Source organism: Serratia sp. TSA_105.2 (genome assembly GCF_052692115.1).
In genome coordinates, this window is the sequence record NZ_JBQZFT010000005.1 from 56,479 (window position 1) to 112,909 (window position 56,431).

A 56,431-nucleotide genomic window follows, 5' to 3' on the forward strand; every position below is an offset into this window, starting at 1 on the left:
AAAGCGAAAGGCATCTGCGTGGTGTTCGTCAGCCACCGGCTGGACGAGGTGCTGGAAATTTCGGATCGCGTCACGGTGATCCGCGACGGCAACAAGATCGGCACCTGGCCGGCGGCGGAGATCACCGGCGATCGTCTGACCGAGTTGATGACCGGTCTGAAGCTGGACTATCGCCTGAAGTCACCGAGCATGAATAAGGATCGGGTGATGTTGGAGGCGGATCGCCTCAGCCGCACCGGGCAGTATCAGGACGTGAGCTTCCGGCTGCATCAGGGCGAGGTGCTTGGGCTGTGCGGCCTGCTCGGCTCCGGGCGCACCGAGCTGGCGCTGAGCCTGTTCGGCATGACCCGGCCGGACAGCGGCAAGCTCTACCTCGACAGCAAACCGGTGCGCTTTCGCGGCCATGAGGACGCGATCAAAGCCGGCATCGGCTACGTCTCGGAGGATCGCCTGACGCTCGGCCTGGTGCAGCAACAGTCGGTGGCGGACAACGCGGTGCTGACCATTCTCGATAAGCTGCGCGGGCGTTTTCGCCTGATTGACGACTACCGCAAGAATCGCATCGTCGCGGAGTGGATCGCCAAACTTGGCGTGCGGGTGGCGGATCCGGAGCAGGCGGTTTCGACGCTGTCCGGCGGCAATCAGCAAAAGATCGTGTTGGCCAAGTGGGTGCTGACCCAGCCGCGGATCCTGATCCTCGACTCGCCGACCGTCGGCGTCGACGTTGGCGCCAAGGCCAGCATCTATCAACTGATCCATCTGCTGGCGCAGGAGGGGATCGCCATTTTACTGATCTCCGACGAGGTGCCGGAGGTGTATTACAACTGCGATCGGGTGCTGCACTTCAGCGGCGGCAGCGTGATCGGCGAATACCTGCCGGGGCAGGTGAGCCAGCAACAGCTGGCGGAGGCGGTCAATGCGTAGATTCAGCCTGAAACCGCGCGGCAACGAAGGCTACCTGGCCTGGGTACTGCTGCTGACGGTCATCGTTTTTTCGCTGCTCAGCGATCGGTTTTTGACGGTGCAAAACCTGCTCGATCTCAGTGAAAGCTATGCGGTGAGCGGCATTTTCGCCCTCGGCCTGTTCGTGGTGCTGGTGACCGGCGGCATCGATATCTCCTTCGCGGCGGTGGCCTCGGTGGTGCAGTACCTGATCGCCACGCTGGCGACCCACTACGGGCTGGCCAGCCCGGCGGGCAGCATTCTGCTGGCGTTGGCGATCGGCGCCGCGCTGGGCATGGTCAACGCGCTGTTGATCTACTGCCTGCGCATCGTCTCGATCATCGTCACCATCAGTATGCAGGCGTTCTTGTTTGGCATGCTGATGTGGCTGACCAACGGCCGCAGCCTGTACGCATTGCCGGACTGGTGGACGCTGCCGCGCAGCGTGCTGCCGTTCCAATTGGATGAACAGAGCTATCAGCTCGGTTTGCCGACGCTGGTGATGCTGGCGGTGGCGCTGCTGACCTGGCTGCTGCTGAACAAGACGCACCTCGGGCGCCAGCTGTTTGCCGTCGGCGGCGATGCGGAGTCGGCGCGGCGCATCGGCATCCGCGTCGGCCTGCTGCACCTGTTCGCCTATGGCTATCTGGGCGTGATGGCGGCGATCGGCGGCCTGGTGCAGGTGTACCGCATGGGGGAGGTGGTGCCCAATGCGCTGGTGGGCGGTGAGCTCGATGTACTGGCGGCGGCGGTGCTGGGCGGCGCCAGCCTGAACGGCGGCAAGGGCAGCGTGATCGGCACGCTGATGGGCGTATTCCTGATCGGCGTACTGAAAAACGGCCTCAACCTGATCGGCGTGTCCAGCTACTTCATGAACGTGGTGATCGGCCTGGTGATCGTCGCGGCGATTACCGTCACCCACTACAAGAAACGCAAAGAAACCGACGTCGGTTTCGCCTGAGGAGCGCCTGATGGGCAACTACCTGAAATTTCGTCCGGACGGCACCGCCGTCGGCCTGTTGGCGCTGCTGGTGGCGGTGGTGCTGGCCTTCAGCCTGCTGATGCCGGGGCGCTTCTTCAGCGGCGCCACCTTCACCAGCGTGGCGTTCCAGCTGCCGGAGCTGGGCCTGCTGACCCTGGCGATGTTCATCCCGATCCTCAGCGGCGGCCTGAACCTGTGCATTATCGCCAGCGCCAACCTGACCAGCCTGCTGATGGCCTGGCTGTTCATCAGCTATCTGCCGCCGGACGCCGGGCTGGGGCTGCAGGCGCTGTGGCTGGTGTTGGCGCTGGCGGCGGCGATGCTGCTGGCCGTGATGATCGGCGCGGCGACCGGCGCGTTGGTGGCCTACGTCGGCGCGCATCCGATTCTGGTGACGCTGGCAACCATGACCACGGTTAACGGCATCGGTATCTACCTGACGCGCGGTGCGGCCCTGAGCGGCATGCCGGAGATCGTGCGGTTTATCGGCGCCGAGCGCGTGCTGGGCGTACCGGTACCGCTGTGGATCTTCCTGGCGGTTGCCGTGCTGCTGGCGCTGTTCTTGCAGAAAACCCGGCTCGGCAAATGCATCTACATGAGTGGCAGCAACATCAACGCCACCCACTTCAGCGGCGTGAATACCCATCGGGTGCTGATCGCCATTTACACCCTCTCCAGCCTGCTGTGCGTGATCGCCGGGCTGGTGATGATGGCGCGCTTCAACTCGGCGCGCATGGGCTACGGCGACGCTTATCTGCTGCTGACGGTGCTGGCGATCATTTTGGGCGGCACCGATCCGTTCGGCGGTTTTGGCCGGGTCAGCGGCGTGGTGCTGGCGCTGGTGGTGCTGCAGGTGATCGCCACCGGTTTGAACCTGATGAACGTCAGCCCGCATTTCAGCCTGGCGATGTGGGGTGCGGTGCTGATCGCAGTGCTGGCGCTGAAGTTTTTCCGCCATCGCTACCGGCAGCGGCGGGCGATGCGCCGCAGCGCGGCCCAGGCCAGAGCCGCAGCGGGCCACTGATCCTTTTTCCCTTTTGCGCAGGATAACGCTAATGAAATACCAGATTTCACCTTCACTGATGTGCATGAACCTGATGGATATCCGGCAGCAATTGGCGGTGCTGAACCGCCGCGCCGATATGCTGCATATCGACATCATGGATGGGCACTACGTTAAAAACATCACGCTGTCGCCGTTCTTTATCGAACAGATCCGCCCGCACACCTCGTTGCTGCTGGACGTGCACCTGATGGTGGAGAACCCGACCGATTTTATCGATCCCATCGCCCGCGCCGGCGCGGACTTTATCTGCCCGCACGCCGAAACCATCAACCGCGATGCGTTCCGCGTGATCAACCAGATCCGCGTGCTGGGCAAAAAAGTGGGGGTGGTGCTGAACCCGGCCACGCCGGTGGAATTTATCCGCCACTACCTTCATCTGCTGGACAAGGTCACGGTGATGACCGTCGATCCGGGCTATGCCGGGCAGCCGTTTATCCCCGAAATGCTGGAAAAGATCCGCCAGTTGCGCGATCTGAAAAGCCAACAAAACCTGAGCTATCTGATCGAGATCGACGGATCCTGCAATCAGCGTACCTACCGCGATCTGATGGGCGCCGGCGCGGAAGTCTTGATCGTCGGCAGCTCCGGGCTGTTCAACCTCGATCCGGACCTGGAGACGGCATGGGAAAAAATGCTGGATCAGATGCGGCAGGCGGCCTGAGGCGGGGGACATGATGCGGCATTTTCTTGGCGTTGACGTCGGCGGCACCAATACCCGCCTGCTGTTGATGGATGATGACGGCGAGTTCAGCGGGTACCGCAAGATAGCGACCGCCGATTGGGCACGGCAGGCCGATCCGCTGGTGGCGTTGGGCCGCCTGATCGCCGGGCATTGCGAGGATCGGCAGGTGGCGCAGGTGATGCTCGGGCTGCCGGGGATCCTCAGCCGGGATCGCTCGCGGGTGCTGTCGCTGCCGTTCATTCCGGCGCTTGACGCCCAGCCGGTGGCGGCGCTGTTGGCCGATGCGCTGGCGCTGCCGGTGCGGATGGATAAAGACGTCAATCACCTGCTGTGGTGGGACTTGCAGCAGTTGCCGGCGCTGCCGCAGGTGGCGGTGGGACTGTATCTGGGCACCGGCATGGGCAACAGCCTGTGGCTGAACGGCGACTTTTATCACGGGGCGCACGGCGCTGCCGGTGAGCTGGGGCACATTCCCTGGCCGGGCCATCAGGGTGAGTGCCCGTGCGGTAAACGAGGCTGCGTCGAGAGCCTGACCTCGGGCCACTGGCTGACCGGCTGGGCGCGCGCCAACGCGGCGCAAACGCCGTTCGAACGGCTGTTTGAACGCCACGGCGATCATCCGGATCTGCAGCGCTTCGTCGAACGATTGGCGCAGACCATCGCCATCGAAATGAACGTGCTCGATCCAGAGCGGCTGATCCTGGGCGGCGGCGTGATCGCCATGAATGGTTTCCCGTTGGTGCGCCTTGAGCAGGAGATCCGCCGCCATTTGCGCGGGCCGCAGCCGGCGCAGGGGCTGGCGATCTCCATCAGCCGCCTGACCGATGAAACCGGCAGCAAAGGCGCCTGCCTGGCCGCCCGGCGCCACCTCCAATTGAGCAGGGAGTACCCGCAATGAAAGGCAAAGTCTGCGTGTTCGGTTCATTCAACCTGGATATCGTCGCCGGCATGGCGCGCTTTCCGCAGCCCGGCGAATCGCTGATCGCCCGCAACAGCATGATGGGCGCGGGCGGTAAGGGCGCCAACCAGGCCACCGCCGCGCTGCGCGCCGGGGCAAGAGTGCATTATATCGGCAAGGTGGGGCGCGACGACTTCGGCACCTTCGCCCGGCGCCACCTCGCCGCCGCCGGTTTCGATGCGGTGACGCTGTTCTCGACCGGCGATTGCCCGACCGGTAATGCGCTTATCTACGTTGCAGGCGAGGAGGCGGAGAACATGATCGCCGTCGATCCCGGCGCCAACCTGACGGTCAGCGAAGATGAGGTGCGCCAGTGCCGGCCGGCGATCGCCGCGGCGGACATTCTGTTGACCCAACTGGAGAACAATCTGCCGGCGATTGAGCAGGTGATCGCCATCGCCCGCGAGGCGCAGACATTCATCATTCTCAACCCGGCGCCGTTTCAGCCGGTGCCGGACAGCCTGCTGGCACAGGTCGATCTGCTGACGCCCAATGCCACCGAGTGTACGTTGCTGACCGGCGTGCCGGTGCGGGATGTGGCTTCGGCGCGCCAGGCGGCGCAGGTGCTGCACGCCAAGGGCATTCGCTTGCTGATCGTGACCTTGGGTACCCAGGGGGCGTTGTTCTCGGACGGGGAAAACAGCGAGCTGATCCCGGCGTTTCCAGCGCAGCCGAAAGACACCACCGGCGCGGGCGATGCGTTTAACGGCGCCCTGGCGGCGCAGCTGGCGAATCAGGTGCCGTTAGCCGATGCGGTGCGCTTCGCCGCCGCCTACGCGGCGGTCTGTGTGGAACGGGCCGGAGCGGCGGGGTCAATGCCGAGCTATGAGGAGGCGTTGGAACGCCAGCGGGCGTCCGCGTGACGTTGACGGGCTGCGGCGAAGAGGTGGCAGCCCGGTTCTCTTACTTCAACCAGCCTTTGCGCTGCGCATCCCGCAGGTGCTGTTCCATGTGGTGCCACAGTTCGGGGTGCACGTCGGCGATCGTTGCGTTGCGCGACAGCACCTGCTCCAGGCTGATGCCGTTCTCTACCCAGCTCTGACCTTCGTTATGCAGGTTCATCAGCATCGGCATGGTGCGATCCAGCAGCAAAGCGAAGCGTGCATCGGCGCTTTCGCCATCTTCATATTCCTGCCATAAAGCGGTGAAATACTCGCGCTGAGCCTCCGGCAACATGCCGAACAGACGGCGCGCCGCCGCCACTTCCTGATCGTGGATCGCCGCGCGGGCCGCCAGATCGTAGACCAGCACGTCGCCGGCGTCGATTTCCACGATGTCATGCAGCAGCGCCATCTGGATCACGCGCTGAATGTCTACGTCATCACCGGCGTAGGGCGCCAGGCTCATGGCGGCGATGGCGAAATGCCAACTGTGTTCGGCGGAGTTTTCCTGGCGCTGGGTACCCAGCACTTTGGTGCGGCGTTGCACGCCTTTCAACTTATCGATTTCCATCAGGAACTGGATGACCTGGGTCATTGAGCCGAAATCTAACGCGGGTACAGCGGATGACATGGTGTAAACCTCAAGGTGGGTGGGTTGAAGCCTGACGATTGTAGACCACCGGACGGGCGATTTCGATGGTTACACGCGTTCACATTTTTATTTTAGCGTACACGTGTACACTGGAATTATTCTCAGTTAAGCTGCTTTGCGTTAATTTCGCACAAAGCAGGGCATTTTGAGGGGTTGCGCGTTATGGGGAAAACGGACGTAGTGAAAGCCGGGAGCAATAAGATTGTCGCCGCGGCTTATCCGTGGGCGGAAGAGATCGCCAACAGCATCAGCCACGGCATCGGGCTGGTGTTCGGAATCGTCGGCCTGGTGTTGCTGTTGGTGCAGGCGGTGAATACCGGCGCCGATGCGACGGCCATCACCAGTTATAGCCTGTACGGCGGCAGCATGATCCTGCTGTTTCTCGCTTCCACGCTCTACCATGCGATCCCGCATCAGAAGGCCAAGCATTGGCTGAAAAAATTTGACCACTGCGCCATTTATCTCCTGATTGCCGGGACTTACACCCCGTTTTTGCTGGTGGGGCTGGATTCGCCGCTGGCGAAGGGCCTGATGGCGGTAATCTGGGGGTTGGCGCTGCTCGGCGTGCTGTTCAAACTGGCCTTCGCCCACCGTTTTGAAGCCCTGTCGCTGGCGACCTACCTGACGATGGGCTGGCTGTCGCTGATTGTGATTTATCAGCTGGTTACGCGGTTGGAGGCCGGCGGCGTCACGCTGCTGGCGATAGGCGGGGTGGTCTATACCCTCGGCGTGATTTTCTACGCCTCCAAGCGCATCCGCTTTGGCCACGCCATCTGGCACGCCTTCGTGCTCGGCGGCAGCGCCTGCCATTTCATGGCGATCTACCTGTACGTCTAAACGTTATCGCTACGTCTGAATGCGTATTGAACAGGCGCCTCTTTTGTTTTAAAAAAGAGGCGCTTGCTTCTTTCGGGTATCCAGCAAGCCCGTTCTTTCATTTCTGAGCCCGCATACTCTTTCTCTTAACTTTGTTCAGGACTCATCACGATGATCGTTCGCTTATCCAAAGCGCTGCTGGTCTGCGCTATCGCTTTGTTCGCTTCGCTGGTGGCCTTCGGCAATATCACCGATTACGGCTCCAACTTCGCCTTTGTGCGCCACGTCTTTATGATGGACACCATTTTCCCCGACGCCACCATCGGCTACCGTTCGATACAGACGCCGTGGCTGCATCACGCCGGTTATATCTTCATCATCGCGCTGGAGAGCCTGACCGCGCTGCTGTGCTGGATCGGCGGCCTGCGCCTGTTGTGCGGCCTGAAACTGCCCGCTAAAGCTTTCAACGGCCGGAAAAAGCTGGCGGTTGTGGGGCTGACGCTGGGCTTCCTCACCTGGCAGGTGGGCTTTATGTCGATTGGGGGCGAGTGGTTTGGCATGTGGATGTCGAAACAATGGAACGGGGTGCCCGATGCGTTTCGCTTCTTCGTCACCATCATCCTGGTGCTGATTTATCTGGTGCAGCGCGACGGGGAGTTGGACGAGTAACGAAGACGGCCGCAGGCAGGGCGCCTGCGGCCGATGAATTATTTCTCTTCGGCCAGCGAGTAGGGTAACGGTTTGATCGCCAACTGACTGGCGGCATCGTCGCGTACCCGCAGCTTGCTATCGGCGTCTAAATCGTTGTTCATCACTACCTGTACCCACAGCGTGCCGTCGGCCAGTTGGCTCGACGCCAATACGGTGCCGGTGCGGCGCCAGTTTTCACCCAGCTGCAGCTCCAGGTCTTCCGCCGCCTGCGGGGCGCGGGCTGCCTTACCTTCCAGCCAGTAGAGCGCACGCTTGTTGGCGCCGCGGAATTTGGCGCGCGCCACCATCTCCTGACCGGTATAGCAGCCCTTGCTGAAGCTGATGCCTTCCAGCGCCTGCAGGTTGGTGGCCTGCGGGATCAGCTGTGCGCTGTTGGCGGCGTCGATAACCGGGTAGCCGGCTTCGATGTCCAGCGCCAACCATTGGCCGCTGTCATTCAGTTCCGCCTGGTCATGCAGCTTGCCGATCAGCTGTTCGGCCACGGCAGGGCGGGTCACCAGCAGAAAACGTTCCGCCGGCGCGTTGAAGTGCAGAATCGTGGTCTCGCCGTCCTGCACCACCGGGTGTTCGGCGTCCGGCAGCGTGGCGAACAGGCCCGCCAGTGCGGCGCGCGCCTGGAAACCGGCGACGCCCAGCAACACCGCGTCGTTATCGGCGGCGATGGTGACTTTGGAGAATACCGCGTATTTTTTGATTTCCGCCAGCTGGCTGTCCAGCACGCTGCGGCGTTCCAGATAGGCGAAGCCTTCGCCACGGTGGAACAGACGCAGGTTGCTCCACATTTTGCCCTTGGCGTCGCAGTGGGCGCACAGCACGTGTTGATCGGCCGCCAGCGCGTCGATGTCCGCCGTCACCTGGCCCTGGAGATATTTCACCGTGTCCGGCCCGTTTAACGTCACCAGCGCCCAATCTTCCAGCGAGATCAGCGTCAGGGGTAGATGGGTGGAAGCGGAGGGCTGACGGGGTGGGAATGGAATGTTATGCGCCATAGTAAGTTCCTGCTCAACGTTTAGCTTACCTGAAGGGTATTGAACCCATGGTAAAAGAGGCGGCGGGCTTTGCAAACTGTTATTCGCGCCCCGGCGCCGGGGAGCGCTTTTTTTGGCATTTTGCGCTTTATTACGTTTTCCGCAGCAAAGCGCCTTCCCGGCGTGTATGTCAAATTGTTACTCTATAGGCTTGCGGCCAGGGCACCCTTGCAGACAGATCCCCGGCTGATGGAATTATATTGCGACGGCGTTGCCATACAGTGTGTCATTTGAACTCTGCGCTGGCGCTGCCGCGCTGAAAAGAGGTGAGTCATAACAACATGGATATTAACAATAAAGCACGTATTCACTGGGCTTGCCGCCGTGGTATGCGCGAGCTGGACATCTCCATCATGCCGTTCTTCGAATACGAATACGACAGCCTGAATGACGCGGACAAGGCGTTGTTCATCCGCCTGCTGGAGTGCGACGATCCCGATTTGTTCAACTGGCTGATGAATCATGGCGCGCCGCAGGACAGCGAGCTGCAGAGAATGGTGACCCTGATCCAAACGCGAAATAAAGACCGTGGCCCAGTGGCGATGTGATATCCGCATTTCCTGGCGCACCCAGCTGTTTTCCCTGTTGACCCACGGCGTTCTGATCTTGCTGATCCTGATTTCGCCCTGGCCGGAAGGCTTTGGCCCGCTCTGGCTGGTGCTGCTGACGCTGGTGGTGTTTCAGTGCATTCGCAGCCAGAAGCGCATCGCCGCGGTGCAGGGCGAGCTGCGGCTGCTGGCGGACCGGCGTTTCAGCTGGCACGGCCACGAGTGGCGGCTGGCGAAAAAACCGTGGATGCCGGGTTACGGTATGCTGCTGACGCTGCTGCCGACGGAGGGCAAAAAACGCCGTCGGCTGTGGCTGGCTTCCGACTGCATGAGCAAAGAGGAGTGGCGCCACCTGCGGCAGCTGTTGCTGTATCCGCCGGCGGGGGGCGGCGAAGAGCCTTGATGAAACCCGTACTCTGGTTGGTAGAGGATGAACCCAGCATTGCCGATACGCTGGTTTACACGCTGGAGAGCGAAGGCTTCGAGGTGCGCTGGTTCGAACGCGCGGAACCGGCGTTGCAGGCGCTGGCGCAAGGCGCGCCCGCGCTCGCTATCCTCGATGTCGGTTTGCCGGATATCAACGGCTTTGAATTGTGTCGCCGCCTGCTGGCTCAGGCGGCCGACCTGCCGATTCTGTTTCTCACCGCCCGCAGTGATGAAGTGGATCGCCTGATCGGGCTGGAGATTGGCGCCGACGACTATGTCGCCAAGCCGTTCTCCCCTCGCGAGGTCAGCGCGCGGGTGCGCACCATTTTGCGCCGCCTGCATAAGCAGCAGCGCCTGCAACAGAGCGCGCTCTACCGTTTCGGCGCTTTCACGCTCGACGAAGACGCGGCCACCATCTCTTACCATCAGCGGCCGCTGCCGCTGACCCGTTACGAATACCTGCTGCTGAAAACGCTGCTGTTGGCGCCCGGACGGGTGTTCTCGCGGCAGCAACTGATGGAAAGCGTTTGGGCGCAGGCGGAAGAAAGCCTGGATCGCACCGTCGATACCCACATCAAAACGCTGCGCGCCAAGCTGCGAGCGGTAGAAGCCGGTGAACCGCCAATCCATACCCACCGCGGATTGGGCTATAGCGTGAGCCGCCAGCCATGAAAATTGGCCTGCGCCTGCTGCTGGGATATTTCCTGATTGTGGCGGTGGCCGGGTACTTCGTGCTGAGCATTTTCGTCCAGGAAGTGAAGCCCGGCGTGCGGCGCGCCACCGAAGGCACGCTGGTGGATACCGCCAACCTGCTGGCGCAGATCGCCCGTCAGGACATGCAGCGCGGCGATGCGGCGCATGGCCAACTGGCGCAGGCATTTACGCAGCTGAACCAGCGGCCGATCGGCGCCAATATCTCCGGCATCCGCAAGGATCGCAGCGAATACCACGTCTATCTTACCGATGCTCAGGGCAAGGTCATCTTCGATTCTGCCGGCCGCGCGCAGGGGCAGGATTATTCGCGCTGGAATGACGTTTATCGAACGCTGCGCGGCCAGTACGGCGCCCGCAGCACCCTTAGCGACCCGCAGGATGAAAACAGTTCGGTGATGTATGTGGCCGCGCCGGTGATAGAACAAGGGCGTATTATCGGCGTACTCACCGTGGGTAAACCCAACAGCACCATGGCGCCGGTGATCAAACGCAGTGAACGGCGCATTCTGTGGGCCGGCGCATTGCTGCTGGGGATCGCGCTGCTGATCGGGGCGGTATTCGTCTGGTGGATCACCCGTTCGATAGGCCGGCTGGTGCGTTATGCCGACGGGGTGGCGCAAGGGGAAAGCGCGCCGCTGCCCAAAGTGGGCGGCCGGGAATTGACGCAGCTGGCGCAGGCGCTGGAGAGCATGCGACTGAAGCTGGAAGGCAAAGCATATATCGAACAGTATGCACATACCCTGACGCATGAGCTGAAAAGCCCGCTGGCGGCGATCAGGGGCGCGGCAGAGCTGTTGCAAGAGTTGCCGCCGCCGGAGACCGCCCGGCGTTTTCTCACCAATATCGAGCAGCAAAGCGCACGCATCCAGCAGCTGGTGGACAAACTGCTGGTGCAGGCGCGGCTGGAGAGTCGGCCAGACATGGAGACCGCGCCCATCGCGATCGCGGCGCTGGTCAGCCAGACGGTGGCGGGCAAAGAGGCGCAGGCGACGCAGCGCGGCGTCAGGTTGCAACTGGAGGCGTTGGCGGAGGTGACGCTGAACGGCGATGCGTTGCTGATCAGCCAGGCGCTGACCAACCTGCTGGACAACGCGATCGACTTTACCCCGCCGGGCGGTTGCGTCAGCGTACGAGGCGAACGGCGGGAACAGCATTACTGCATCAGCGTCTGCGATGACGGCAGCGGCATTCCGGACTATGCGCTCGATAAGGTGTTCGAACGTTTTTATTCGCTGCCGCGCGCCGAACGGCCGAAAAGCAGCGGGCTGGGGCTGAACTTCGTGCAGGAGGTCGCCCGTCTGCATCATGGCGGCATTCACCTGCGCAACCGCCGGCCGCACGGGGTGGAAGCGACTTTCAGGTTATCGCTGTGACTTCACCTTCCCTTCACATAACCACATTCTGATTTCACCTGCGGGTTTTATCGTGGCCTCATTACCTACGAGGAGCGAGCATGATGAAATCGGTACTTTTCTGGAAAATAACCACGCTGCTGGGATTGATGGTGGTGATGTTGATCCCCATCGCCCAACTAATGAGCGTGATCGACGAACGCAGCGGCTATCGGCAAAGCGTGGTCGGGCAGGTAAGCGAAAGCACCAGCGGGGCACAGCGCGTGCTCGGCCCGTTGATTGTCATTCCCTACGTCGAACGAGAAGAAAAGAAAGACGAGAAAGGACAAACGGTAGTGCAGCGGGTGCAGCATTACCGCTATTTGCTGCCGGAGTCGCTTCAGGTGCAGGGGGCGCCGAAAGTAGAGGTGCGCAAACTGGGCATTTATCAGACGCAGGTTTACCAGGGGCCGCTGAACTTCAAGATGCGTTTCGGCCAGCCGGAACTGACGGATTTGCAACGTGCCAACGTGACCGTCGGCCAGCCATTCCTGCTGGTGGCGCTCAGCGACTCTCGCGGCATCAAGAGCATTTCCCCGCTGGCAATGCCGCAGCCGGTGGCGTTTGAGCCGGGCACCGGCGTGGGATCGTTGCGCCAGGGGATCCACGCCCCGCTGACGCTGGCGGCACTGCAACAAAAAGAGGGGCTGAACGCCGAGTTCACCCTGACGCTGGCGGGCACCAGCAGCCTGTCGCTGGTGCCGCTGGGGCGCAGCAGCGAGCTGCAGCTGCAAAGCAACTGGCCACACCCGAATTTCCTCGGCAACTTCCTGCCGGATGAACGCAAGGTGACGGAGCAAGGGTTTAGCGCTCGCTGGCGCAGCACCTGGTTCGCCAACAACATCAACAGTGCGTTCCATTACGACGATGGCATTATCGATGAGGACAAGCTGCCGGCCTTCAGCGCCAGCCTGGTCGAACCGGTCGATCACTATCAGCTGACCGAGCGCGCGGTCAAATACGCGCTGCTGTTTATCGGGCTGACGTTTATGGCATTTTTCCTGTTCGAAACCCTGACCGGGCTGCGGGTGCACCCGATTCAGTACCTGCTGGTCGGCGCGGCGCTGGTGTTGTTCTACCTGATTCTGCTGGCCTTCTCCGAACACCTGGGATTCGCTCTCGCTTACCTGGCGGCCAGCATCGCCTGCAGCGGTCTGATCGGCTTCTATCTGAGCGCCGTACTGCGCGGCAAGCTGCGCGGTGCGCTGTTCGCCGCGAGCCTGTTGCTGTTGTACGGCGTGCTCTATTTGCTGTTACAGTCGGAGGACAATGCGTTGGTGTTGGGGGCGGGGCTGCTGTTCGCCATTCTGGCGGGCATTATGCTGTTGACGCGCAAGCTGGACTGGTATCAGGTGGCGGATCCGGCGCGGTTGACCAAGGAGACGCCGGCCGGGGAAGATGAGCCACGCTTCCGTCTGTGGAAATAAGCGGGGGAATCGGGCGCGCTCAGCGCCCGACAGCGGCTACAGCAGCGGCTCCATCTCCAACAGGATCTGTTCGCACCATTGCTGCAGGCGCTCTTCGCTCAGATCGTATTGGTTGACCTCATCGAGCGCCAGGCCAACGAAGTGTTTGCCGTCGGCGCTCAGCGGTTTGGGGCTGGTGAACTCGAAGCCCTCAGTGGGCCAGAAGCCGATGAACTGTACGCCCAGCGGCGCGATGTGATCGTGCAGCATGCCCAGCGCGTCGAGGAACCACTCACCGTAACCGAGCTGATCGCCCATGCCGTACATGGCGACGATCTTGCCTTTCAGATCCAGCGCCGGCAGCTGCGGCCAGATCGCTTCCCAGTCTTCCTGCAGTTCGCCGAAATCCCAGGTCGGGATACCGAGGATCAGAATGGAATAGTCCTCCATCAGCTTGGGAGAGACGTCTTTCAGGTTGTGCAGGTCGACCAGGTCTTCACCCAGAATCTCACGGATTTTTTCTGCCGCCATCTCGGTGTAGCAGGTGCTGGAGCCGTAAAACAGACCAATCTTCATGTGTAAACCGTTACGTTGCTGTTTAGAGAATTGCAGCGAGTATACCTGATTTGCGTCGGCTTAAGGCATAATGGCGCGGGTGGAAATGCAACAAAGAGAGGACCGCGTGCAACAGCAAGACAATGCGCTGATTGAACAATTCCTGGATGCGCTGTGGCTTGAGCGCAATCTGGCGGAAAATACGCTGGCCTCCTACCGGCTGGATTTGCAGGCCCTGGGCACCTGGCTTGGCCAGCAGAACACCGCCTTGCTGCAGGCGCAGGCGTTGGATCTGCAGGCGTTTCTCGCCGAGCGGGTAGAGGGCGGCTACAAGGCCACCAGCTCCGCGCGTTTGCTGAGCGCCATGCGCCGCCTGTTTCAGTACCTGTACCGTGAAAAGCTGCGCGCCGACGATCCCACCGCGCAGCTGGCGTCCCCCAAACTGCCGCAGCGTTTACCGAAGGATCTGAGCGAGGCGCAGGTCGATGCGCTGCTGCAGGCGCCCTGCGTCGATCAGCCGCTGGAGCTGCGCGACAAGGCGATGCTCGAAGTGTTGTACGCCACCGGGCTGCGGGTTTCCGAGCTGGTGGGGCTGAGTATCAGCGACGTCAGCCTGCGGCAGGGCGTGGTACGGGTGATCGGCAAGGGCAACAAGGAACGGCTGGTGCCGCTGGGCGAAGAGGCGGTCTACTGGATCGAAAATTATCTGGAGCACGGCCGCCCGTGGCTGGTCAACGGCCAGACGCTGGATGTGCTGTTCCCCAGCACCCGTTGCCAGCAAATGACCCGACAGACGTTCTGGCATCGCATCAAACACTATGCCATCCTTGCGGGCATCGACAGCGAGCGTCTGTCGCCGCACGTGTTGCGGCACGCGTTCGCCACCCATTTGCTGAACCATGGGGCCGATCTCCGTGTCGTACAGATGTTGTTAGGACACAGCGATCTCTCGACCACGCAAATTTATACTCATGTAGCGACCGAACGACTGAAACAGCTACATCAACAGCATCACCCGCGCGCCTGAGCGGCGGGTTCGAAAGGATTGGAACAATGAAAAAAGGTTTAATGCTGCTCTCTCTGCTGGTGGCTTCGGTGACCGGTGCCGCCCATGCCGATGACGCGGCGATCAAAAAAGCGCTCGCCAGCCTGGGCATCCAGCAGGCGGACGTGCAGCCTTCACCAGTCAACGGCCTGAAAACCGTGCTGACCGACAGCGGCGTGCTGTACGCCTCCGAAGACGGTAAGCACATTCTGCAGGGCCCGCTGTTCGACGTCAGCGGCAAAGAGCCGGTCAACGTGACCAACCAACTGCTGGGCAGCAAGATGGACGCGCTGAAAGATCAGATGATCGTTTACAAAGCGCCGAAAGAGAAACACGTGATCACCGTGTTCACCGACATCACCTGCGGTTACTGCCACAAACTGCATCAGCAGATGAAAGAGTACAACGATCTGGGCATTACCGTGCGTTACCTGGCATTCCCGCGCCAGGGGTTGGCTTCCCAGGCTGAAAAAGACATGCAGTCTATCTGGTGCACCGCCGACAAGGCCAAGGCGTTCGACGCCGCCATGAAGGGCGACGCCGTTTCTCCGGCGACCTGCAAAACCGACATCAGCAAGCATTACCAGCTGGGTGTGCAATTCGGCATTCAGGGCACGCCGGCCATCATCCTGGAAAACGGCATGATGATCCCGGGCTATCAGGGGCCGAAAGAGATGGCCGCCATGCTGGATGCGCACCAGGCCGCCACCAAAGCCGGTGGTTAATCGCCGGTGAGTATTAAAACGCAACTACGCCGCCGCCCGGCGGCGGACGACACGCATCTGCCCGCCAGTTTGCCGCCGCTGCTGCGTCGGCTTTACGCCCTGCGCGGCGTACAGGGTGAGCAGGAGCTGGAGCGCGGCGTCAAGGGCATGCTGCCCTGGCAACAATTGGATGGCATCGACGCCGCCGTCAGCCTGCTGCAACAGGCGCTGGCCGACGGTCGCCGCATCATGGTGGTGGGCGATTTCGACGCCGACGGCGCCACCAGCACCGCGCTGACGGTGCTGGCGCTGCGCAGCATGGGCGGCGCAGCCGTCGACTACCTGGTGCCGAACCGTTTTGAAGACGGCTACGGCCTGAGCCCCGAAGTGGTGGAGCAGGCGGCGGCGCGCGGCGCGGAGCTGATCGTCACCGTCGATAACGGCATCTCCTCCCACGCCGGCGTCGATGTGGCGCACGCCAAGGGCATGCAGGTGCTGGTGACCGATCACCACCTGCCGGGCGAGACCCTGCCGGCGGCCGAAGCGATCGTCAATCCTAATCTGCGCGGCTGCGGTTTCCCGTCCAAATCGCTGGCCGGGGTGGGCGTCGCGTTCTACCTGATGCTGGCGCTGCGCGCCCGGCTGCGGGACAGCGGCTGGTTCGAGCAGCGCGCGCTGGCGATGCCCAATCTGGCGGAACTGCTGGATCTGGTGGCGCTCGGCACCGTGGCCGACGTGGTGCCGCTGGACGCCAACAACCGCATTCTGGTGTATCAGGGGTTAAACCGCATTCGCGCCGGCAAATGCCGACCGGGCATCCGCGCGCTGCTTGAGGTGGCCAACCGCGACGCCCGCCAGTTGGCGGCCAACGATCTCGGTTTCGCCCTCGGCCCGCGTCTCAACGCCGCCGGCAGGCTGGACGACATGTCTATTGGCGTGGCGCTGCTGCTGAGCGACGACATCGCGCAGGCGCGCATGCTGGCCAACGATCTCGACGCGCTGAACCAGACGCGACGCGAGATAGAGCAGGGCATGCAGGTGGAAGCCCTGCAGCTGTGCGACCAGTTGGAGCGCACCAGCACCGAGCTGCCTTACGGGCTGGCGATGTATCACCCGGAATGGCATCAGGGCGTGGTGGGTATCCTCGCCTCGCGTATCAAAGAGCGTTTCCACCGTCCGGTGATCGCGTTCGCGCCGGCGGGCGACGGCATCCTGAAAGGCTCCGGCCGTTCGGTGCCCGGTCTGCACATGCGCGATGCGCTGGAGCGGCTGGATATGCTGAACCCCGGCCTGATGATGAAGTTCGGCGGCCACGCGATGGCGGCCGGGCTGTCGCTGGAAGAGGCCAGGTTCGACGAGTTCCGCCAGCGCTTCGGCGAGCTGGTGGGGGAATGGCTCGATCCGGCGATGCTGGAAGGGGTGATCTGGTCCGACGGCGAACTGGCGATGCAGGAGCTGTCGCTGACGACGGCGGAGCTGCTGCGCGAGGGCGGCCCGTGGGGCCAGGCGTTTCCGGAACCGACCTTCGACGGCAAGTTCCGCATTCTGCAGCAGCGGCTGGTGGGCGAGAAACACCTGAAGCTGATGGTGGAACCGCTCGGCGGCGGCCCGCTGCTCGACGGTATCGCGTTCAACGTGGACACCACGCTGTGGCCGGACAGCAGCGTGCGCGAGGTCGAGCTGGCCTACAAGCTCGACGTCAACGAGTTTCGCGGTAACCGCAACGTGCAGCTGCTGATCCAGCATCTTTGGCCGCGCTGAGGCGAAATTGAACACAATTCGGGGATTGGGCTCTCCAATCCCCCGCATCCTTCCCGATCGCCACAAAAACTGACCAACTCGCTATAAACTGCCGCCCGGATCCGTTAGAATTAGCGGTTCCAATGGCATTCCGCCATCGACGACATCAACGTAAAAGAACGAAACCATGTTTGAAATTAACCCGGTAAAAAACCGAATTCAGGACCTGTCCGAGCGGACTGCGGTTCTTAGGGGGTATCTTTGACTATGATGCCAAGAAGGAACGCCTAGAAGAAGTCAACGCCGAGCTGGAGCAGCCGGACGTGTGGAACGAGCCGGAGCGCGCACAGGCGCTCGGCAAAGAGCGCGCCGCGCTGGAAGCCATCGTTGAAACCATCGATCAGCTGGAGCAGGGCGGCGAAGACGTCGGCGGGCTGCTGGAACTGGCGGTGGAAGCCGACGATGAAGAGACCTTCAACGAAGCGGTCGCCGAGCTGGATCAACTGATGAGCAAGCTGGATCAGTTGGAATTCCGCCGCATGTTCTCCGGCGAATACGACAGCGCCGACTGCTACCTGGATATCCAGGCCGGCTCCGGCGGCACCGAAGCGCAAGACTGGGCCAGCATGCTGCTGCGTATGTACCTGCGCTGGGCCGAAGCCAAGGGCTTCAAGACCGAAGTGATCGAAGAGTCCGACGGCGACGTCGCGGGCCTGAAGTCTGCCACCATCAAGATCATCGGCGACTACGCGTTCGGCTGGTTGCGTACTGAAACCGGCGTTCACCGCCTGGTGCGCAAGAGCCCGTTTGACTCCGGCGGTCGTCGCCACACCTCGTTCAGCTCGGTGTTCATCTACCCGGAAGTCGACGACGATATCGATATCGAAATCAACCCGGCGGATCTGCGTATCGACGTGTACCGCGCCTCCGGTGCGGGCGGTCAGCACGTCAACAAAACCGAATCCGCCGTACGTATTACTCACCTGCCAACCAACATCGTGGTGCAGTGCCAGAACGATCGTTCTCAGCATAAGAACAAGGATCAAGCGTTTAAACAGCTGCGAGCCAAGCTGTACGAGTTTGAGATGCAAAAGAAAAATGCTGATAAGCAGACGATGGAAGACAACAAGTCCGACATCGGCTGGGGCAGCCAAATCCGTTCTTACGTGCTGGATGACTCCCGCATCAAGGATTTGCGCACCAACGTCGAAACGCGTAACACGCAGGCCGTACTGGATGGCGACCTGGATAAATTCATTGAGGCAAGTTTGAAAGCCGGGTTATGAGGAATAGAAATGTCTGAACAACAAGTACAGGGCGCCGATCAGGCGCTGGATCTCAATAACGAACTGCAGTCCCGCCGCGAGAAACTGGCCGGCCTGCGCGAGAACGGCATTGCGTTCCCGAACGACTTCCGTCGCGACTCCACCTCCGACAAACTGCACGCCGCATACGGCGATAAAGACAACGAAGAGCTGGAAGCGCTGGGCGTAGAAGTGACCGTCGCCGGCCGCATGATGACCCGCCGTATTATGGGCAAGGCATCCTTCGTCACGCTGCAGGACGTGGGCGGCCGCATTCAGCTGTACGTCGCGCGCGACGATCTGGCTGAAGGCGTGTACAACGACCAGTTCAAGAAGTGGGACCTGGGCGATATCCTCGGCGCGCGCGGCAAGCTGTTCAAAACCAAGACCGGCGAACTGTCGATCCACTGTACCGAGCTGCGTTTGCTGACCAAAGCGCTGCGCCCGCTGCCGGACAAATTCCACGGTCTGGCGGATCAGGAAACTCGTTACCGCCAGCGTTATCTGGATCTGATCGCCAACGAAGAATCGCGCAACACCTTCAAAGTGCGTTCTCAGGTGATGTCGGCTATCCGCAACTTCATGGTGGAACGCGGCTTCATGGAAGTCGAAACCCCGATGATGCAGGTGATCCCGGGCGGCGCGTCCGCGCGTCCGTTCATCACGCACCACAATGCGCTGGACATCGACATGTACCTGCGCATCGCGCCGGAACTGTATCTGAAGCGTCTGGTGGTCGGCGGCTTTGAGCGCGTGTTCGAAATCAACCGTAACTTCCGTAACGAAGGCGTCTCTCCGCGTCACAACCCAGAGTTCACCATGATGGAACTCTACATGGCTTACGCGGATTACAAAGACCTGATCGAGCTGACCGAGACGCTGTTCCGCACCCTGACCGAGAAAGTGCTGGGCACCTCTCAGGTGCAGTACGGCGACGAAGTGTTCGACTTCGGCAAGCCGTTCGAGAAGCTGACCATGACCGAGGCGATCAAGAAATACCGCCCGGAAACCGATCTGGCTGACCTGGCCGACATGGGCAAAGCGGTGGCCATCGCTGAATCCATCGGCATCAAGGTTGAGAAGAGCTGGGGCCTGGGCCGCGTCGTGACCGAGATCTTCGAAGAAGTGGCGGAAAGCCATCTGATTCAGCCGACCTTCATCACCGAGTACCCGGCTGAAGTGTCGCCGCTGGCGCGCCGCAACGACGTTAACCCGGAAATCACCGACCGCTTCGAGTTCTTCATCGGCGGCCGTGAAATCGGCAACGGCTTCTCCGAGCTGAACGACGCCGAAGACCAGGCTCAGCGCTTTGCCGATCAGGTGAATGCCAAAGACGCCGGCGACGACGAAGCGATGTTCTACGACGAAGACTACGTCACCGCGCTTGAGCACGGCCTGCCGCCGACTGCCGGTCTGGGCATCGGTATCGACCGTATGGTGATGCTGTTCACCAACAGCCACACCATCCGCGACGTGATTCTGTTCCCGGCGATGCGCCCACAGAAATAATTCCGTTTAGCGTGAAACCACCGGTGCAGGCAACTGCGCCGGTTTTTTTTCGCCCACCGGACTTAACCGCTTAAAACATCGACAGTTACGCGCCATCTCCGCTTGCCCACTGCCGATAACCGGTTATAATGCCTGTCGCACACCGATGCGGGTGTAGTTCAATGGTAGAACGGCAGCTTCCCAAGCTGCATACGAGGGTTCGATTCCCTTCACCCGCTCCAGCACTCCCTTCTGAAAACATCCTGATTCTCCGAAAGATTACCCCAACCCAATCCTTTGCTCCTGTAAGCGTTATCACTGGTTGTCCGCCATCCCACCAGCATCATCAGCGCCGTGGTGAGGAAAGCAGGGCAAAAAAATGCCGCCCCTCGGGACGGCATGTCGGCCTTTAGCGCACCAGATGCAAGAAATGCAGGTGTTTCTCGTACTGATCGAGAATATCGTTGATTAACTGCTCCTGATTCCAGCCCATGACATCGTAGTTCTGGCCGCCTTCTTTCAGGTAGATCTCCGCGCGATAATACTTGTGCTGCTCGGCTTGCTGTTCATCGTTATCCAGCCCGGCGAGGGCGAACGTCGGCGAACTGTAGCCGCGCAGTCTGACTTCATAGATAAAGTTAAGCTCATCGCCCAAATCGACCTCGAAACGAATGCGGTCTTCCGCGGTGGCGTTGATGCTGCTGAGCGTGTTTTGTTTACTCAGCTCTTCCTGCACCAGCGTCATGGCCGGTTGGATAACTTCATCCATAAAGCGCTTAACCAGCGAGCGCTTTGGCAGGTAGGCGATATTGCGCAGCCTGCGCTGCCAGGGAATGGGGTTGCGAGCGGCGGTGGGGGCGATGGTGGCCATATTTTGGCTGTCGCGTTTGGTCAGGTCGCGGCGCAGGGCCTTAAGCAAGCCGTAAATGGATATCAGCAAGATGGCCGAGAAAGGTAATGCGCTGGCGATGGTGACGGTTTGCAGCGCGCTGAGTCCCCCGGCGATCAGCAAGGCGATGGCGACGATGCCCATCAGCGCCGCCCAGAAAATGCGTTGCCAAACCGGCGTGTTGCTGGAGCCGCCCGAAGCCAGCGTATCCACGACCATGGCGCCGGAATCGGCGGACGTGACAAAAAAGACGATAACCATCGCCATGGCGATAAACGAAAGCACGCTGGAGAACGGGAAATGCTCCAGGAAGTTAAACAACGCCAACGCCACGTCTTGCTGTACCGTAGTGGCGAGGTCTGTCGCGCCCTGTTCCATGATGAGGTAAATGGCGCTGTTGCCGAACACCGTCATCCACATGAGGGTGAAGCCGGCCGGGACGAACAGCACGCCCGTGACAAATTCGCGGATGGTTCGGCCGCGGGAAACCCGTGCGATGAACATACCGACAAAAGGCGACCAGGAGAGCCACCAACCCCAGTAAAGCAGCGTCCATCCGCCTAACCAGTTGCTGGATTTTGGCTCATAGGCATACAGGTTGAACGTCTTGCTGACCAGCTCGGACAGATAGCCGCCGGTATTTTCCACAAAGGATTTCAACAGCAGGACGGTTGGCCCCAATAGCAAGACCAAGGCCAGGAGCAACAGCGCCAGGCTGAGGTTCAGCTCTGACAGAAAGCGTATGCCTTTCTCCAGCCCTGAAACCACGGAAATGGTGGCCAGCCCGGTAATCACCACGATCAAGATCACCTGAACGGTTTCGTTGATCGGCACGCCAAACAGGTGGTTAAGCCCGGCGTTAACCTGCAACACGCCATAACCCAGCGAGGTTGCGACCCCGAACACGGTGCCGATGACGGCGAAGATATCGACGGTGTGGCCGATAGGGCCATAAATGCGGTCGCCGATGATCGGATAAAGCGCAGAGCGCAGGGTCAACGGCAGGCCATGTCGATAGCTGAAGAAGGCCAGAATCAACGCCACGATGGCGTAGATCGCCCAGGCGTGCAGCCCCCAGTGGAAAAAGGTCAGGCGCATGGCCTGTTTGGCCGCCTCGACGCTCTCGGGCGTGCCGACCGGCGGCGAGAGGTAGTGCATCACCGGCTCAGCAACGCCGAAGAACATCAGGCCGATGCCCATCCCCGCTGAAAACAGCATGGCAAACCATGAGTGGTAGCGAAAATCGGGTTGCGCATGATCGGGGCCAAGTTTGATGTCGCCGTAGCGGGAAAGCCCCAGAAACGTCACGCTGAGCAAGATCAGCGCTACGGCCAAAATATAAAACCAGCTGGCGTTGGTGAAGATTTGTTGCTGCAGAAGTTTGAAGTTTTTGTCAGCGACGTCGGGGAAAAAGGCGGCGAACGCGACCAAAAGAAAAATGAGGACTGCAGAGGTAAAGAATACCGCTTTGTTGATATGGCTTTGCGGCTTTTTTAGGGGGGTGTCTTTCTCACTCATAAATTGATTTATTCCATTTGTTTGATTATCGCCCTGAATGGAGGAGAGGTGTAACCTGTTATATCGTAGCAAAATAGTCAGGCTGTCGGTGCCGGTCAATAGGGCGGAATTACCGCTGCCTGAGCGCGGTAATTCCGAGTTATTCCGTGTTGCCGTTAGTTAAATAAAAATGCCAATAGTCCGGTCACTTTATTTTTATTTTCCCATCCTTCCAATTTCATGCAGGCATTAACGAATTCTGTTCTGCGCATTTCATTGCTGTCCGAGGGGAAAGCGCCGCCACCGGCGTTGGGGATCTCCGTGCCGTTGATCGTCATGGAGGAGAAGGTCGGCGAGCTGGCGTGCAAAGACAGGTTCACGGGATAGCGCTGTTCGGCTTCTTGCCGGCAGTGGGTTCTGGCCGCTTCGAGGGGCGTTGGGGTTGCCGTTTGCGCTTCCCATTTCTCCGGCGTGGCGCAGGAAGACATCATCAATGCGGCGGCGATAACTGCATATTTTCGCAAAGTAAAAATCCATTTCTAAAATAAAATCCCCTTGATTCTACCCCCAGCGTGCCGCGATGGCCCGCTCAATAAGGTGAGCGGGCCGATGTGGCGAGTTAACTGAGGATATCTTCGGCGATCACCTTAAACAGCGTGTCTATTTCGCCCTGGGTGTTGTAGTGCATCATGCCGATGCGCAGCACGCCGCCGTCCTGTAACCCCAACTGCTGGATCAGACCCAGCGCATAGAAATGCCCGCTGCCGGCGCAGATGTTGTGCTGCCCCAGGCGGCGGGCGATCGCGTCAGGCGTCTGGCCGCTGAAGGTCAGGGCGAAGGTTGGCGTGCGGCGCGTGCTGTCCGCCTGTGAATGGCCGTAGAGCCGAACGCCGTCGAGTTGCTGCAGCCGTTGCAAAAAGTGGTGGCACAGCGCCTCTTCATGCCGGTGGTAGGCGGCGAAACTCTCCTGCAAACGCTGCCTTAACGGCGCGCCCGGCGTCCCCCACTGCGCCAGATAGTCGATCGCCGCCGCGACGCCGGCCAGCGCCTCGAAGCTTTGCGTGCCGGTCTCGAAACGGCCGGGGCCGACATCGGTGGCCGGCTCGACTTTGTACGGCCGCAGGCGTTGCAACCACTGCGGCGCGAGGTAGGCCATGCCGACGTGCGGGCCAAAGAACTTGTAGGCTGAGCACACCAGGAAATCACAGCCCAGCGCCTGCACGTCAATCAGGTTGTGCGGCGCATAGTGCACGGCGTCGACATACACCTGCGCGCCGACCCGATGCGCAGCTTCGACGATGGTTTTGATATCGACGATGCTGCCGGTGACGTTGGAAGCGTAGCTGACCGCCACCAGGCGGGTATTGGCGTTGATGCGCTCACACACCTTTGCGGCGTCCAATGCGCAGTCGGTGCTCTCCAGCGGTATCTGATGCACCACGGCCCCTTGGTCTGCGGCGGCCTGCTGCCAGCTGGAAACGTTGGCGTAGTGATCGAGCGCGGTGACGATGACCTCATCGCCGGCCTGCCAGTCGCGGCTGATGATGCGGCTGAGATGGAAAGTCAGCGTGGTCATATTCATGCCGAAGACGATGTTGTCCGGCGAAGGCGCATTTAACAAGGCGCGCACCGATTCGCGCGCCTGGCCCATCACCTCGCCGGTGACCCGGCTGGAGAAGTAGTGGCCGCCCAGGTTGGCGTTGTATTTCCCCAGGTAGTCCGTCATCTTTTCCAGCACGCCCCGTGAAACCTGTGCGCCGCCGGGGCCGTCGAAAAAGATCGCCGGTTTGCCGTCGATGTGCTGGGACAGGGCGCTGAACTGGCGTCGGGCGAGCTCGGGCGTAAAGGTCATGCTTTCTCTCCCCGCGCGGTGAGGACGAAGAGATCCAAATGGCCTTCTTCAGTTGGGCTTACGGCGTTGATCGGCGTGGCGTTGTGCCACAGTTTGCTGTCCGCCAGCAGCACGGCTTCACCGTCCGCCAGCGCTTTTTTAAAGAAGGGATCGTGGTGGCTGTCGTCGTACAGCATGATTTCACCGCCGACGATGTTGTGCCGGTGAATGGCGATCATGGCGATATGGTCGAAGCCATCCTGGTGAATGCCTTCCGGCGCCACCTGGGTGTCTTTCTCGATGGCGACCACGCGCATCTGGTGGATCTCTATCTCGGCGCCTTCCGGCAGTTCGTTGCTTTCTGCAAACAGGTTGCACATCTCCGCCATGCCGGCGCTCTGCAGCACGGCGCTGTCGATAGGTTCGAAGCGGCGCACCACGTTGCCCTGGAAGTGGTTGATCTGATCGGACTGCATGAAGGTGCGCGGCCCCACTTCGGCGACGTTGGGGTTGAGGTATTTGACGACCGAATAACGGCGCAGACGATATTTGCCGTCGGCGTGTTGCGTGTGGGGCAAGGAGGAAAACGAAGGCATCAGTTGTTGGGTGGCTTGCGGGCTTAGTACAGTCATACTTATTACGTTTTCGTGTTTCTGTAACATAATCACCTCTAATAATAATAATTTCTGATGTTGTAGGGGGTAATTCGATTGAATTGTAGACGACTCTATAACCAACGCAATTTGGCGGTAGCGAGGTGTGACGGCGGTCGTAAAGCTGGATGAACGCCCGCGCTAAAAGAGGGAGAATAAGGGGGAGATGAGAATGGTGTCGCCATGATTCGGCGCGGATGATAGCCGCGCCGATTGACGTTAAGCGATGGGCGCGCGGCCCTTATGTTCAGAACGTCTCGAAATACAGCTCGCGCAACAGCCAGGATATTTCATTGTTGGTGCGATTAAGCGTCTCGATTCGGCGAACCCCTTTCGCTTCGGCGCGCAGATCGAGCAGCAAGTTGCGAATCTGCTGGAATAACGGGGTTTGCGGGCTGGGTTTGGCTAGCTGCTGCCCGCACAGTTTGATACCGGCGTCGCAGCCGGTGACAATGTCCGCCAGGCAGCACGGGCAGGTGGCTTTTTGGCGCGCCATATTGCGACATTGTTGCCCGATTACCTGATTGAAGTGGCGTAATTGCAGGCAGACTTCCCGTGAGTTCAGCGGGTTGGAATGGGTGGTCATCGGCTTTAGCTCCCTTGTCTGCGCCTATATTGGCACTTACCGATGAAGATAACCACGGACAAGCAGAGGGGGTATCGCCTTGTTTTGTCTGGAAACAACGAAAGCGATGAGGCCCGCGGCGGCGGGCCGGTACGATCAGGCGCGTTTAAACAGATTCGCCGCCTGGAACAGCGCAAAGGAGCTGACCAGCATCTCGATGCCGACGATCGCCGTCACCAGCGTGACCGACGCCGCCGGGCCTGAGCCAATCAGCATCCAGGCGATGATCAAATCGAGCACGCCGATAACGAACTGCAGCCAGTTGCCCGGCAGCCCGCGGCGCATGTAGCCCGCCGCCAGGCGCGCGATGCCGCCGAGCGCGAACAGCACGGCGAGGTACACCGCCAGCGCCAGAATGCCCGCCAGCGGGCTGGTGATGAATACATAGCCGATAATCAGGTAGGCCACGCCCAGCAGAATGCCGCCGATCATCGGCCAGGTATTCTGCGCCCGGTTAGCGATCATGGCGATAATCAGCCCAGCGCCGCTCAACAGCAGCAGGATGCCGACCACGATGCTCAGCGCTGCGCCGGAGGCGAAAGGATTGACCAGGCACAGTATCCCGCCCGCCAACAGCAGGAAGGCGATGATCAGCAGGGTGGTGCGTTGCTTTTTGAGCAGTTCTTCGCTCAGGAGGGGCAGATTATTGCGGTCGAGGTTCAACATGACAGTACTCCATTTCGTCGTTGGGTAATTAATCAGTCATCCTTACCTGTTTAGCATAGACCGTCCGGGGGTTTTTGACTGACCCGGCGCAAATGTTACACTGTGCGGCTGACGCGTATCAGAACCGAAACGACGACTGAGGACTGGATTTGAGCACAGGAAGCAAATGGGCTGGGTGGCGCCGCGTCGCGGTGTGTCTGACATTGGGGCTGTTGTTGGCCGGGTGTTCGGGTAAAAACACCTACAACCGCGACTACGACAAACTGCCGAAGGGCAGCTACACCGGCAAGTCTTACACCGTCAAACGGGGCGATACGCTGTACTACATCGCCTGGATCACCGACAGCGAAGTCAGCGATCTGGCCAGAATCAACAAGATACGCCCGCCTTATAGCCTGGAAGTGGGGCAGAAACTGCGGCTGAGCGGCGGCACGCCGACCAAAACCGCCGCCACGCGACGTAAAACGTCTTCCGCAGCGATCGCCAAGCAAACGCCGCCGCCGGGCGCAGCCCGCTGTTGGCGTTGGCCGACCAGCGGCCGGATCGTGCAGGCCTACTCCAATTCAGATGGCGGCAACAAGGGCATCGACATCGCGGGTAAACGCGGCCAGCCGATCTACGCTTCCGCCAAGGGCAAAGTGGTGTACGTCGGCAACCAGCTGCGCGGCTACGGCAACCTGATCATGATTAAGCACGGCGAAGACTTTATTACCGCCTATGCGCACAACGACACCACGCTGGTGCGCAACGGCCAGGATGTGAAGGCGGGGCAGAAGATCGGCACCATGGGCAGCACCGGCACCGATTCAGTGTTCCTGCATTTCCAGATCCGCTACCGCGCCACCGCGCTTGATCCGCAGCGTTATCTGCCGCCGCAAGGTTCGTCGCCGTCCTGTTAACGTCAGTCTGGCTCCTGGCGGAGCCAGATGTCAGCTACTTCAGCGGCAGGTAAAGATCGGTCACCAGTTCATATTCCGCCACTTCGTGCACGAAGTTGTGGTAGTGGAAATAGAGCGGAAAATCGCGCAGCTCTTGGCCGCTGGCCGGCAACCACTCGCGGTACAGATAATGGGCACTTTCCGAGAGCCCATCCAGCGAGCCGTGATGGCGCAGCACCGCGCAGCGCCCGGCCGGCAGCGTGCTGTTCACCACGCCGAAGGCACTGTCCTCGGGGATCGGCGCAGTGACCTCGCCGCAAATGAAGAAGCGGAAGTCCTGTGCTTCGGTGGTGGCCGGATCGTGCGGTGCGATGCCGAAAGTACGGCTGCTTCTGACCGGCGACAGGCCGCTGGTTTTGCGCCACTCGATAAAGCGCGCGGCGGTTTCGTTAACCAGCGCGGACGGGCCGCGATGTTCGATCATCGCCACCGGCGTGGCCGGGAAGTCGACAATGTCTACCTTCATGGGTTGTTTCCTTGTGTGTTTCGGCTCGGGAAAGCGCTGCTGCCAATCGATCCAGGCCGGCCGTTTGCGAAACTGGCTTGGCGTTTGGCTGAACGCCTGTTTGAAGGCGCGGCTGAAGGACTCCGGGTTTTGAAAACCGGCGTCCAGCGCGATGTCAATCACCGGCTCCAGCGGGTTATACGCCAGGCGGTACGAGGCGCGTTTGAGCCTCATCCACTGGATATAACGCCACACCGAGATGCCGCAATACGCGCTAAACTGGCGTTGAAAGTGAAAGCGCGAAAAGTGGGCCACTTCGCTCAGTTTTTCGACGGTGAGCGCCTCGTCCAGGTGGCGGTCGATATAGTCAAAGACCTGCGCAAAGCGCTTTGCATACGTCTGGGTCATGTGATTGTCTCCTCCATGCCTGAACTTTGCCCGAGCCGCCGCTGCTTCTCCTGACGGATGATGCTGAGTTGCCGCCGCAGGAGAATGGGATGGCTGCGGCGTTCGCCGCCGGCCAGGCCAAACTCATAACCCCCGCGCGGCCGTGCGCCGCGATCCCGACCGAGAAGATGAATATTACATGATGGATCGTTCCCGTTTGCTGAAATTCCTGCTGCCCTACCTGTGGCCGAAAGACAACCCGCGCCTGCGGGGGTACCTGGTGGTGGCCTTCGTGTTCATGGTGGCGGCCAAGGTCAGCACCACGCTGGTGCCGCTGGCCTACAAAGCGATGGTCGATGCGCTGAGCGGCGAGACGGCGAAAATGCTGGCGGTGCCGCTGGGGCTGATCGTCGCCTATGGCGTAGCGCGGGTGGGCGGCGCGCTGTTTGAGGAACTGCGCAACGTGATGTTCATCCACGTCAGCCAGAACGCCACGCGCCTGCTGGGCGTGCGGGTGTTTCGCCAGCTGCATGCGCTGAGCCTGCGCTTCCATCTGGAGCGCCAGACCGGCGGGCTGTCGTTGTCCATCGAGCGCGGCACCCAGGCGGTGTCCACGGTACTGTCGCGGCTGTTGTTCTCCATCGTGCCGATCCTGTTCGAGCTGACGCTGGTCACGGCGATCATGTGGCACATGCTGAACGGCTGGTTCGCGCTGGCGATCCTGACGACGGTCGGCTGCTACATTCTGTTCACCGTGCTGGCGGTCAGCTGGCGCACCCGCTTTCGCCGCGAGCTCAACAAGGCCAACGCCGACGCCAACAGCAAATCCATCGACAGCCTGCTGAACTATGAGACCGTAAAGTACTTCGGCAATGAAGAATTCGAAGCCGAGCGCTTCGATCTGTCGCGTCGGCTGTACGAATACGCCGCCATCAAGAACCAATTCAGTTTTACGGCGATCAACCTGGGGCAAACCGCCATTATTTCGATCGGGCTGATCGTGATGATGACCATGGCGGCGCAGGGCATTACGCAGGGGACGATGACGGTCGGCGACTTCGTGCTGGTCAACGCCTATCTGCTGCAGCTGTATCAGCCACTGAACTTCTTCGGCTTTATTTATTCCGAGGTGCGTCAGGCGCTGATCGACATGGAGAACATGTTCGATCTGCTGCAGGAAGAGCGTGAGATCGTCGATAGCCCGGATGCGCAGCCGCTGCGCCTCGATCGCGGCGAAGTGCGGTTCGATGCGGTCAGCTTCGGTTACGACACGCGCCGGCCGATCCTCAAGCAGGTGAGTTTTACCATTCCGGCGGGCCACACGGTGGCGGTGGTCGGCGCCTCCGGCGCGGGCAAGTCCACGCTGTCGCGCCTGCTGTTCCGCTTCTACGACGTGCAGGGCGGCGCCATTACTCTCGACGGTCAGGACATTCGCCAACTGACCCAGGCCAGCCTGCGGCAGGCGATCGGCATCGTGCCGCAGGATACGGTGCTTTTCAACGATACGCTGCGCTACAACATCGGCTACGGCAAAACCGGCTCCAGCGATGAAGAAATCGAGCGGGCGGCGCGGCTGGCGCATATCCATGATTTTATCGTCGGTCTGCCCGACGGTTACGACACCCGGGTGGGTGAGCGCGGGCTGAAGCTGTCGGGCGGTGAAAAGCAGCGGGTGGCGATTGCGCGCACCATTCTGAAAAATCCGGCCATCCTGGTGTTCGACGAGGCGACCAGCGCACTGGATACCCAGACCGAACGCGAAATCCAGGGGCACCTGCGCGAGGTGAGCCGCAACCACACCACGCTGGTGATCGCCCACCGGCTCTCCACGGTGGTGGACGCTGATGAGATCATCGTGCTGGAAGCGGGGGAGATCGTCGAGCGCGGTGGGCACGAGGCGCTGCTGGCCGCGAACGGCCGCTACGCCGCGATGTGGCAAACCCAGTACAGCGAAGAGCAGGAATCGCGCTGACGAGGGCGTTCACCCCAGCGGCTGAGCGGCATTGAGCCGCTGCGCCACGTAGTCGCAGGCGATGCGGCAGTCCTGCTTCAGGTCTGTCTCGTCGCCGGCCAGGCTGCCGCGCAGCCAGAGCCCATCGATCATTGCCGCCAGCCCGCGCGCGGCGTCACGAGCCTGCCGTAGCGGCAGCTCGCGACGGAACTGGCAGCAAATGTTGGAATAGAGTCGCCGATCGTTGGCGCGCTGCAGGCGTCGCAGCACCGGCTGGTGCATGCTGGCGGCCCAGAAGTCGAGCCAGGCGCGCATGGACACGGCGTTGGTTTGGCTGGGGTGGAAGTTGCCCTGGATAATGGCGAACAGCTGTGACTGGCTGTCGCTCGCCGCCTGCGCGCGGCATTCGGCTACCGCGTCGCGCAGATCGCGCAGGATTTTGCGCATGGTGGCGCTCAGCAACCCCTCTTTATCGCCAAAATAGTGGCTGACGATGCCGGTCGACAGCCCGGCTTCTTTCGCCACCTGAGACAGGGTGACGCCAGCCAGCCCGACGACGTTAATGGTCTCGAAGGCGGCGTTAATCAGCTGCTCCTTACGCTGCTCCGGAATGTCTCTTCGGTACATATTTTCCTCAACTGATAGGCCAATCACACTTTGGATTTGATTGATTGAACGGTCAATCAATACTCTATATGCTGCGAAAATGTCAAATAAATGACGATAAAGTGTTAACAAAATGTGGCATTGAAATCGTCTGTCTTTCGCATCATGGAAGCCTGCCAATGACAATTAAAACTCCCCCATCGCTTGACGAAGAACCTGTCAGATTGAATGCTCCGGTATTTTTCGGCTCGGCGGCGGTGATCCTGCTGCTGGGATCGCTGGTCGTGCTGTTTCCCTCCGCCAGCAAACTGTGGCTGAACGCCGCGCAAACCTGGGTCGCCGACGTGTTCGGTTGGTACTACATGCTGTTGATGGTCATCTGTATGGTGTTCGTCTTCTGGCTGGCGCTGTCGCGCTTCGGCCATATTCGACTCAGCCAGGATGACGAACCGCCGCAGTTCAGCTATCCCTCGTGGGTGGCGATGCTGTTCTCATCGGGTATTGGCATTGCGCTGGTGTACTACGGCGCCTATGAACCGCTGGATCACTTCCTGTCTCCACCGGAAGGCAGCGGCGGCACCGTGCAGTCGGCGCGACAGGCGATGGCGCTGACCTTTTTGCACTGGGGGCTGCACGGCTGGGCGCTGTATGCGCTGATTGCCACCGCGCTGGCCTATTTCGCCTATTGTCGCGGCTTGCCGTTGGCGCTGCGCTCTGCGTTATATCCGATCTTCGGCGAGCGCACCCACGGCGGCATCGGTCACCTGGTGGACAGTTTCGGCATTCTGGTGACGGTGATCTCAATGGTAACCAACCTGGGGATCGGCGCGCTGCTGGTGAACTCGGGGCTGTTTTATCTGTTCGATATTCCGCAAAGCACCGGCGTGCTGCTGGCGCTGATCGTGGTGATGATGGTGGTGGCCACGCTGGCGGCGGTCACCGGCGTCGAGAAGGGCATCGCCATGTTGTCGAACATCAACGTCGGCTTCCTGTGCCTGCTGCTGCTGTTCGTGTTTCTGGCCGGGCCGACGCTGAATCTGCTGAACGGCATGTTGCAAAACCTCGGCGATTATCTGACCTCGCTGGTCAGCCGCAGCTTCGATATGTATCTGTACGGCAAGGCGCGCCAGTGGCAGGGCGCCTGGACGCTGTTCTACTGGGCCTGGTGGGTGGCGTGGGCGCCGTTCGTCGGGCTGTTCATCGCGCGGATCTCCAAAGGGCGCACCATTCGCGAACTGATTTTCGGCGTGCTGCTGATCCCGCTGGGCTTCACGCTGGCGTGGCTGTCCATCTTCGGCAATACCGCCATCAGTCTGGTGCTGGAAGGCGGGCAGGCGATCCTGGGGCAGGTGGCGCAAAGCGATCCGCCGATGGCGGTGTTCAAGCTGTTCGAATATCTGCCCTATACCCAACTGACTGCCGGTTTCGTGGTGGTGATCAGTTTCGTGCTGTTCCTGACGCCGGTCGATTCCGGCACGCTGATGATAGCGAACCTCTCCTGCCAGGGCGGTTCCGCCCATGATGACGCGCCGGCCTGGCTGCGGGTGTTCTGGGCGGCGGTCACCACGCTGGTGTGCGCCGGGTTGCTGTACGCCGGCAGTTTCAGCGCGATGCAGACCGCGGTGGTACTGTGCGGCCTGCCGTTCTCGGCGGTGATCGTGCTGTACATGGTCAGCCTGCGCAAGGATCTGTGCCGTTACGCCATGAAGCCGGTGCTGCCCTGAGGCGGTTTATTCGTCTGCGCGCGGCCGGTGATGCACGTACTCGACAGTCGTGCCGTCCGGCAGGCGCGCATTGAAACAGGTGCCGGTGGGCACCTCCACCGGGCCGAAGAAAATCTCTGCTCCGGCGGCCAGCAGCCGCTGGTGATAGGGATAAATGTCATCGACCAGCAGCGTGCCGACGGTACTGCGGAAAGGGCGCAACTGCTCTTCCGCCCCCTCCAGGATCAGAAACGGCCCCACCGCCGCCAGTACCAGCCGATGCTCGGGAAAATTGAAGCGCATGTCCGCCGTTACGCCGTGCAACTGCTCGTAAAACGCGATGGCGCGATCGATTTCGCCTTCGTCAACGTAGACCCGAATCAGCACGCGCGGCTCACGCAGCGATGACGAGTCGGCGGTTTTGCGCCAGAAACCGGCTTTTGTCAGTGCTGTCGTCATGTTCATCTCCTTGCTGGTTACCTGCCGCTTATCATGCCGCCGTTTTTCCATCCGGGGTTGGAACGAGTTGGCATAAGCTAGCCGCGCCGGTAATAACCCGCTCGCAGGACGTTAAAGGGGATTCTGTTTGTGATTCCGGTCACGGCCTGCGCTTTTATTATTATTCAGCATTGATAATATCATGACGTGATTATTGATTAACACAATGGAGTTAATCGTTCGCGCCATAACTGCGATAAAGCAAACGGATTCAAATAATAAAGCGGGTGGGGCAATGCGGCCGATGGAAAGGGAAATGTCATCCATGCATAAGAAGGAATTAAGTTTTATTTATTAACCTGTTTATAAATCACGGTGTTTTGGCTTTTTCGATAAAAGTAAAAAGTGCCGGGTAATTTTATTTAAATCAGTAAAAACATAATATTGATTTATTTTCATGTCATTCGCGCTCTGTGAAAAATACCTGATTTGCCACCCCGTCGTCGTTTTCAACGGCCGTTTGACATGCCCGTTACTTGAGATAAGTTTATATCGTTAATATGTTAATGAGTTGTTATCGTGACCGATGGCCAATGTTTCTCTTGGCCGAGCGCTTAACCGACTTATGCCATGGCCGTTCGCCATTCATAAGTTAACTTATGGACTAATGACGCTATGAATAATTCGCCAGGACAGCGCTCGCGATTGAGCGAAGAGAACCGATTGCTGATCATTTTGTTTTTCGTGTTCGGCTGCGTATTCGTCGATCGCCTGACCATCTCTTTCCTGTTTCCGATGATTGCCGCCGATTTGAAGCTGAGCAACGTGCATCTTGGTACGTTGTCGGCGGTGCTGGCATTGACCTGGGCGTTGTCCGGCGCCGGGCTGGGGGCGATTGCCGATCGCTTTAATATCCGTAAACCGATGCTGATCCTGTCGATCCTGGTGTTTTCGCTGTTCTCCGCGCTGTCGGGGCTGGTCAGCGGTTTTGCCATGTTATTGATCTTCCGCGCGCTGATGGGGATCGCCGAAGGGCCGGTGTTGCCGATCGCACAATCGCTGATGGTGGAAAAATCGCAGCCGCAGCGCCGCGGCTTTAATATGGGGCTGATCCAGGGGGCGGCGCCGGGATTGTTGGGCGGTATTATCGCGCCGCCGCTGATCATCTATCTGGCACAGAAGTGGGGCTGGAGCATGGCGTTCCACCTGACCGCCGTGCCGGGCATCATTCTGGCGTGGCTGATCTATCGCTATGTGAACGGCAAGAAGGATCCCGCTTTCAGCGCTGCGCCGGCGACCGGCAAGGCGGCGAACAAAGGCGCTTACGGCGAGCTGTTTAAAATCAAGAACGTGGCGCTGTGCATTCTGATCTCCTGCGTGTTCGTCACCTGGTTCATGATCATCATTACCTTCACTCCTAATTTTTTGGTGACCGACCGTGGCTTCGGTGAAGGCACGATGGGCGGCATCATGAGCGCCATCGGCGCCGCCTGGGTATTCTGGGGCGTGGCGGTGCCGTCGATCTCCGATCGCCTCGGCCGCAAGCCGACGCTGATCTTCTTTTCGCTGCTGGCGGTGTGCTGCCCACTCTTTCTGAGCTACGTCGATAACCCGTGGCTGCTGGGCGTACTGGTGTTCCTGTCTTATACCGGCCTTGGCTGCTTCACGCTGTTTATGGCCACCATCCCGTCGGAAACGGTGTCGCCGGCCCGCATCGCGACCGCGTTGGGGCTGGTGATGGGGATTGGCGAGGTGATTGGCGGCTGTCTGGCGCCGTTTATCGCCGGGCTGATCGCCGATCGCTACGGGCTGGTCAGCGTGATGTGGCTGGCGGCCGCGGGCGCCGTGTGCGCCGGCGTACTGAGTTGTTTTCTCGATGAAACCGCACCCGCGGTGGTGAGCCGCAGAGCGGTAAAACCGGCGGGCGTCGCCGACGTTTGAGGCGGTTTTCATCCCATTCAATCAAGGAGAGCGAAGATGTCAGCTGAACAATCCGTACTGAATCAAAATGCCGAGCCGGACTGGAAGAATTACGACGATTTCGCGCGCGGTATCGACACTAATCGGCTGCCGGGCACCCAGGACTGGCGGGGCAAAACGCTGCAGATCGCCTTTGAAAAAGACGGGGAAATCACGCTGCGCTTCAGTGCCGATCGGCAACGGGTGCTGTGGGCCTGGGGAGGGGAGAGCGGTGAGGACGCTTACGAAGAGGTGCAAACCTCCGCCGCGCGCTATTTCTTCAATATTCCGCTGCAGTCGCCGGGCAACGAGTGCCTGACGCTGGTACTCAATCGTGACAGCGGCCGGGCGCTGCTGGTGCGCAGCACGCTGTTGCCGGAACAGACGGTGGAAAAGGGCTCGCGCCTCAAGCAAAGTTTCCACGTCGGCCGGATTGTCGGCGTCACGCCGGGTGGCACCGCGCCGCATCTGACCCGCGAGCTGATCGGCTATCGTACGCTGAACGTCTACAGCCCCAACCACTATTACGAACACTTCTACGTCAACACCGAGCGCTACGCCTGGCAAAACCTGCGCGGCGAGCAATTCGGCCACGGCGACATGGACTACGCCACCTACTACAAGTTTGAGGACGAGATGTTCCTGTTCACCTTCCGGGAAAAGATTATCCCGGTGTGCTCGGTGTTCTTCTTCGACTTTATCTCCGGGCGCTGCACCGGCACCTTCCTCGGGCTGGACGCCGCCGGCCGGGTGTTGGTGTCACCGGCCGGGGCCTTCATCAGCAAAATGAGCTATAACGCCTACCCGGAAGGCGTGCAGCCGCTTTGATTCAGGCGTTTCTGACCAGCGATCCGGCGTTGATCTCCGCGATGGTTTTCGCGCCGGTGAGCGTCATGGCGACGCGCATTTCCTTGTCGATCAGATCCAATAAATTAGCCACCCCGGCTTCGCCGGCCGCCGCCAGCGCATAGACGAAGGCACGTCCCAGCAGCACGGTGTCGGCGCCCAGCGCGATCATGCGCACCACATCCAGGCCGCTGCGGATGCCGGAGTCGGCCAACAGGGTAATGTCGCCTTTCACCGCGTCGGCGATCGCCGGCATGGCCCGCGCGGTCGACAGCACGCCGTCCAACTGGCGGCCACCGTGGTTGGAGACAATGATGCCGTCGGCGCCGAAGCGCACCGCGTCTTTGGCGTCTTCCGGATCCAGAATGCCTTTGATGATCATCGGGCCGTCCCAGAATTCGCGGATCCACTCCAGATCTTTCCAGGAAATCGATGGATCGAAGTTGGCGCCCAGCCAGCCGATGTAGTCTTCCAGGCTGGTGGGTTTGCCGCGGTAGGCCGAGACGTTACCCAGATCGTGCGGCTTGCCGAGCAGGCCGACATCCCAGGCCCACTGCGGATGCGCAAACGCCTGCAGCACGCGGCGCAGGGCGGCGTTAGGCCCGCTCATCCCCGAGTGGGCGTCGCGGTAACGGGCGCCCGGCACCGGCATGTCGACGGTAAACACCAGCGTTTTCACGCCGGCGGCCTTGGCGCGCTCCAGCGCATTGCGCATAAAGCCGCGATCTTTCAGCACGTAAAGCTGGAACCACATTGGCCGATCGATTGCCGGCGCTACCTCTTCGATCGGGCAGACCGACACGGTGGACAGCGTGAACGGAATGCCTTTTTTGGCCGCGGCGCGCGCGGCCTGCACTTCGCCGCGGCGGGCGTACATGCCGGTCAACCCCACCGGCCCCAGCGCCACCGGCATCGCCATCTGCTCGCCGAACAGCGTGGTCTCCAGACTGAGTTCGGACATATTGCGCAGCACGCGCTGGCGCAAGGCAATATCGGCCAGATCTGCGGTATTGCGCTTCAGCGTATGTTCCGCGTAGGCCCCGCCGTCGATGTAGTGAAACAGAAACGGTGGCAGTTTGGCCTGGGCGGCGGCCCGGTAGTCGGTTGACGCGGAGATGATCATAGTGTTTACCTTCTTGTCTTGCTTGCGATAACGAGTATTCAGTCAGAGCGTGAGGATCGCTGCCATACCGGCCGCAATCCCGCCGTACGCCAGCATCGGCAGCACGGTCTTTCTGATGATTTTGCCTTCGGCGTTGCCGATCCCGAGGATCGAACAGACGGCGATAATATTGTTCAGGCACACCATGTTGCCCATGGCGCCACCGACGGACTGCAAGGCCAGCGTCAGATTGACGTCAAGGCCGCTGCTCTGGGCGATCGACTGCTGAATGCCGCCGAAGGTCAGGTTCGAGACGGTATTGGAACCGGAGAAGAACGAGCCCAGCGCGCCGAGGAACGACGAGAACAGCAGCCAGCTCTCGCCGGTCAGCGCCGCCAGCGCTTTACCGATCAGGATCACCGGCGCATTGTCGCCGCCCTGCATCATCAGGTTGACCATCACCAGCGCGCCGAACAGGGCGATAAAGGGCCGCGCGATGCGCCCGCCGGTTTCACTGAACATTTGCCGCACCTGGCCGCCATTCAGACGGAACAGCGGGATACACAGCAGCACCACCAGCAGGAACGGGATCAGCGCCGGGACATACAGCGTTTTGTAGCCGGCGGCGGCGGAGGTGCCCAGCACCTGCTGCAGTTCGACGATCAGCGCCCGGCTGATGCGCAGCTCCCCGAGCCAGCCGAGGTTTTCCTGCCACAGCAGCGCGGTGTTGTTGAGCAGCGCCTTCAGGCCCAGCTGATGGACACGCGTCACTATCAGAATAGCAATCAGCAGCAGGGTCGGGGTCATGGCCTTGACCACTTGCAAGAACGGCACCACCTGCCCGGCGCTCTGCGATTTGTCGCTACGGGCAAGGCCGATGCCGCCGCGCGCCAACAGTACCGAGAGCGCCAGGCCGATCGCGCCGCCGACCAGCGCCGGGAATTCATAGTTCACCTGAGCCAGCAGCAGATAGGGCACGGTGCAGCTCAGCACGCTGAGCAGGATAAACGGCAGGTTGCGGCGGATATCCTGCCAGGAAACGATAAAGCGCAGCGCCAGCAGAGGAATGACGAAGCCGGCGACGAAGTGGATCAGCGCGGTCTGCCGGCCAATTTCCAGCAGGCTGGCGTCCGACAGGCCGAGATTGGCAAAGCCGAACCAGGTGGGGGTGCCCACGGCGCCGAAGGAGACCGGCACCGAGTTCATCACCAGCGTCAGCAGGGCGACGCGCAGCGGGTTGAAGCCCAGCCCGACCAGAATCGGCGCGGCGATGGCGGCGGGGGTGCCGAAGCCGCTGGCGCCTTCAATCATAAAGGCGAAGGCCCAGCCGATAATCATCAGCTGGGCCACGGGATTGGGGCTGATGGTTTCCAGCCAGCGGCGCACCACGTTTTCCGCGCCGCTTACCTGCATCAGTTTGTTGAGCAGGATAGCGCCGGCGATGATAGTGATCGGCGTCAGCGTCGACACCAGCGCGGTGATGATATTGGCATGCAGCAGCCGCAGCGAGGCATCGAACCACAGGAGCTGTACGGCATACACCACGGCGGCCGTCAGCGGCAGGGCGAGGTAAGAGGGCACGCCATTCCTTTTGGTCATCATCCAAATCAGCAGGATGATGGGCGCAATACTGAAAAGCAGGGGCATAAGATCCTCAGGGTTATTATTTTTATGGGCAGAGACATGTAGCTGAAAGGTTAATTAGCGCAACATTTTCATTCTAATCACAACGTTGGCGACGATGCCATGCGGTATTTTTTTAACATCGGCGAACGGCGCCGGCGGTGGGAAACTGGCCGGCAGAAGGGGTTAAATTAACTGCTTAAAAATCATAATGATAAGAAGTATTTTTGTGTGATGAATGCGCAGGCTCACATTAATTAAGCGGTAATGTTCAATAGATTATGTCCAAAAATGCGGTAATCCCCGCGGTCTTTTGCGGCCGCAGGGAAATAATCAGAGGGAAAAATTCAAAAATAGTGGCTGATATTTTGGTAGGAACCGATGATATGTTCGATCAGCAGGCGGGTTTTTAACGGCAGATTGCGGGTGTAAGGATAGACGGCGTATATGCCCAATACCTTGCCGCAGTGGCCGGCCAGGATCTCCGTCAGTTTGCCGTCCTGCAAATCTTCATACACCATGCAGCGCGGCACCATGGCGATGCCGTGGCCGCCGATCACCGCTTTGCGGATCGCTCGCGCATTGTTGGCCGACAGGTTGCCGTTAACCTGCAGCTCGTAGATCTCGCTGCGCCCCGGCCGTTTCATCAGCCAGTTGGCGGTGCCGCTTTCCTGGTAGGTGTAGGTCAGGCAGTTGTGGTCGAGCAGGTCTTCGGCGCTGCGCGGTTCCGGGTGGCTTTCCAGGTATCCCGGCGAGCAGACGATCACCCAGCGGGAATCGAAGATCGGCCGGGCAATCAGGCTCGAATCCGGCATGGTGCCGGTGCGGATCGCCAGATCGATACCTTCTTCCACCAGATCGACAAAGCGATTTTCCAGCCGCATCTCGACTTTCAGGTTGGGGTGCAGAGCGCAAAATTCCGCCACGCTCTCGCTCAGCAGCAGCTCGCCCGAGATGGTCGGCACCGACATGCGAATGGCGCCGGTCAATTCTTCGCTCTTTTCGCTGACGGCGTACAGCGCCTCCTGCACTTTGGCGCCGATCTCTTTGGCCTGCTGGTAGAGCGCCTGGCCGCTTTCGGTCAGCGTCAGGCTGCGGGTGGTGCGGTACAACAGCCGGGCGCCCAGCGATTTTTCCAGCCGCCCGATGCGTTTGCTGACCACCGAGCTGGTGATGCCGGCGCTCTCGGCGGCCTTGCTGAACGAGCCGCAGTCGACAATCAGGGCAAACAGAATCAGGTCGTTGGCGTATTCGTGAGTGGCGAGCATGGGCATCCTGTAGAGTGAGAGTCCTGTTGCCCAGTGTAAATCCGGCGCGGCAGGAAGCAATCTTTTCAGCGTGTTGCACGTCATTGCCAACTGGTCAGATCTGATTTTTTCTTATTTTATTTTTCATTTTATTGAGAATTATCCTTTTTTGTTTTCCTTGCTGTAACAGGAGTTGGTCTGGCTTTCTTGTTTTTGGTCCAATTTAAATTGGAATAGTCCCGTAATCGAGGGTTACTTATTCGATTAACTTTAACTTACAGTGTAAATAATTGTATTGATCTGCTCGTTTGGTATGGCTATGCTTTTTCCCGAAGTGCTCTCATCGTTATTAATTAGATGGTTTTAAAATGTATTGAAAAATTGCTCTGTCTGCCGACAGAGTAATGGGTAGTGTGTTTATATTTTAATATATATAAGGATATTGTAATGAAGAAAATCAATCTGTCAGAAGCGGGAAACATCGTCGGCGGTACTTTTGTTTGTACCAAGGAGTTTGCCTGGGTGGGCAGCGGCAATAACCGCACCTGCCAGCTGGTCACCACCTGTGCCGATAAGTTTGGCGGTGTGAGAAAGACTTATCACCCGGCGCCGGTAGCAAGCTGCCCGTCTAACCCAACCACGCCAAGCTGAGGCGGGTTAATCCCCTGCATTTAGATTAGCGGTGGGCAGGCGGGCAGCGTTCGCGCTGGCCCGCCTGATACCGGGCGAAAAGTCATCTTTACGTTCTCATTATTTACAGTATTAACTCTTTTTCATGTATTCACCCTGCCGGGTGAGTATTAATATATGCACAGGATGCGTCCGTTATGTATAAACGTCCCTTGCTTTTTATCAGCTATACGCTCGTTATTATTTTTGCCTCTTCTTTTCTGACCGCCTTTTATTTTAAACATTACGTCATGCAACCGCCGGAGGCAGAAAGCCTGAGCTTTATCGCCCCGGAAAAAATCGAGCAAAGCCCGTTGCAAGACGATAATACCATTGTCGAAGTCTTCTCTTATGCCTGCCACTATTGTGAAGTCAACGAAAGCGGCGTGACCGAGCTGGAAAAAAGTTTACCGGCGGGGGCCAAATTGGTGCGTTTGCACCTCAGCGACGACAGCCAAGCCGGTATGGCGGCCTTTGCGCCCCTGTTCGCCACGCTGACGATCATGGGGATCGAAGCGCAGCATCGCCCCGCCGCTTACCGCGCCATTATCAAAGAAAACCTCAACCTGGCGGACGACAAACAGCTCAGCGCCTGGCTGACGGCCAACGGTATCGATGAGGCCGCCTATCAGCAGGCCAGAGAGTCAGAGCGGGTCAAAGAGCTGTTGGCGTATATGACGGCAGTGAGCCGTTATTACCAGATCAACGCGACCCCCAGTTTTATCGTCAATCGCAAATGGCTGGCGCTGCAAGATCGTGAGTTTTCCGCTTTCAGCCGGCAGCTGCTATCGCTGCTGCAGCACGATAAGCCGCTGGCCCCGTGATGCGCCTGCTCGCGGTTCGGGGGTATTTGGCCTGGCGTAACGGCCTGGACGCAATGGCTCGCTTCTCGGCTGCCGGTGCCGGGATGAGCAACCGCCTGACGTGTGCGCTGCTGCGGCGTGTGGATTATCGCCTGTGGCTGGCGGTGTGCCGGCGGTTGAGAGGAAGCAGACCGCAGCGTCGCTTTCGCCACCGGCATGCGGTAGCGCTGGCGAATCGCCAAAGCCTGTTGGGTGAGGGCAAGTTGGATTTCGCCTGGCTGATGCAGCGGCGGCAGTGGCTGGATGTCGCGGCGGTCTATGCCCGCAATGCGGTGTTGATGAATCATTTGGCGGACTGTTCTGCGCAGCTTGATCGGGTCGTGGCGCCGCTGCATCGTGCGGGCGTGCCGGTGTTGCTGGCGCCGATGCATACGGTCTCCGACGTGTTGGCGACGCTGGTCGGCGCGGGTGTTTATCCCGGGCGGGCAACGGTGATCGTTTCCGGTGATGTGCAGGCGTTTGCGCGGCGATCGCCGGAAAACGAATGGCGGCAGCGGCTCGACTATTGCTCGATTCACGACGATCCGCGGCATATCGCCGGCACCTTGTCGCAGGCGATGCTGGAAGCGGCGGAACATCGGCGCAACATCATCCTTTTCCCGGACATCACGCCTGATTACACCCTGAACGGCAAGCAAGGTGCTGCGGCCAAACTGGCCTGCCATCTGTTCGGCCGGCCGGCGCATTTGCACAGCGGTATCGTTCGGCTTTCCCGGGCGTTGCGGGCTCAGGTGGTGTGCTATTCGCTTTATTTCGATCGCGGCATCCGCATTCACATTGAAGAACCGATCGTTGCAGAGCAGGTCGGCCTCGCCATGCCGGCGATCGTTGAGCGCACCCTCCGGCAGCATGCAGATGATTGGCTGCTATGGCATTCGCACTCTTTATTTTTTATTAACGAATAAGTCAGGGATATCACTACGTATGGAAAACACCCTTCCTACGCCGGTCTTGCAGAGCGAAATCAATGAGTGCGGGCTGGCCTGTATCGCCATGCTGGCGGAAACTCAGGGCATTCGCGCTCCGTTGACGGAACTGCGGGAGCGTTATCCCGCTTCGCAGCACGGCACTTCGCTGGCGACGCTGTGCGCCATTTTGGGAGAGCTGGCGCTACCGGCTTATCCGGTGGCGTTTGAGCATCAGGATCTGGCGGCGCTGCCTTTACCGGCCATTTTGCATTACGGCGCAGGCCACTATGTGTTGCTGGCGTATCGCCAGGGGGGGTACGTATGCGTAATGAATCCGGCATTGGGGCAGCAACTGCTGCCGTACGCTGCCCTGAAAGCGGAAATCAGCGGCTATGCGTTGGTGCTGGATCGCGATGAGATACCGGCTGGTGCACCGGCCCCGCGCAGCGGCCGCCGGCGCGCTTTCGCCAGCTTAAGCCTGAAGGATACCGCCAGCATCGCCGGCATTTATCGCCTGGCGGCGATGACGTTTTTTATCTCGCTGACGCTGTTCATCATGCCGATGATGGTCGCCAGCGCGATCAATCAGGTGTTCGCCATGGCCGGCGAGGTCGCGTTCCCTTACGCCTACTATCTGCTGGCGTTCGTGGCGTCCACGGCGTTGGCGCTGATTGCACGCACCTTTACCGAACGTTTCATCAAAAATTTCGTGTTGTTGCACGGCGCCGCCGGGTTTTCTCGCCTGCTGGAAAATTCGCTGAACTTCTTCAGTAAGCGCGCGCCCGGCGAGATCTTCAGCCGTTTCACCAGCTGGCAAATGGCCGCCGGCCAGAAGATCGAGCTGGACAACGGCCTGCGCACCGACTGGATTATCGGCGCCATCGCGCTGGCAGTGATGTGTTATCTGAGCCCAATGCTGGCGCTGGTGCCGGTTGTCGGTGTGCTTCTGATGGGGGCGGTCAGCGTGTGGGCCATCTACCGCGATCGCCACTACACCCAGCAGTTGCAGGTGCGAGGCGCGGTGCAAAATGACTTTATCCTGGAAACCATTCAGGGTTTTTCGACCATCAAATCCGCCGGTCTGGCCGGCCAGCGGCAGGAAGGGTTCGCCGAACATGCCCGTTCGCTGTTCAATTGCCTGCAGCAGCAAAAGATCTACGAGCAGATAAAGGGCAGCATTTACCAGCTGATAGGCAGTCTGGAGATGGTGTTGTTCATGCTGCTGGCGTTGCCGCTGCTGAAGGAGGGTGAGCTCAGTCTGGGGGCATTCTTCGCCTACAGCTTTCTGCGTGAAATCTTTACCTCGTACAGCAGCAAGATCTTTTTCGCCGTTTTGCAGAAAAACCAGCTGCACGTCATCGATGAACGTGCGCGGGATCTGTTTCCCGCGGCATCCCCTCGCACCGGGCCTGACGACGAAAGCGTGAATCATTTTGAGGCGCGGTTGGCGTATCGGGGGATGAGTTTCGCTTACGACGCCGGCCAACCGGTGTTGCGTGACTTGTCGCTGACGCTGGAACGGGGGGAGTGTATTGCCATCTGCGGCGGTTCCGGCGCGGGCAAAAGCACGTTGCTGAAGGTGCTGGCCTGCCTGCTGACGCCGCAGCAGGGGGAGTTGAGTCTGGATGGGCGCATACTGGCAAACGCCGCCGCGCAGCGGCTGTTCTTCCTGCAAAGCCAGGAGGACATTCTGTTCAATGCCTCGGTGTTGCAGAACATCACGCTGTTCGCGCCGTCGGCGCCGGGCCAGCAACGGCAGGTGGAACAGGCGCTGCGCAGCTTGGGGTTGGCGGACGCGGTGTCGCAGCTGCCGGGGGGCGTGAATGCCCTGGTGCGGGAGAGCCATGCCGGGCTGTCGCTGGGGCAACGCCAGCGTCTGTTGCTGGCGCGCGCCATGTACAGCCGTTGCCCGGTGTTGGTGCTGGACGAGCCGACGGCGAATCTGGATGAAAAGACTGCGGCGACGGTGATGTCGGCTCTGGTGGCGCATTGCCGTGAAAATCGTAAAACCCTGGTGACGGTCACCCATAATCCGCGGCTGTTGCCGTTGTTCGATCGGGTCTTGCGCATGTCTCAGGGGCGGCTGGTGCCTGAATTCCCCCATGACGTCAGGATGAATGATTGTGCTGCGGTGGAGTGACGCCCCCGGAAAGAGAGGCTGGCGGCGAGTGGCGCTGGCGATGGGCGTTTTGGTGGCGTTGGTTGGCGGGCTGTCGTTGCTGAATCGGCCTCCTGACATGCAACCACCGCAAACGGCGCGCGTCGAGCGCGGTGACATCGAAAAAAGCGTGTTGGCGACCGGGATTCTGAAACCGCTTCGGCAGGTGAACGTTGGCGCACAGGTCAACGGGCAGTTGAAAAAACTGTATGTCAAACAGGGGGACAGGGTGACCCAGGGGCAGCTGTTGGCCGAGATAGATCCGACGCTGCAGCTTAACGAACTGCGCAAGTCACAGGCCGAATTACGCAGCGCGCAGGCGCAGAAACTGGCGAGTCAGGCGCAGCTGAAGCAGTACCAGATGGAGCTGACGCGGCAAAGGGCGCTGGCGCGCGACCGCGCCGGCGTGGCCAGCGATTTGGAAAAAGCGCAAGCGCAGCGCGACGCGCAACTGGCGCAGTTGAAAGTGAACGAGTCGCAGATCGTCCAGGCTGAAGTGGCGCAGGAAACCGCCAGGGCCAATCTGGCTTTTACCCGTATTACCGCCCCTATCGATGGCGAGGTGCTGGGCATCGTCACCCAGGAAGGACAAACCATCGTCTCGTCGCAAAGCGCACCGACCATTTTGGTGATGGCAGACGTGGATACGATGATGGTGCATACCCGCATATCGGAAAATGACATCTTGCAGGTGAAGACGGGGCAGCCGCTGTGGTTTTACGTCGCCGCCGAACCCAGCCGCCGATATGAGGGGGCCATGGGCGCGATACAGCAGGCGCCGGCGGAGGCGCTGGAAACCGACCCACTGGGCAGGAATTCAAGCCAGCAAACGGCGGCGGTGTATTACAACGGCGTGTTTGCCGTCGCCAATGGCGAACGCCGACTGCGCACCTCGATGACGGCGCAGGTATTTATCATTACCGAACGCGCGCAGGGAGTGGTGCGGGTGCCGATGGCTGCGCTGGGCGCGGCATTGGATGAAGGGGATTACCTGGTCAAGGTGTTGGAAGGTGGGCAGACCGTGGTACGCCGAGTGCGTATCGGTACCCGCGATCGTCGCTATGCCGAAGTGCTGGAAGGGCTGAACGCAGGGGAGCGGGTGCTGCTGGAGCAGCAGCCTGACGAGGAGGACGGCCATGTCAGCTAACGCCGAGCCCATTATCGCGTTGGAAAACGTCTCGCGCGAGTTTCAGTCCGGGGAGCAGAAAATTGCGGTCCTCAAGCGCGTATCCCTGAGCATTCAGCGGGGGGAAATGGTCGCTATCGTCGGCGCCTCCGGTTCTGGAAAATCGACGCTGATGAACATTATCGGCTGTCTGGACAAGCCTTCTCAGGGCGATGTGCACATCAACGGGGTGGCTATCGGGCAAGCCGACGGCGATCGCCTGGCGCAGCTTCGCAGCCGGCATATCGGCTTTATCTTCCAGCGCTATCATCTGATGCCCTATCTGACCGCCGGCGAGAATGTGGCGATCCCGGCGCTGTATACCGCCATGCCGGCCGCAGAACGCCGCCAGCGGGCAGCGCATTTGTTGACTCGGCTCGGGTTGGCGCAGCGCGGCGGTCATCGCCCGGCGCAGCTTTCCGGTGGGCAACAGCAGCGGGTCAGTATTGCCCGCGCCCTGATGAACGGTGCGGAAATCATCTTGGCCGATGAACCGACCGGCGCGCTGGATAGCGCCAGCGGTCAGGCGTTGATGGCCATTTTGCACGAACTGAACGCGGTCGGGCATACCGTCGTCATCGTGACGCACGATCGGCGGATCGCCGAGCAGGCACGGCGGATCATTGAGATCGGCGACGGCGAGATCGTGGCGGATCGTCGCCATGAGGCCTCCCGACATCATTCTACGTTCGAACGGCCGCTACCGCCGGTGGCACCCCTGAAGCGCATGGCACCGGGCGTAGCGCTGAAAGAGGCTGTCGGTATGGCCTGGTGGGCATTGCTGGGGCACCGGGTCCGGGCAGTGTTGTCGATGCTCGGCATCATTATCGGCATTGCGGCGGTGGTCTCCGCCATCGCCATCGGAGAAGGCACACGGCGTAATATTCTCAAGGAAATCAGCCAGCTTGGCACCAGCACGTTGGAGATTCGCCCTGGCCTCGGGTGGGAAAAATCGCGCCCCGATTTTGCGCGTTCGCTGAGCGCGCGCGATGCTGCATTGTTGGCGGCGCTGCCTTACGTCGACAGCGTCTCGCCGGTGATCGGCACCCAACTGCTGGCCGTCCGCCAAGGCAAACAGGTGCCACTCGCCGTGATGGGCGTCGGCGAAGGGTATTTCCGCACGCAGGGCATTCGCCTGCTTTCCGGTGGCCTGTTTACCGCGCAGGATCTGAGTGAGCGTGCACCGGTAGCGGTGATTGATCCCTTGTTAAAGCAGGCGCTGTTTTCTTCCCGGCAAGACCCGGTAGGCGCGGTAGTGCTGATAGCGGGCGTGCCTTATCGGGTGATTGGCGTCGCGCAGCGCCGCGGCGCCCAATATGCCGGTTCTCAACCGCTTGCCTGGCTGCCCTATACCTCCCTCACCGGCCGCATCGCCGGCGATATGCCGCTGAAGTCCATTGTGATGCGAGTGAATGAAAAACTGACGCTGGAAGAGGCGGGAAGGGATGTGACCCGGCGTTTGATGGTGGAACACGGGCGGCGGGATTTCTTCACCCTGACCGACGATCAGCTGACGCAATCCATTCAGCGCGCCTCAGACTCCATGCAGTTGCTGATTACTGCGATTGCCGCCATCTCGCTGCTGGTGGGCGGCGTGGGGGTAATGAACATCATGCTGGTCTCGGTGACGGAACGGACCCATGAGATCGGCATTCGATTGGCGGTGGGCGCCGCTGAGAGGGACATTATGCGGCAGTTTCTGATCGAGGCGGTGGTGATCTGCAGCCTGGGGGGCGTGTTGGGGATCGCCTGTGCCGCGCTGGTTAAAGGGGCTCTGAGCGGATTGGCGCCGCAGGTAACGATGATCTTTACCTGGCCGCCGTTGCTGCTGGCCTGCGGATTCTCGGCGTTGATCGGTGTCGGGTTCGGGTTCTTTCCCGCTCGCACCGCCGCGCGCCTGCAGCCGGTGGAGGCGCTGGCGCGAGAATGAGCCGACTTTGGGTTTGCGGGCTGGTGATGCTGTCGCTGAGCGCCTGCGGATGGCGGCCGATCGACGCCACGGCGCCACCGTCGTTGCCGCCGCAGTGGCGCGTGGTCGATGAGCGCTCCGGTTCACTGCGCGCGGGCATCGCCTGGTGGGAAAACTTCAACGATCCGCAACTGTCGGCGCTGATCGACAGCGTGCTGATCGCGAATCAGGATCTAGCGCTGGCCGGATTGCAGTGGCGTGAGGCCATGTTGGAGGCCGGGTTAGCGCAGGGCAATTTGACGCCGGATCTGGCCGCCAGCCTGAGTGGCCGCAATACCCGAGCGTTGCGGAGCACTGCTACGCCGCAGGAAAGCTACCGTGCAGGGCTTTCTCTGAGCTATGAACTGGATTTATGGGGCAAGCTGGCGCGCATTCGCGAACAGGCTGAATGGCAGGCCGTCGCCTCGGCGTTGGACCGGCGCAATACCGCGTTGACCTTGATCGGCGCGACCGCGCGCGGGTATTGGCAGATTGCCGATTTGAATCAGCAAGTCATCCATCAGCAACGGATGGTGACGATCGCGCGTGAAACTTTGCGGCTGGTGGCGGCACGTTACACCGCGGGCGACGTTGGCCGATTCGAGCTGTTACAGGCGGAACAGAACCTGTTGGCGCGAGAGAATCAGCTGCATGAGCTGGAGCGGCAGCGGGAAGACGCGCGTAACTCGTTGGCGTTATTGTTCGGGCGATCGCCGCTGCTGCGCTATAGCGAACGGCGTTCGTTGCCGCTTGAAGAGGTGGCTGTCGTGCAGCGCCAGCCGGCGAAGGTGATTGCGCGCAGGCCGGATGTTCAGGCGGCAGAGCGCCGCCTGAGAGCGGCGCTGGCCGGTGCAGAGGCGGCCAGATTGAGTTTTTATCCGGCGCTGAGTCTGGAGGCCGGGTTGGATGCCGGCAGCGGGCTTTTCCGCCGGTGGTTCAGTGAACCTTCGCGTTCGCTGGGGGCCACGTTGACGCTGCCGTTTATCGAATGGCGCAAGATGCGTTTGTCCAGCGAAAAAGCGGCGTTGCAGGCGCAGCGGGCGGAGATTCAATTTCGCGATGCAGTCTACCGCGCGCTGGCCGATGTGGACAACGCCATGCGACAGCGCCTGGAAGCGCAGCGGCAAATCGGCAATCAGCGGCGGCATCTGGCGATGAGCCGACAAGCCGTGGCGTTGGCGCGGCATCAATATCAGGCCGGTTCCGTCGCGCTGCAAACGCTGCTGGATGCGCAAGAGGCGGTGTTGACCAGCGAAAATTCGCTGTCGGCGCTGCAATACCGCTACCTGAACGCCACGATGCAGCTCTGGCTGGCGCTGGGCGGCAACGAGGCTTTCGCATCGGGGCAAGGAGAATAAGCATGGAGAAAATAAGGCGAGTGGTGGTCACCGGTTACGGTGCCGTCACCGCGCTGGGCGGCAACGCGCAGCAAAACTGGCAGGCTATCATGGCCAGCCGTCTGGCCTATCGCTATCACGATAAATCGGCGGCGGGGATCCACGCGCGCTTTTTTGCTTTGCTGGAGTCTGAACCGCCGCTGGAGGGCGTTGCTGCACGGGTAAGTCGCCGGCTACCCAGATTCGCCAGGTTGGCGCTTGCCGCCGCCGCGGAGGCGATCGAAATGGCGTTTTCATCCTCTTACAGGGAGCCTACGCACTTTTATTCGTCGTTAGAGTGCGGGGCAATTATCGGCAGCGGCTGGGGAGGGCAGGATGAGATCATGCAAAACAATGCGGACTATCTGCAATCCGGATTGGGGCAGTTGTTTGGCTGTTTTCACGCGATGCCCAATATCGCGACCGCCATATGCGGCCAGCATTGGCTGCTACGGGGTTATCAAGGCTCGCCGGCGGCGGCCTGTGCGACCGGCGGCATCGCGATTGGCGATGCGTTTGAGGCGATTCGCAGCGGCCGCGCCGCAATGATGCTGGCCGGCGCGTCGGAGTCGCTGAGCGGCAACGGTGCGATCTGGAATATGGATGCGTTGCGTTTGTTGAGTCGAGAGCAGAAGGATATCACCAAAGCCAGTTGCCCGTTCAGCCGGGATCGCAACGGTTTCGTCCTGGCGGAAGGGGCCGCCGTGTTATGCCTTGAGGAACGGGAAGCGGCTTTAGCGCGTGGTGCGACGATCCTGGGGGAGATCAAAGGGTACGGCAATTTTTCAGACGCTTTCGATCTTACCGCCCCGGCAGAGGATCAGCAGGCGAAAGTGAAAACCATACGACGGGCTTTAGAGCAGGCGCAGCTCGACAGTCATAAAATCGACTATATCAATGCGCATGGCACCTCGACGCTGCAAAACGATGTGAGCGAAACCGAGGCGATCAAGGCGGCACTGGGGCGCGATGCTTACCGCACGCCGATTTCCAGCACGAAATCCTATACCGGGCACCTGCTTGGCGCATCCGGCAGTTTTGAGGCCATCGTCTGTCTGCAAGCGTTACAGCAACAAATGATGCCGGCAACCTGCCATTTGCACGAGACCGATCCCGAATGCGATCTTGATTATATTCGCGAGGGACATCGGCATGGTCGTCTGCGTAATGTCATGAGCCTCAGCTTCGGTTTCGGCGGCGCCAATGCGGCGCTGGTATTTGGTTATCACAATGAATAACGGTAGGGCCTATGGAAAAGTATCATCGGTTATATGAGACGATTTGCGGCATGTTGTATGAAGCCAGAGGGCTGGAGAGAACGCAGCTGTCGGCAGATATACCGTTGCAACAGCTTGGGCTGGACAGTCTGGATTATATGGAGCTGATGCTGGTGGTTCGGCGAGAATTCGGCATTACGCTCACTGCGGAAATGCTGATCGAGCACCCTGAGTTGACCCTCGGCGAATTGTGCCACGTGATAATCCGTCAATAATTTCATCCCCCCAGGCGATCGCTTACTAGGGTCAGGCCTGGGTTTTTTTGTCTGTTGTGACTTCCATTTCATCCTTCCCGCTTCCTGCTTCACTCTGTTATCGATATCTATAAATATTAATGCTTATCCGTCAGGTTAATATGAGCCAGTGATGGTGTTTTTTTATTCGATTTTTGGCGGCGTTATGAATGACGAGCGTTAATGACGTGGCGATATTTTTTAGGAATATTCTTTGTTTTGCCGGTTAATTTATCAATCTCACTCTACATTGTGCTTGCTAGTGATAATGCAAGCTAAAGAAAATAGGGGCAATGCGGCCTCATTATTTATGATACAGCCGGAAACCTGCGCAGCTCATTCTCGCGAGCGATTCACAGGGGCGATTGATGGCCGTGATAATAACGGCTGTCACGCTGTTCGCATTCGGCAAATCCGCTATACTCCGCGCTGGATGCAGGAACCTATCCATAAGCCAGGGGCTGCCCTGAGTGTCCATTGTGGTGACGTAAAAGGAAAATGACAGCCACATTTTTCCGAGCAAAGTAATGAGGTTGTATGTCTAATCGTAAACATCTGACGCCTTCCGAAGTGGAGAGACTACTTGAGGTCACGCTGCAGGGAAAGAATCCAGAACGCGATTATTGTTTGATTTATATGTGTTTTATTCATGGGTGCCGCGCCAGCGAAATAGGGGGATGGCGTTTATCGGATCTCGATCTGGAAGGCGGTAATATCTATGTACATCGGTTGAAAAATGGCTTTTCCACCGTCCATCCGCTCTATCTGCGCGAAAGACAATGTCTGCGGCGCTGGTTGGATAAACGTCAGCGGCACCGCTGGGCCGATCAGGAGTGGCTGTTCCTTTCCAACCGCGGTGGCCGTCTGTCGCGCCAACGTATTTACGGGTTGATTCGCTATTACAGCAAGGTGGCCAAATTGGAGGTCAACGCTCACCCACATATGCTGCGGCATGGCTGCGGATTTGCATTGGCGGATCGCGGTATCGACACCCGTTTAATTCAGGATTACCTCGGGCACCGAAATATCCAGAATACGGTGATTTATACCGCCAGCAATGCACAGCGCTTTAAGGAAATTTGGTAAGTGTGATTTAAGTTAATAACGTTAAGGAGTCACTTTGAACTAAACTGAAACATACTGTAAGGACGCATAAAAACAATGTCAATATTCCCATGCCCCCTTTCCTGTTTAAAGGTTGATTTCATCTAAAAACAGTAACTTGTGATTCCTTCTCGTGTCATGGCTCCCCTCTGGTTCTAAGTAAAATCCTAATCAAAGATCCACGACGTTAAATCATTGAGTTAACACCTTGGTTTTTTAGTCTGATTTATCAGGCATTCACCACTCTATTGGTTTTAAATTCCGACAAATGAATGTTTATTGGTTTTAAAAACCAAAGGAGTCACTTTAGTTCAAAATGAATCGTTTGGGTGAATAAGCCCGAAGCCATTAATCAGTCTGGCTAAGGCCCTTTACATTCATAGAACTAAATAAAAGGAATGACATTAAGGATATGTCGGAAATAAACCCATGCATATTTTGCATAATTTTAAGGAAAGTAGGATGAAAAAGAATCTGTTGGCTGTAGCTGTGTTGACCGCGTCCGCATTTATCCCCTCTGCATTTGCTGCTGACGGCGCGCTGAATATCACTGGCACCATTACCGATCAGTCTTGCACCGTCGATCCGGACTCCCAGAACAAGCAGGTCTCTCTGGGTAAGATCGCTAAAGACGCATTCACCCTGTCTAAAACCGCCGGCGCCAAAGCCTTCAACCTGGTGCTGAAAAACTGCCCGGCCACCGTCACCGGCGCCACCGTGCGTTTTGACGGTACTCAGGTGCAGGGGCAGTCCGGGCTGTTGCAACTGACCGGTGCCGGCAGTGCCGGGGTCGCGGGCGGTATTGGCGTACAGCTGCTGGACGACGGCAGCAACGTGCTCAATATCGGCAACGATTCCCGCGTCTATACGCTGGCAGAGAACAAAGACAACGTTCTGGGCTTTGTCGCGCGCTATTTCGCTTATGACGACGTTTCCGTCGGTAGCGCCAACGCTACGGCCAACTTCACCATCGTTTATCAGTAAGGCTATGCCGTCACGGCGGCGAAACAGTTAGAAAAATGAGCCAGAGGGCGTGTTCTCTGGCTCTTGTTCATCGGTGATGGGAACGGGAAGAAAGAGATGAAAGCTGGATACTTTGCGCTGACGGCGGCGTTGGTGATGACGCTTTGGGCTCCGGTACAGGCCGGCGTGGTAGTGGGTGGAACGCGCCTCATCTACGACGGCGGTAAAAAAGAGTCTGCTCTGAATATCAACAATCCGGATGCGGTGCCTTATCTGATCCAATCCTGGGTCGATGCGCAAGAAGGCGATAGCGCAAAAGCGCCTTTTATTATCACGCCGCCGCTATTTCGTTTGGACGGCGGTCAAAATAACCTGCTGCGCGTGGTACGTGCGGGCGGCAATTTACCGACGGACAGAGAGTCGCTGTATTGGCTGAATGTGAAAGCCATTCCTTCGGTGGAAAAGAAAGAGAACACGCTGCAAATTGCGATCAAGACCCGCATCAAGCTGATTTATCGCCCGCAGGGACTCGCCGGCAATCTGGAAGAGGCTGCCGGTAAAGTGACGTGGCGGCGCAGCGGCGATCGTTTGCAGGTGACCAACCCTTCTCCCTACTACCTCACCTTTTTCAATTTGAAGCTGAATGGCCGCGCCATTACCGGCAACACCATGGTAGCGCCGCAGGCGAGCGCCAGTTTCCCGCTGCCGACGGCGAGCGGCGCAGGTGGCAGCCTGAGCTGGCAAATCATTAACGACTATGGCGGCACCGGCCAGACCTTCACCAGCACGTTATAACCGGGCCGCGGTGCGTGTTTTTTTGCTCCGGGATAACGCTGGAGCAGGGGTTCGGCTTACCTGATTTTTCGTCGAGCCGAGCCAATCGGGACAGGGAGTTAAAAGGATGAATAACCCGAATTGCATTGGTTTACCAGGAGCGCGATCGGTTCTTGCCGGCTTGATGTCTTGCCAGGTGGCGCTGCTGAGCCCGATCGGCACGGCTCATGCACGCGATTATTTCAACCCGGCGTTGCTGGAAATTGATAATCCGGCGCTGCGCGGTGCCGATCTCTCGGTGTTTGAGGAGAACAGCAGCCAGGCGCCCGGGAACTATCGGATCGATCTTTACCTGAATGGCGAACAGATCGACAGCCTTGACGTCGAGTTCCGGCTTATGCCGGGAGCCGGCGGCAAGCAAACACTACAACCTTGTTTCAGCACGGAAAAATTGGCTGAATTGGGCGTCAGGGTTGCCATGTTCCCGGCGATGGTGCCCGGGGATAGCTGCGTCAACCTGGCGCAGGCCATTCCACAGGCCTCTGCGGTATTCCTGTTCAATCAGCTGAGGCTGAATTTGAGCATCCCGCAAGCGGCACTACGCTTGAATGCGCGCGACTACGTTTCCCCGGATAAATGGGACTCCGGCATACCGGCGCTGTTGGTCAATTACAACTTCAGCGGCGCCAATAGCCAGATGCGCGACAGCGAACGGCAAAACAACAATAACTATTACCTCAATCTGCGCTCGGGCATCAACTGGGGCGCCTGGCGCCTGCGTAACTATTCGATCTGGAACCATTACACCGGCGCTTCTTCTTCCTGGCGTTCAATCAACACTTACCTGCAGCGCGATATCGTTGCGTTGCAAAGCCGCCTGACCCTGGGGGACGGCACAACGCCCAGCGATGTGTTCGATAGCGTGCAGTTCCGTGGGGGGCAGCTGGCCTCTGAGGACGACATCCTGCCGGACAGCATGAAAGGGTACTCGCCGGTAGTACGCGGGATCGCACGCACTAATGCACAAATAATCATCCGGCAAAACGGCTACGTGATTTATCAAAGCTATGTGCCGCCGGGGGCATTTGAAATTACCGATCTGTATCCCACGGGCGGCAGCGGCGACCTGAATGTGAACGTGCGTGAGGCTGATGGCCAGGAGCAGCATTTTGTGGTGCCTTACGCCGTGGTGCCGGTATTGCAGCGCGAAGGGCGGTTTAAATACAGCCTGACCAGCGGGAAATACCGTTCATACAGCGGCGGCGTTGATGAACGCCCGTTCAGCCAGGCAACCGGGATCTACGGTCTGCCGTGGGGGGCCACGCTGTATGGCGGCGTGCAGGCGGCCAGTAAATATCAGTCTCTGGCGTTGGGCTGGGGGCAGAATCTGGGGGCGATGGGCGCGCTGTCTGCCGATGTCACCCAAGCCTGGACCAAACAGGAAACTCGGCCGAAGGAACAGGGGCAATCATGGCGCCTGCGCTACGGTAAAAACTTCATTGAGACCGGTACCAACTTTAGCTTGGCCAGCTACCGCTATTCCACGCGCGGCTTTTATAACCTGCAAGAGGCGCTGGAGAGTTACGGCGGCAACAGTGCTATCTATAACGATCACAAGAAGAGCCGTGCCGAGCTGACGATGAGCCAGAGCCTGTGGGATTTGGGGGGGACGCTGTCGCTCAGCCTGTTTAACGAAGACTACTGGGACGAGAATCGCCGTTCGCAGTCGGTCACCCTCAGTTACAACAACAGCTGGGAAGCCGTCAGTTACGGGCTGAATTACACCTTCAACCAGAATGGCTACGACAGTAACGGCAATCGAAGCAACATCCGTGACCATATCGTGGCTTTCAACGTCAGCGTGCCGCTCAGCAAATGGCTGCCGGGCAGCTATGCCACCTACAACATGAACACCAGCCGCAATGGTGCCACCAGCAACAACCTCGGATTGAGCGGTACTGCCCTGCCGGGCAACAACCTGAACTACAGCATCAGCCAGGGCTATACCGGCCGGGGCGTAGGGGCGAACGGCAATATTCAGGCGGATTATAAAGGCGCTCTCGCCGAGTGGAACCTGGGTTATGACTACGATCGCCATCGGCAGCAGGTGAACTACGGCGTGCAGGGCGGCGTTCTGGTGCACCAAAACGGCGTCACGCTGTCGCAGCCGTTGGGCGATACGGTGGCGTTGGTGCAGGCGCCCGGTGCCGCAGGGGTTGATGTCCTGAACCAGACCGGGGTCAGCACCGACTGGCGTGGTTATGCGGTTGTACCTTACCTGACGCCTTATCGGCGCAATATCGTCGGATTGGACGGTGAATCTTTCGCAGAGGACGTCGACATGACGCTGAGCAGCCAAACGGTGATCCCAACCCGCGGCGCCGTGGTGCGCGCCCGCTTCAATCCGGACGTCGGCGCCCGTGTGTTGCTGACCTTGCTGACGCGCAGTGGCAATCCGGTGCCATTCGGTGCCACCGTCAGCACTCTCAACAGCCCCTCCGACAATGCCGCCATCGTCGGCGATGGCGGCCAGGTTTATCTGGCTGGCCTGGCGGAGAGCGGACGATTGCAGGTTAAGTGGGGCAATGACGCGGCTCAGCAATGTCAGGCCAACTATCAATTGGCTAATCAGCCCGAGGGCGGTGGGATTCGCCTCGTTAACGGGCAGTGTTTATAAGGTGCATATGATGGCGACAGGAATATCGATTCAACGAGGGATCATCGTCGGCGGGCTATTGGCGTGCGCAACGTTGGGCGCACCACAGGCGCAGGCGGCTTTCGGGCAGTGTGTCCCTATTTCGGGGACCCATGGGTTTTCATTCCTTTTTTCCCCGGTTTTAACCGATCCGTCGCAAAACGTAGTGGGGCGGGTTATTAGGAATGCTGACGGCGGTAACTGGAACCTGTCCGGCTCTTATCGGGTGAGGTGCGAGTGTCAGGCGCGTACGGCATCTTATGTCACCGCCAAAATGCTGCTGAGTGAGCCGGTATTCAGCAACGGGGGATTAACGTACTACGCATTGAATGAATACTTGGGCGTAGCCAGCGAAGTTTTCGTGGCGGGGTATCGCAATGAGTTTATTGCCGCGCCGTTCACCAATGAGTCTAACTTTAAGACCGATATGGATGGCGATGACGAATCCTGTGCCAGCACGCCCTACAACAGTGGCGCTCGCGGGCGAATTCATCTGTATTTCCGCCGCCCTTTCGTGGGGGTGACCACAATTCCCAGCACCCGCCTGGTGGACACCTACGTCTCCGTGGCGAGTGGGGTGAAAAGCGATGTGCCGGTCTCCACGATATCAATGAGCGGCACCGTGACCGTGCCGCAGAGCTGTGAAATCAGCCCGCAAACGGTCACGGTCGATTTTGGCGATATCTTGACGTCGAAGATCCAAACCAAGGGTGCTATGCCGCCCGGTTTTACTCCAGAAGAGAGAACGCTGACGCTGGCCTGCCGCAATATTTCTGCCGGCGTCAAGGTCAGTCTGTCATTTCGCGGTGAGGCGGACGGCAGCATGCCCGAGGCGCTGAAGACCAGCAATCGC

The 56,431-nt window shown here is 59.6% G+C and carries 52 protein-coding genes and 1 tRNA gene (2 of these 53 running past the window's edge); 38 read left to right on the plus strand and 15 right to left on the minus strand.

Features of this window, described 5'->3' with window-relative positions; translation table 11 throughout:
* The 6 genes in view from ACUTSC_RS16800 to rbsK are tightly spaced (at most 31 nt apart) and all read left to right on the plus strand, a layout consistent with a single transcriptional unit that may run on beyond the window.
* Window positions 1-924: the 3' portion of a sugar ABC transporter ATP-binding protein gene (locus ACUTSC_RS16800; RefSeq protein WP_445653465.1), read on the plus strand. It extends 594 nt beyond the left edge of the window; only the last 924 of its 1,518 coding nucleotides appear in the window; its start codon lies beyond the left edge, outside the window; the stop codon is at window positions 922-924.
* Window positions 917-1,903 carry an ABC transporter permease gene (locus ACUTSC_RS16805; protein ID WP_197768469.1) on the plus strand — a complete coding sequence of 329 codons (987 nt, stop codon included), beginning with the start codon at window positions 917-919 and terminating at the stop codon, window positions 1,901-1,903. The genes ACUTSC_RS16800 and ACUTSC_RS16805 overlap by 8 nt, the downstream gene beginning before the upstream one ends.
* Window positions 1,904-1,913: 10 nt before the next feature.
* On the plus strand, window positions 1,914-2,948 hold the full coding sequence (locus ACUTSC_RS16810; protein WP_197768468.1) for an ABC transporter permease: 1,035 nt from the start codon (window positions 1,914-1,916) through the stop codon (window positions 2,946-2,948).
* A gap of 31 nt (window positions 2,949-2,979) precedes the next feature.
* Window positions 2,980-3,651, plus strand: coding sequence for a D-allulose 6-phosphate 3-epimerase (gene alsE / locus ACUTSC_RS16815; RefSeq protein ID WP_197768467.1), 672 nt, complete (start codon window positions 2,980-2,982; stop codon window positions 3,649-3,651).
* A 10-nt stretch (window positions 3,652-3,661) separates the two neighbouring features.
* On the plus strand, window positions 3,662-4,570 hold the full coding sequence (gene alsK / locus ACUTSC_RS16820) for an allose kinase (protein WP_197768466.1): 909 nt from the start codon (window positions 3,662-3,664) through the stop codon (window positions 4,568-4,570).
* Window positions 4,567-5,493, plus strand: coding sequence for a ribokinase (gene rbsK / locus ACUTSC_RS16825; protein ID WP_197768465.1), 927 nt, complete (start codon window positions 4,567-4,569; stop codon window positions 5,491-5,493). The genes alsK and rbsK overlap by 4 nt, the downstream gene beginning before the upstream one ends.
* Before the next feature lie 40 nt (window positions 5,494-5,533).
* Here the strand turns inward: rbsK and ACUTSC_RS16830 are convergent, their stop codons facing one another.
* Window positions 5,534-6,142, minus strand: a complete 609-nt coding sequence (locus tag ACUTSC_RS16830) for an HD domain-containing protein (protein WP_197768464.1) — start codon at window positions 6,140-6,142, stop codon at window positions 5,534-5,536.
* Window positions 6,143-6,325: 183 nt separating this feature from the next.
* Here ACUTSC_RS16830 and trhA point away from each other — a divergent pair, with 183 nt between their 5' ends.
* A complete protein-coding gene (gene trhA / locus ACUTSC_RS16835) occupies window positions 6,326-7,000 on the plus strand; it encodes a PAQR family membrane homeostasis protein TrhA (RefSeq protein ID WP_197768463.1) in 675 nt (224 codons plus the stop codon).
* A 150-nt stretch (window positions 7,001-7,150) separates the two neighbouring features.
* Window positions 7,151-7,648, plus strand: coding sequence for a DUF2165 family protein (locus ACUTSC_RS16840; protein ID WP_033649451.1), 498 nt, complete (start codon window positions 7,151-7,153; stop codon window positions 7,646-7,648).
* 38 nt (window positions 7,649-7,686) lie between these two features.
* Here ACUTSC_RS16840 and ygfZ read toward each other — a convergent pair whose 3' ends face one another.
* Window positions 7,687-8,679, minus strand: a complete 993-nt coding sequence (gene ygfZ / locus ACUTSC_RS16845; RefSeq protein WP_443002895.1) for a tRNA-modifying protein YgfZ — start codon at window positions 8,677-8,679, stop codon at window positions 7,687-7,689.
* 320 nt (window positions 8,680-8,999) lie between these two features.
* Here ygfZ and sdhE point away from each other — a divergent pair, with 320 nt between their 5' ends.
* The 5 genes from sdhE (at window position 9,000) to creD (ending at window position 13,224) form a co-directional block, all read left to right on the plus strand.
* A complete protein-coding gene (gene sdhE, locus ACUTSC_RS16850; RefSeq protein WP_019455657.1) occupies window positions 9,000-9,266 on the plus strand; it encodes an FAD assembly factor SdhE in 267 nt (88 codons plus the stop codon).
* Window positions 9,247-9,669: a protein YgfX gene (locus ACUTSC_RS16855; RefSeq protein WP_197773499.1), complete on the plus strand. Its 423-nt coding sequence runs from the start codon at window positions 9,247-9,249 to the stop codon at window positions 9,667-9,669. The genes sdhE and ACUTSC_RS16855 overlap by 20 nt, the downstream gene beginning before the upstream one ends.
* Entirely contained in the window at window positions 9,669-10,364 is a 696-nt protein-coding gene (gene creB / locus ACUTSC_RS16860; RefSeq protein ID WP_197773498.1) for a two-component system response regulator CreB, read from the plus strand. The genes ACUTSC_RS16855 and creB overlap by 1 nt, the downstream gene beginning before the upstream one ends.
* A complete protein-coding gene (gene creC / locus ACUTSC_RS16865; RefSeq protein WP_197768460.1) occupies window positions 10,361-11,779 on the plus strand; it encodes a two-component system sensor histidine kinase CreC in 1,419 nt (472 codons plus the stop codon). Before creB ends, creC begins: the two co-directional genes overlap by 4 nt.
* Before the next feature lie 80 nt (window positions 11,780-11,859).
* Entirely contained in the window at window positions 11,860-13,224 is a 1,365-nt protein-coding gene (creD, locus tag ACUTSC_RS16870) for a cell envelope integrity protein CreD (protein WP_197768459.1), read from the plus strand.
* 36 nt (window positions 13,225-13,260) lie between these two features.
* Here the strand turns inward: creD and fldB are convergent, their stop codons facing one another.
* Window positions 13,261-13,779, minus strand: a complete 519-nt coding sequence (fldB, locus tag ACUTSC_RS16875; RefSeq protein WP_033635825.1) for a flavodoxin FldB — start codon at window positions 13,777-13,779, stop codon at window positions 13,261-13,263.
* A 106-nt stretch (window positions 13,780-13,885) separates the two neighbouring features.
* Here fldB and xerD point away from each other — a divergent pair, with 106 nt between their 5' ends.
* The 6 genes from xerD to ACUTSC_RS16905 all read left to right on the plus strand — a co-directional run bounded on the left by xerD (window position 13,886) and on the right by ACUTSC_RS16905 (window position 20,281).
* A complete protein-coding gene (gene xerD, locus ACUTSC_RS16880; protein WP_063990783.1) occupies window positions 13,886-14,785 on the plus strand; it encodes a site-specific tyrosine recombinase XerD in 900 nt (299 codons plus the stop codon).
* A gap of 26 nt (window positions 14,786-14,811) precedes the next feature.
* Window positions 14,812-15,528: a bifunctional protein-disulfide isomerase/oxidoreductase DsbC gene (gene dsbC, locus ACUTSC_RS16885; protein WP_197768458.1), complete on the plus strand. Its 717-nt coding sequence runs from the start codon at window positions 14,812-14,814 to the stop codon at window positions 15,526-15,528.
* 6 nt (window positions 15,529-15,534) lie between these two features.
* Window positions 15,535-17,268 carry a single-stranded-DNA-specific exonuclease RecJ gene (recJ, locus tag ACUTSC_RS16890; RefSeq protein ID WP_063990700.1) on the plus strand — a complete coding sequence of 578 codons (1,734 nt, stop codon included), beginning with the start codon at window positions 15,535-15,537 and terminating at the stop codon, window positions 17,266-17,268.
* Between the two features lie 166 nt (window positions 17,269-17,434).
* Window positions 17,435-18,533, plus strand: a protein-coding gene (prfB, locus tag ACUTSC_RS16895) for a peptide chain release factor 2 (RefSeq protein WP_096242572.1) whose coding sequence is annotated in 2 segments (ribosomal slippage) — window positions 17,435-17,509 and window positions 17,511-18,533 — 1,098 coding nt in all. Because the reading frame shifts where the segments join, the coding sequence is not laid out codon by codon here.
* A 9-nt stretch (window positions 18,534-18,542) separates the two neighbouring features.
* Window positions 18,543-20,060 carry a lysine--tRNA ligase gene (gene lysS / locus ACUTSC_RS16900; RefSeq protein WP_033649459.1) on the plus strand — a complete coding sequence of 506 codons (1,518 nt, stop codon included), beginning with the start codon at window positions 18,543-18,545 and terminating at the stop codon, window positions 20,058-20,060.
* A 147-nt stretch (window positions 20,061-20,207) separates the two neighbouring features.
* Window positions 20,208-20,281, plus strand: a tRNA-Gly gene (locus tag ACUTSC_RS16905).
* Window positions 20,282-20,448: 167 nt separating this feature from the next.
* On the opposite strand, the gene ACUTSC_RS16910 is transcribed toward ACUTSC_RS16905, so the two are convergent.
* From ACUTSC_RS16910 to ACUTSC_RS16935, 6 genes are all read right to left on the minus strand, one after another.
* Entirely contained in the window at window positions 20,449-22,446 is a 1,998-nt protein-coding gene (locus ACUTSC_RS16910) for a BCCT family transporter (protein ID WP_445653466.1), read from the minus strand.
* Window positions 22,447-22,601: 155 nt separating this feature from the next.
* Window positions 22,602-22,916, minus strand: a complete 315-nt coding sequence (locus ACUTSC_RS16915; RefSeq protein ID WP_047730850.1) for a hypothetical protein — start codon at window positions 22,914-22,916, stop codon at window positions 22,602-22,604.
* A gap of 128 nt (window positions 22,917-23,044) precedes the next feature.
* Window positions 23,045-24,277, minus strand: coding sequence for a cysteine desulfurase-like protein (locus tag ACUTSC_RS16920; protein WP_197768456.1), 1,233 nt, complete (start codon window positions 24,275-24,277; stop codon window positions 23,045-23,047).
* Complete coding sequence (locus ACUTSC_RS16925) at window positions 24,274-24,888, minus strand: 2OG-Fe dioxygenase family protein (RefSeq protein WP_225735536.1); 615 nt, start codon at window positions 24,886-24,888, stop codon at window positions 24,274-24,276. Before ACUTSC_RS16925 ends, ACUTSC_RS16920 begins: the two co-directional genes overlap by 4 nt.
* A 268-nt stretch (window positions 24,889-25,156) precedes the next feature.
* A complete protein-coding gene (locus ACUTSC_RS16930) occupies window positions 25,157-25,495 on the minus strand; it encodes a hypothetical protein (RefSeq protein WP_197768455.1) in 339 nt (112 codons plus the stop codon).
* Window positions 25,496-25,630: 135 nt separating this feature from the next.
* A complete protein-coding gene (locus ACUTSC_RS16935; RefSeq protein WP_033644791.1) occupies window positions 25,631-26,200 on the minus strand; it encodes an HdeD family acid-resistance protein in 570 nt (189 codons plus the stop codon).
* A gap of 149 nt (window positions 26,201-26,349) precedes the next feature.
* Between ACUTSC_RS16935 and actS the strand changes: the two genes are divergently transcribed.
* Window positions 26,350-27,099, plus strand: coding sequence for an amidase activator ActS (gene actS / locus ACUTSC_RS16940; protein WP_197768454.1), 750 nt, complete (start codon window positions 26,350-26,352; stop codon window positions 27,097-27,099).
* Between the two features lie 34 nt (window positions 27,100-27,133).
* On the opposite strand, the gene ACUTSC_RS16945 is transcribed toward actS, so the two are convergent.
* Window positions 27,134-27,991 carry a GyrI-like domain-containing protein gene (locus tag ACUTSC_RS16945; protein ID WP_197768453.1) on the minus strand — a complete coding sequence of 286 codons (858 nt, stop codon included), beginning with the start codon at window positions 27,989-27,991 and terminating at the stop codon, window positions 27,134-27,136.
* A gap of 181 nt (window positions 27,992-28,172) precedes the next feature.
* On the opposite strand from ACUTSC_RS16945, the gene ACUTSC_RS16950 reads away from it, so the two are divergent.
* Window positions 28,173-29,942 (plus strand): ABCB family ABC transporter ATP-binding protein/permease, encoded by a 1,770-nt coding sequence (locus ACUTSC_RS16950; protein WP_033638572.1) that lies wholly within the window; start codon window positions 28,173-28,175, stop codon window positions 29,940-29,942.
* Between the two features lie 9 nt (window positions 29,943-29,951).
* Here ACUTSC_RS16950 and betI read toward each other — a convergent pair whose 3' ends face one another.
* Entirely contained in the window at window positions 29,952-30,548 is a 597-nt protein-coding gene (betI, locus tag ACUTSC_RS16955) for a transcriptional regulator BetI (protein ID WP_060441322.1), read from the minus strand.
* A gap of 158 nt (window positions 30,549-30,706) precedes the next feature.
* Here betI and ACUTSC_RS16960 point away from each other — a divergent pair, with 158 nt between their 5' ends.
* Window positions 30,707-32,251, plus strand: coding sequence for a BCCT family transporter (locus ACUTSC_RS16960; RefSeq protein ID WP_197768452.1), 1,545 nt, complete (start codon window positions 30,707-30,709; stop codon window positions 32,249-32,251).
* 6 nt (window positions 32,252-32,257) lie between these two features.
* Here the strand turns inward: ACUTSC_RS16960 and ACUTSC_RS16965 are convergent, their stop codons facing one another.
* Window positions 32,258-32,689 (minus strand): VOC family protein, encoded by a 432-nt coding sequence (locus tag ACUTSC_RS16965; protein ID WP_445653467.1) that lies wholly within the window; start codon window positions 32,687-32,689, stop codon window positions 32,258-32,260.
* 654 nt (window positions 32,690-33,343) lie between these two features.
* Here ACUTSC_RS16965 and ACUTSC_RS16970 point away from each other — a divergent pair.
* Both ACUTSC_RS16970 and ACUTSC_RS16975 read left to right on the plus strand, forming a co-directional pair.
* On the plus strand, window positions 33,344-34,609 hold the full coding sequence (locus ACUTSC_RS16970; protein ID WP_445653468.1) for an MFS transporter: 1,266 nt from the start codon (window positions 33,344-33,346) through the stop codon (window positions 34,607-34,609).
* A gap of 36 nt (window positions 34,610-34,645) precedes the next feature.
* Window positions 34,646-35,455, plus strand: coding sequence for a MoaF C-terminal domain-containing protein (locus tag ACUTSC_RS16975; protein ID WP_197768450.1), 810 nt, complete (start codon window positions 34,646-34,648; stop codon window positions 35,453-35,455).
* Window position 35,456: 1 nt separating this feature from the next.
* Here the strand turns inward: ACUTSC_RS16975 and lldD are convergent, their stop codons facing one another.
* From lldD to ACUTSC_RS16990, 3 genes are all read right to left on the minus strand, one after another.
* Complete coding sequence (gene lldD, locus ACUTSC_RS16980; protein WP_197768449.1) at window positions 35,457-36,596, minus strand: FMN-dependent L-lactate dehydrogenase LldD; 1,140 nt, start codon at window positions 36,594-36,596, stop codon at window positions 35,457-35,459.
* A 42-nt stretch (window positions 36,597-36,638) separates the two neighbouring features.
* A complete protein-coding gene (locus ACUTSC_RS16985; RefSeq protein WP_197773492.1) occupies window positions 36,639-38,222 on the minus strand; it encodes a lactate permease LctP family transporter in 1,584 nt (527 codons plus the stop codon).
* Between the two features lie 323 nt (window positions 38,223-38,545).
* The gene (locus tag ACUTSC_RS16990; protein WP_197768447.1) at window positions 38,546-39,466 is read right to left on the minus strand and encodes a LysR substrate-binding domain-containing protein; all 921 of its coding nucleotides are present in this window, start codon (window positions 39,464-39,466) and stop codon (window positions 38,546-38,548) included.
* A 426-nt stretch (window positions 39,467-39,892) separates the two neighbouring features.
* Here ACUTSC_RS16990 and ACUTSC_RS16995 point away from each other — a divergent pair, with 426 nt between their 5' ends.
* From ACUTSC_RS16995 to ACUTSC_RS17060, 14 genes are all read left to right on the plus strand, one after another.
* On the plus strand, window positions 39,893-40,096 hold the full coding sequence (locus ACUTSC_RS16995; RefSeq protein ID WP_087763657.1) for a DUF4762 family protein: 204 nt from the start codon (window positions 39,893-39,895) through the stop codon (window positions 40,094-40,096).
* Window positions 40,097-40,272: 176 nt separating this feature from the next.
* Complete coding sequence (locus ACUTSC_RS17000) at window positions 40,273-40,938, plus strand: DsbA family protein (protein ID WP_197773491.1); 666 nt, start codon at window positions 40,273-40,275, stop codon at window positions 40,936-40,938.
* Window positions 40,938-41,882 carry an ABC transporter gene (locus ACUTSC_RS17005; protein ID WP_197768445.1) on the plus strand — a complete coding sequence of 315 codons (945 nt, stop codon included), beginning with the start codon at window positions 40,938-40,940 and terminating at the stop codon, window positions 41,880-41,882. The genes ACUTSC_RS17000 and ACUTSC_RS17005 overlap by 1 nt, the downstream gene beginning before the upstream one ends.
* 19 nt (window positions 41,883-41,901) lie before the next feature.
* Window positions 41,902-44,025: a peptidase domain-containing ABC transporter gene (locus ACUTSC_RS17010; protein WP_445653469.1), complete on the plus strand. Its 2,124-nt coding sequence runs from the start codon at window positions 41,902-41,904 to the stop codon at window positions 44,023-44,025.
* Between the two features lie 40 nt (window positions 44,026-44,065).
* Complete coding sequence (locus ACUTSC_RS17015; protein WP_445653481.1) at window positions 44,066-45,190, plus strand: efflux RND transporter periplasmic adaptor subunit; 1,125 nt, start codon at window positions 44,066-44,068, stop codon at window positions 45,188-45,190.
* A complete protein-coding gene (locus ACUTSC_RS17020) occupies window positions 45,180-47,138 on the plus strand; it encodes an ABC transporter permease (protein ID WP_445653470.1) in 1,959 nt (652 codons plus the stop codon). The genes ACUTSC_RS17015 and ACUTSC_RS17020 overlap by 11 nt, the downstream gene beginning before the upstream one ends.
* A complete protein-coding gene (locus tag ACUTSC_RS17025; RefSeq protein WP_443002904.1) occupies window positions 47,135-48,514 on the plus strand; it encodes an efflux transporter outer membrane subunit in 1,380 nt (459 codons plus the stop codon). The genes ACUTSC_RS17020 and ACUTSC_RS17025 overlap by 4 nt, the downstream gene beginning before the upstream one ends.
* Before the next feature lie 2 nt (window positions 48,515-48,516).
* Window positions 48,517-49,770 carry a beta-ketoacyl-[acyl-carrier-protein] synthase family protein gene (locus tag ACUTSC_RS17030; RefSeq protein WP_197773488.1) on the plus strand — a complete coding sequence of 418 codons (1,254 nt, stop codon included), beginning with the start codon at window positions 48,517-48,519 and terminating at the stop codon, window positions 49,768-49,770.
* An 11-nt stretch (window positions 49,771-49,781) separates the two neighbouring features.
* On the plus strand, window positions 49,782-50,024 hold the full coding sequence (locus ACUTSC_RS17035) for an acyl carrier protein (protein ID WP_087763662.1): 243 nt from the start codon (window positions 49,782-49,784) through the stop codon (window positions 50,022-50,024).
* Window positions 50,025-50,579: 555 nt separating this feature from the next.
* Window positions 50,580-51,128: a tyrosine-type DNA invertase gene (locus tag ACUTSC_RS17040; RefSeq protein ID WP_443002905.1), complete on the plus strand. Its 549-nt coding sequence runs from the start codon at window positions 50,580-50,582 to the stop codon at window positions 51,126-51,128.
* A 480-nt stretch (window positions 51,129-51,608) separates the two neighbouring features.
* On the plus strand, window positions 51,609-52,130 hold the full coding sequence (locus ACUTSC_RS17045; protein WP_197773486.1) for a fimbrial protein: 522 nt from the start codon (window positions 51,609-51,611) through the stop codon (window positions 52,128-52,130).
* Window positions 52,131-52,226: 96 nt separating this feature from the next.
* Window positions 52,227-52,904, plus strand: coding sequence for a fimbria/pilus periplasmic chaperone (locus tag ACUTSC_RS17050; protein ID WP_197773485.1), 678 nt, complete (start codon window positions 52,227-52,229; stop codon window positions 52,902-52,904).
* A 106-nt stretch (window positions 52,905-53,010) separates the two neighbouring features.
* On the plus strand, window positions 53,011-55,560 hold the full coding sequence (locus ACUTSC_RS17055; RefSeq protein WP_445653471.1) for a fimbria/pilus outer membrane usher protein: 2,550 nt from the start codon (window positions 53,011-53,013) through the stop codon (window positions 55,558-55,560).
* 10 nt (window positions 55,561-55,570) lie between these two features.
* A protein-coding gene (locus ACUTSC_RS17060; RefSeq protein ID WP_445653472.1) for a fimbrial protein crosses the window boundary here: on the plus strand, window positions 55,571-56,431 show its 5' portion. It continues 198 nt past the right edge of the window; only the first 861 of its 1,059 coding nucleotides appear in the window; it begins with the start codon at window positions 55,571-55,573; the stop codon falls past the right edge of the window.

What these genes read in the sequence shown, in the direction of transcription:
- ACUTSC_RS16805 (WP_197768469.1), top strand. Translation starts at nt 917, where the DNA reads ATGCGTAGATTCAGCCTGAAACCGCGCGGCAACGAAGGCTACCTGGCC.
- ACUTSC_RS16810 (WP_197768468.1), top strand. Translation starts at nt 1,914, where the DNA reads ATGGGCAACTACCTGAAATTTCGTCCGGACGGCACCGCCGTCGGCCTG.
- alsE (WP_197768467.1), top strand. Translation starts at nt 2,980, where the DNA reads ATGAAATACCAGATTTCACCTTCACTGATGTGCATGAACCTGATGGAT.
- alsK (WP_197768466.1), top strand. Translation starts at nt 3,662, where the DNA reads ATGATGCGGCATTTTCTTGGCGTTGACGTCGGCGGCACCAATACCCGC.
- rbsK (WP_197768465.1), top strand. Translation starts at nt 4,567, where the DNA reads ATGAAAGGCAAAGTCTGCGTGTTCGGTTCATTCAACCTGGATATCGTC.
- ACUTSC_RS16830 (WP_197768464.1), bottom strand. Translation starts at nt 6,142, where the DNA reads ATGTCATCCGCTGTACCCGCGTTAGATTTCGGCTCAATGACCCAGGTC.
- trhA (WP_197768463.1), top strand. Translation starts at nt 6,326, where the DNA reads ATGGGGAAAACGGACGTAGTGAAAGCCGGGAGCAATAAGATTGTCGCC.
- ACUTSC_RS16840 (WP_033649451.1), top strand. Translation starts at nt 7,151, where the DNA reads ATGATCGTTCGCTTATCCAAAGCGCTGCTGGTCTGCGCTATCGCTTTG.
- ygfZ (WP_443002895.1), bottom strand. Translation starts at nt 8,679, where the DNA reads ATGGCGCATAACATTCCATTCCCACCCCGTCAGCCCTCCGCTTCCACC.
- sdhE (WP_019455657.1), top strand. Translation starts at nt 9,000, where the DNA reads ATGGATATTAACAATAAAGCACGTATTCACTGGGCTTGCCGCCGTGGT.
- creB (WP_197773498.1), top strand. Translation starts at nt 9,669, where the DNA reads ATGAAACCCGTACTCTGGTTGGTAGAGGATGAACCCAGCATTGCCGAT.
- creC (WP_197768460.1), top strand. Translation starts at nt 10,361, where the DNA reads ATGAAAATTGGCCTGCGCCTGCTGCTGGGATATTTCCTGATTGTGGCG.
- creD (WP_197768459.1), top strand. Translation starts at nt 11,860, where the DNA reads ATGATGAAATCGGTACTTTTCTGGAAAATAACCACGCTGCTGGGATTG.
- fldB (WP_033635825.1), bottom strand. Translation starts at nt 13,779, where the DNA reads ATGAAGATTGGTCTGTTTTACGGCTCCAGCACCTGCTACACCGAGATG.
- dsbC (WP_197768458.1), top strand. Translation starts at nt 14,812, where the DNA reads ATGAAAAAAGGTTTAATGCTGCTCTCTCTGCTGGTGGCTTCGGTGACC.
- lysS (WP_033649459.1), top strand. Translation starts at nt 18,543, where the DNA reads ATGTCTGAACAACAAGTACAGGGCGCCGATCAGGCGCTGGATCTCAAT.
- ACUTSC_RS16910 (WP_445653466.1), bottom strand. Translation starts at nt 22,446, where the DNA reads ATGAGTGAGAAAGACACCCCCCTAAAAAAGCCGCAAAGCCATATCAAC.
- ACUTSC_RS16915 (WP_047730850.1), bottom strand. Translation starts at nt 22,916, where the DNA reads ATGATGTCTTCCTGCGCCACGCCGGAGAAATGGGAAGCGCAAACGGCA.
- ACUTSC_RS16920 (WP_197768456.1), bottom strand. Translation starts at nt 24,277, where the DNA reads ATGACCTTTACGCCCGAGCTCGCCCGACGCCAGTTCAGCGCCCTGTCC.
- ACUTSC_RS16925 (WP_225735536.1), bottom strand. Translation starts at nt 24,888, where the DNA reads ATGACTGTACTAAGCCCGCAAGCCACCCAACAACTGATGCCTTCGTTT.
- ACUTSC_RS16930 (WP_197768455.1), bottom strand. Translation starts at nt 25,495, where the DNA reads ATGACCACCCATTCCAACCCGCTGAACTCACGGGAAGTCTGCCTGCAA.
- ACUTSC_RS16935 (WP_033644791.1), bottom strand. Translation starts at nt 26,200, where the DNA reads ATGTTGAACCTCGACCGCAATAATCTGCCCCTCCTGAGCGAAGAACTG.
- ACUTSC_RS16945 (WP_197768453.1), bottom strand. Translation starts at nt 27,991, where the DNA reads ATGACCCAGACGTATGCAAAGCGCTTTGCGCAGGTCTTTGACTATATC.
- ACUTSC_RS16950 (WP_033638572.1), top strand. Translation starts at nt 28,173, where the DNA reads ATGGATCGTTCCCGTTTGCTGAAATTCCTGCTGCCCTACCTGTGGCCG.
- betI (WP_060441322.1), bottom strand. Translation starts at nt 30,548, where the DNA reads ATGTACCGAAGAGACATTCCGGAGCAGCGTAAGGAGCAGCTGATTAAC.
- ACUTSC_RS16960 (WP_197768452.1), top strand. Translation starts at nt 30,707, where the DNA reads ATGACAATTAAAACTCCCCCATCGCTTGACGAAGAACCTGTCAGATTG.
- ACUTSC_RS16965 (WP_445653467.1), bottom strand. Translation starts at nt 32,689, where the DNA reads ATGACGACAGCACTGACAAAAGCCGGTTTCTGGCGCAAAACCGCCGAC.
- ACUTSC_RS16970 (WP_445653468.1), top strand. Translation starts at nt 33,344, where the DNA reads ATGAATAATTCGCCAGGACAGCGCTCGCGATTGAGCGAAGAGAACCGA.
- ACUTSC_RS16975 (WP_197768450.1), top strand. Translation starts at nt 34,646, where the DNA reads ATGTCAGCTGAACAATCCGTACTGAATCAAAATGCCGAGCCGGACTGG.
- lldD (WP_197768449.1), bottom strand. Translation starts at nt 36,596, where the DNA reads ATGATCATCTCCGCGTCAACCGACTACCGGGCCGCCGCCCAGGCCAAA.
- ACUTSC_RS16985 (WP_197773492.1), bottom strand. Translation starts at nt 38,222, where the DNA reads ATGCCCCTGCTTTTCAGTATTGCGCCCATCATCCTGCTGATTTGGATG.
- ACUTSC_RS16990 (WP_197768447.1), bottom strand. Translation starts at nt 39,466, where the DNA reads ATGCTCGCCACTCACGAATACGCCAACGACCTGATTCTGTTTGCCCTG.
- ACUTSC_RS16995 (WP_087763657.1), top strand. Translation starts at nt 39,893, where the DNA reads ATGAAGAAAATCAATCTGTCAGAAGCGGGAAACATCGTCGGCGGTACT.
- ACUTSC_RS17000 (WP_197773491.1), top strand. Translation starts at nt 40,273, where the DNA reads ATGTATAAACGTCCCTTGCTTTTTATCAGCTATACGCTCGTTATTATT.
- ACUTSC_RS17005 (WP_197768445.1), top strand. Translation starts at nt 40,938, where the DNA reads ATGCGCCTGCTCGCGGTTCGGGGGTATTTGGCCTGGCGTAACGGCCTG.
- ACUTSC_RS17010 (WP_445653469.1), top strand. Translation starts at nt 41,902, where the DNA reads ATGGAAAACACCCTTCCTACGCCGGTCTTGCAGAGCGAAATCAATGAG.
- ACUTSC_RS17015 (WP_445653481.1), top strand. Translation starts at nt 44,066, where the DNA reads ATGGGCGTTTTGGTGGCGTTGGTTGGCGGGCTGTCGTTGCTGAATCGG.
- ACUTSC_RS17020 (WP_445653470.1), top strand. Translation starts at nt 45,180, where the DNA reads ATGTCAGCTAACGCCGAGCCCATTATCGCGTTGGAAAACGTCTCGCGC.
- ACUTSC_RS17025 (WP_443002904.1), top strand. Translation starts at nt 47,135, where the DNA reads ATGAGCCGACTTTGGGTTTGCGGGCTGGTGATGCTGTCGCTGAGCGCC.
- ACUTSC_RS17030 (WP_197773488.1), top strand. Translation starts at nt 48,517, where the DNA reads ATGGAGAAAATAAGGCGAGTGGTGGTCACCGGTTACGGTGCCGTCACC.
- ACUTSC_RS17035 (WP_087763662.1), top strand. Translation starts at nt 49,782, where the DNA reads ATGGAAAAGTATCATCGGTTATATGAGACGATTTGCGGCATGTTGTAT.
- ACUTSC_RS17040 (WP_443002905.1), top strand. Translation starts at nt 50,580, where the DNA reads ATGTCTAATCGTAAACATCTGACGCCTTCCGAAGTGGAGAGACTACTT.
- ACUTSC_RS17045 (WP_197773486.1), top strand. Translation starts at nt 51,609, where the DNA reads ATGAAAAAGAATCTGTTGGCTGTAGCTGTGTTGACCGCGTCCGCATTT.
- ACUTSC_RS17050 (WP_197773485.1), top strand. Translation starts at nt 52,227, where the DNA reads ATGAAAGCTGGATACTTTGCGCTGACGGCGGCGTTGGTGATGACGCTT.
- ACUTSC_RS17055 (WP_445653471.1), top strand. Translation starts at nt 53,011, where the DNA reads ATGAATAACCCGAATTGCATTGGTTTACCAGGAGCGCGATCGGTTCTT.